At 54.4% G+C, this 57,671-nt stretch carries 46 protein-coding genes, 1 tRNA gene and 3 rRNA genes (2 of these 50 only partly in view); 29 read left to right on the forward strand and 21 right to left on the reverse strand.

Features of this window, described 5'->3' with window-relative positions; all coding sequences use genetic code 11:
* Together viaA and ravA are read right to left on the reverse strand one after the other, a co-directional pair.
* Positions 1 to 625 carry the 5' portion of an ATPase RavA stimulator ViaA gene (gene viaA, locus ACMGGR_RS21330; RefSeq protein WP_414147813.1) on the reverse strand. Its footprint begins 839 nt before the window's first position, so the window shows 625 of its 1,464 coding nt (coding positions 1-625); the start codon lies at positions 623 to 625; its stop codon lies off the left edge, out of view.
* The gene (gene ravA / locus ACMGGR_RS21335; RefSeq protein ID WP_246760363.1) at positions 622 to 2,118 is read right to left on the reverse strand and encodes an ATPase RavA; all 1,497 of its coding nucleotides are present in this window, start codon (positions 2,116 to 2,118) and stop codon (positions 622 to 624) included. Before ravA ends, viaA begins: the two co-directional genes overlap by 4 nt.
* Before the next feature lie 252 nt (positions 2,119 to 2,370).
* On the opposite strand from ravA, the gene kup reads away from it, so the two are divergent.
* A complete protein-coding gene (gene kup / locus ACMGGR_RS21340; RefSeq protein ID WP_414147814.1) occupies positions 2,371 to 4,239 on the forward strand; it encodes a low affinity potassium transporter Kup in 1,869 nt (622 codons plus the stop codon).
* Between the two features lie 322 nt (positions 4,240 to 4,561).
* Entirely contained in the window at positions 4,562 to 6,061 is a 1,500-nt protein-coding gene (locus tag ACMGGR_RS21345) for a UbiD family decarboxylase (RefSeq protein ID WP_414149015.1), read from the forward strand.
* Between the two features lie 182 nt (positions 6,062 to 6,243).
* On the opposite strand, the gene qseC is transcribed toward ACMGGR_RS21345, so the two are convergent.
* Positions 6,244 to 7,590 carry a quorum sensing histidine kinase QseC gene (qseC, locus tag ACMGGR_RS21350; RefSeq protein WP_414147815.1) on the reverse strand — a complete coding sequence of 449 codons (1,347 nt, stop codon included), beginning with the start codon at positions 7,588 to 7,590 and terminating at the stop codon, positions 6,244 to 6,246.
* A complete protein-coding gene (qseB, locus tag ACMGGR_RS21355; RefSeq protein WP_414147816.1) occupies positions 7,590 to 8,249 on the reverse strand; it encodes a quorum sensing response regulator transcription factor QseB in 660 nt (219 codons plus the stop codon). Before qseB ends, qseC begins: the two co-directional genes overlap by 1 nt.
* 218 nt (positions 8,250 to 8,467) lie before the next feature.
* On the opposite strand from qseB, the gene ACMGGR_RS21360 reads away from it, so the two are divergent.
* Entirely contained in the window at positions 8,468 to 8,860 is a 393-nt protein-coding gene (locus tag ACMGGR_RS21360; protein WP_414147817.1) for a YgiW/YdeI family stress tolerance OB fold protein, read from the forward strand.
* 79 nt (positions 8,861 to 8,939) lie between these two features.
* On the opposite strand, the gene ACMGGR_RS21365 is transcribed toward ACMGGR_RS21360, so the two are convergent.
* Positions 8,940 to 9,815, reverse strand: a complete 876-nt coding sequence (locus ACMGGR_RS21365; RefSeq protein WP_246760345.1) for a LysR family transcriptional regulator — start codon at positions 9,813 to 9,815, stop codon at positions 8,940 to 8,942.
* 105 nt (positions 9,816 to 9,920) lie between these two features.
* Here ACMGGR_RS21365 and budA point away from each other — a divergent pair, with 105 nt between their 5' ends.
* The 9 genes from budA to rbsR all read left to right on the forward strand — a co-directional run bounded on the left by budA (position 9,921) and on the right by rbsR (position 19,248).
* The gene (gene budA / locus ACMGGR_RS21370; protein ID WP_246760346.1) at positions 9,921 to 10,703 is read left to right on the forward strand and encodes an acetolactate decarboxylase; all 783 of its coding nucleotides are present in this window, start codon (positions 9,921 to 9,923) and stop codon (positions 10,701 to 10,703) included.
* A 15-nt stretch (positions 10,704 to 10,718) separates the two neighbouring features.
* A complete protein-coding gene (gene alsS / locus ACMGGR_RS21375) occupies positions 10,719 to 12,398 on the forward strand; it encodes an acetolactate synthase AlsS (protein WP_246760347.1) in 1,680 nt (559 codons plus the stop codon).
* Between the two features lie 20 nt (positions 12,399 to 12,418).
* Entirely contained in the window at positions 12,419 to 13,192 is a 774-nt protein-coding gene (locus ACMGGR_RS21380) for a (S)-acetoin forming diacetyl reductase (RefSeq protein ID WP_246760348.1), read from the forward strand.
* A gap of 261 nt (positions 13,193 to 13,453) precedes the next feature.
* Positions 13,454 to 13,873 (forward strand): D-ribose pyranase, encoded by a 420-nt coding sequence (rbsD, locus tag ACMGGR_RS21385; protein ID WP_246760349.1) that lies wholly within the window; start codon positions 13,454 to 13,456, stop codon positions 13,871 to 13,873.
* A 7-nt stretch (positions 13,874 to 13,880) separates the two neighbouring features.
* Positions 13,881 to 15,392 (forward strand): ribose ABC transporter ATP-binding protein RbsA, encoded by a 1,512-nt coding sequence (rbsA, locus tag ACMGGR_RS21390; RefSeq protein WP_414149016.1) that lies wholly within the window; start codon positions 13,881 to 13,883, stop codon positions 15,390 to 15,392.
* A complete protein-coding gene (gene rbsC / locus ACMGGR_RS21395; RefSeq protein ID WP_246760350.1) occupies positions 15,389 to 16,351 on the forward strand; it encodes a ribose ABC transporter permease in 963 nt (320 codons plus the stop codon). The genes rbsA and rbsC overlap by 4 nt, the downstream gene beginning before the upstream one ends.
* Before the next feature lie 19 nt (positions 16,352 to 16,370).
* A complete protein-coding gene (gene rbsB / locus ACMGGR_RS21400) occupies positions 16,371 to 17,252 on the forward strand; it encodes a ribose ABC transporter substrate-binding protein RbsB (protein ID WP_246760351.1) in 882 nt (293 codons plus the stop codon).
* A gap of 61 nt (positions 17,253 to 17,313) precedes the next feature.
* Entirely contained in the window at positions 17,314 to 18,243 is a 930-nt protein-coding gene (gene rbsK, locus ACMGGR_RS21405) for a ribokinase (RefSeq protein ID WP_414147818.1), read from the forward strand.
* Between the two features lie 3 nt (positions 18,244 to 18,246).
* Complete coding sequence (gene rbsR, locus ACMGGR_RS21410) at positions 18,247 to 19,248, forward strand: ribose operon transcriptional repressor RbsR (RefSeq protein ID WP_414147819.1); 1,002 nt, start codon at positions 18,247 to 18,249, stop codon at positions 19,246 to 19,248.
* On the opposite strand, the gene mdtD is transcribed toward rbsR, so the two are convergent.
* Positions 19,245 to 20,648: a multidrug transporter subunit MdtD gene (gene mdtD / locus ACMGGR_RS21415; RefSeq protein WP_246760353.1), complete on the reverse strand. Its 1,404-nt coding sequence runs from the start codon at positions 20,646 to 20,648 to the stop codon at positions 19,245 to 19,247. The genes rbsR and mdtD overlap by 4 nt on opposite strands.
* Positions 20,649 to 21,207: 559 nt before the next feature.
* Between mdtD and ACMGGR_RS21420 the strand changes: the two genes are divergently transcribed.
* The 4 genes from ACMGGR_RS21420 to rrf all read left to right on the forward strand — a co-directional run bounded on the left by ACMGGR_RS21420 (position 21,208) and on the right by rrf (position 26,250).
* Positions 21,208 to 22,749: ribosomal RNA gene (locus tag ACMGGR_RS21420) — 16S ribosomal RNA — on the forward strand.
* An 87-nt stretch (positions 22,750 to 22,836) separates the two neighbouring features.
* A tRNA-Glu gene (locus tag ACMGGR_RS21425) sits at positions 22,837 to 22,911 on the forward strand.
* Between the two features lie 218 nt (positions 22,912 to 23,129).
* A 23S ribosomal RNA gene (locus tag ACMGGR_RS21430) occupies positions 23,130 to 26,031 on the forward strand.
* Between the two features lie 103 nt (positions 26,032 to 26,134).
* Positions 26,135 to 26,250 (forward strand): 5S ribosomal RNA (gene rrf / locus ACMGGR_RS21435).
* Together the 16S, 23S and 5S rRNA genes with 1 tRNA gene alongside form the textbook arrangement of a ribosomal RNA operon.
* Before the next feature lie 103 nt (positions 26,251 to 26,353).
* Here rrf and mobB read toward each other — a convergent pair.
* Complete coding sequence (gene mobB / locus ACMGGR_RS21440) at positions 26,354 to 26,875, reverse strand: molybdopterin-guanine dinucleotide biosynthesis protein MobB (RefSeq protein ID WP_246761709.1); 522 nt, start codon at positions 26,873 to 26,875, stop codon at positions 26,354 to 26,356.
* A complete protein-coding gene (gene mobA / locus ACMGGR_RS21445) occupies positions 26,872 to 27,456 on the reverse strand; it encodes a molybdenum cofactor guanylyltransferase MobA (RefSeq protein WP_414147820.1) in 585 nt (194 codons plus the stop codon). The genes mobB and mobA overlap by 4 nt, the downstream gene beginning before the upstream one ends.
* A 75-nt stretch (positions 27,457 to 27,531) precedes the next feature.
* Between mobA and ACMGGR_RS21450 the strand changes: the two genes are divergently transcribed.
* The 4 genes from ACMGGR_RS21450 (at position 27,532) to polA (ending at position 32,741) form a co-directional block, all read left to right on the forward strand.
* Positions 27,532 to 27,801 carry a YihD family protein gene (locus ACMGGR_RS21450; protein WP_246761704.1) on the forward strand — a complete coding sequence of 90 codons (270 nt, stop codon included), beginning with the start codon at positions 27,532 to 27,534 and terminating at the stop codon, positions 27,799 to 27,801.
* Between the two features lie 74 nt (positions 27,802 to 27,875).
* Positions 27,876 to 28,868 (forward strand): serine/threonine protein kinase, encoded by a 993-nt coding sequence (locus ACMGGR_RS21455; RefSeq protein WP_414147821.1) that lies wholly within the window; start codon positions 27,876 to 27,878, stop codon positions 28,866 to 28,868.
* Positions 28,869 to 28,914: 46 nt separating this feature from the next.
* The gene (dsbA, locus tag ACMGGR_RS21460; protein ID WP_246761700.1) at positions 28,915 to 29,544 is read left to right on the forward strand and encodes a thiol:disulfide interchange protein DsbA; all 630 of its coding nucleotides are present in this window, start codon (positions 28,915 to 28,917) and stop codon (positions 29,542 to 29,544) included.
* 410 nt (positions 29,545 to 29,954) lie between these two features.
* Positions 29,955 to 32,741 (forward strand): DNA polymerase I, encoded by a 2,787-nt coding sequence (gene polA / locus ACMGGR_RS21465; RefSeq protein ID WP_246761698.1) that lies wholly within the window; start codon positions 29,955 to 29,957, stop codon positions 32,739 to 32,741.
* A 383-nt stretch (positions 32,742 to 33,124) separates the two neighbouring features.
* Here the strand turns inward: polA and yihA are convergent, their stop codons facing one another.
* The gene (gene yihA / locus ACMGGR_RS21470) at positions 33,125 to 33,760 is read right to left on the reverse strand and encodes a ribosome biogenesis GTP-binding protein YihA/YsxC (RefSeq protein ID WP_246761697.1); all 636 of its coding nucleotides are present in this window, start codon (positions 33,758 to 33,760) and stop codon (positions 33,125 to 33,127) included.
* A 557-nt stretch (positions 33,761 to 34,317) separates the two neighbouring features.
* On the opposite strand from yihA, the gene yihI reads away from it, so the two are divergent.
* Entirely contained in the window at positions 34,318 to 34,839 is a 522-nt protein-coding gene (gene yihI, locus ACMGGR_RS21475) for a Der GTPase-activating protein YihI (RefSeq protein ID WP_414147822.1), read from the forward strand.
* A gap of 251 nt (positions 34,840 to 35,090) precedes the next feature.
* Positions 35,091 to 36,458 carry an oxygen-independent coproporphyrinogen III oxidase gene (hemN, locus tag ACMGGR_RS21480; RefSeq protein WP_414147823.1) on the forward strand — a complete coding sequence of 456 codons (1,368 nt, stop codon included), beginning with the start codon at positions 35,091 to 35,093 and terminating at the stop codon, positions 36,456 to 36,458.
* Between the two features lie 105 nt (positions 36,459 to 36,563).
* Here hemN and ACMGGR_RS21485 read toward each other — a convergent pair whose 3' ends face one another.
* The 4 genes from ACMGGR_RS21485 to glnA form a co-directional block, all read right to left on the reverse strand.
* Positions 36,564 to 36,680: a YshB family small membrane protein gene (locus tag ACMGGR_RS21485; protein WP_246761692.1), complete on the reverse strand. Its 117-nt coding sequence runs from the start codon at positions 36,678 to 36,680 to the stop codon at positions 36,564 to 36,566.
* Between the two features lie 109 nt (positions 36,681 to 36,789).
* Positions 36,790 to 38,199 carry a nitrogen regulation protein NR(I) gene (gene glnG, locus ACMGGR_RS21490; protein ID WP_246761690.1) on the reverse strand — a complete coding sequence of 470 codons (1,410 nt, stop codon included), beginning with the start codon at positions 38,197 to 38,199 and terminating at the stop codon, positions 36,790 to 36,792.
* Between the two features lie 7 nt (positions 38,200 to 38,206).
* Positions 38,207 to 39,256 (reverse strand): nitrogen regulation protein NR(II), encoded by a 1,050-nt coding sequence (glnL, locus tag ACMGGR_RS21495; protein WP_246761688.1) that lies wholly within the window; start codon positions 39,254 to 39,256, stop codon positions 38,207 to 38,209.
* Between the two features lie 204 nt (positions 39,257 to 39,460).
* Positions 39,461 to 40,870: a glutamate--ammonia ligase gene (glnA, locus tag ACMGGR_RS21500; RefSeq protein WP_414147824.1), complete on the reverse strand. Its 1,410-nt coding sequence runs from the start codon at positions 40,868 to 40,870 to the stop codon at positions 39,461 to 39,463.
* A gap of 431 nt (positions 40,871 to 41,301) precedes the next feature.
* Here glnA and typA point away from each other — a divergent pair, with 431 nt between their 5' ends.
* From typA to fabY, 5 genes are all read left to right on the forward strand, one after another.
* Entirely contained in the window at positions 41,302 to 43,125 is a 1,824-nt protein-coding gene (gene typA / locus ACMGGR_RS21505) for a ribosome-dependent GTPase TypA (protein WP_414147825.1), read from the forward strand.
* A gap of 264 nt (positions 43,126 to 43,389) precedes the next feature.
* Complete coding sequence (yihX, locus tag ACMGGR_RS21510; RefSeq protein WP_414147826.1) at positions 43,390 to 43,989, forward strand: glucose-1-phosphatase; 600 nt, start codon at positions 43,390 to 43,392, stop codon at positions 43,987 to 43,989.
* The gene (locus ACMGGR_RS21515) at positions 43,976 to 44,830 is read left to right on the forward strand and encodes a virulence factor BrkB family protein (protein ID WP_246761680.1); all 855 of its coding nucleotides are present in this window, start codon (positions 43,976 to 43,978) and stop codon (positions 44,828 to 44,830) included. Before yihX ends, ACMGGR_RS21515 begins: the two co-directional genes overlap by 14 nt.
* Entirely contained in the window at positions 44,827 to 45,264 is a 438-nt protein-coding gene (gene dtd / locus ACMGGR_RS21520) for a D-aminoacyl-tRNA deacylase (RefSeq protein ID WP_246761678.1), read from the forward strand. The genes ACMGGR_RS21515 and dtd overlap by 4 nt, the downstream gene beginning before the upstream one ends.
* Before the next feature lie 47 nt (positions 45,265 to 45,311).
* Positions 45,312 to 46,253: a fatty acid biosynthesis protein FabY gene (gene fabY / locus ACMGGR_RS21525; protein WP_246761677.1), complete on the forward strand. Its 942-nt coding sequence runs from the start codon at positions 45,312 to 45,314 to the stop codon at positions 46,251 to 46,253.
* Here the strand turns inward: fabY and rluF are convergent.
* The 3 genes from rluF to ACMGGR_RS21540 form a co-directional block, all read right to left on the reverse strand.
* Positions 46,250 to 47,140 (reverse strand): 23S rRNA pseudouridine(2604) synthase RluF, encoded by an 891-nt coding sequence (gene rluF, locus ACMGGR_RS21530; RefSeq protein ID WP_246761676.1) that lies wholly within the window; start codon positions 47,138 to 47,140, stop codon positions 46,250 to 46,252. The two genes, fabY and rluF, sit on opposite strands and share 4 nt — an antisense overlap.
* A 99-nt stretch (positions 47,141 to 47,239) precedes the next feature.
* On the reverse strand, positions 47,240 to 48,922 hold the full coding sequence (locus ACMGGR_RS21535; protein WP_414147827.1) for an AsmA family protein: 1,683 nt from the start codon (positions 48,920 to 48,922) through the stop codon (positions 47,240 to 47,242).
* A gap of 104 nt (positions 48,923 to 49,026) precedes the next feature.
* A complete protein-coding gene (locus ACMGGR_RS21540; protein ID WP_414147828.1) occupies positions 49,027 to 50,409 on the reverse strand; it encodes a nucleobase:cation symporter-2 family protein in 1,383 nt (460 codons plus the stop codon).
* A 174-nt stretch (positions 50,410 to 50,583) separates the two neighbouring features.
* On the opposite strand from ACMGGR_RS21540, the gene ACMGGR_RS21545 reads away from it, so the two are divergent.
* Entirely contained in the window at positions 50,584 to 51,249 is a 666-nt protein-coding gene (locus tag ACMGGR_RS21545) for an SDR family oxidoreductase (RefSeq protein WP_246761670.1), read from the forward strand.
* A 116-nt stretch (positions 51,250 to 51,365) separates the two neighbouring features.
* Here the strand turns inward: ACMGGR_RS21545 and recG are convergent, their stop codons facing one another.
* From recG to gmk, 5 genes are read right to left on the reverse strand one after another with little or no spacing between them, the layout of a single operon-like run.
* Positions 51,366 to 53,447 carry an ATP-dependent DNA helicase RecG gene (gene recG, locus ACMGGR_RS21550; RefSeq protein ID WP_414147829.1) on the reverse strand — a complete coding sequence of 694 codons (2,082 nt, stop codon included), beginning with the start codon at positions 53,445 to 53,447 and terminating at the stop codon, positions 51,366 to 51,368.
* On the reverse strand, positions 53,444 to 54,142 hold the full coding sequence (trmH, locus tag ACMGGR_RS21555; RefSeq protein WP_414147830.1) for a tRNA (guanosine(18)-2'-O)-methyltransferase TrmH: 699 nt from the start codon (positions 54,140 to 54,142) through the stop codon (positions 53,444 to 53,446). The genes recG and trmH overlap by 4 nt, the downstream gene beginning before the upstream one ends.
* Before the next feature lie 3 nt (positions 54,143 to 54,145).
* The gene (spoT, locus tag ACMGGR_RS21560; RefSeq protein ID WP_246761666.1) at positions 54,146 to 56,263 is read right to left on the reverse strand and encodes a bifunctional GTP diphosphokinase/guanosine-3',5'-bis pyrophosphate 3'-pyrophosphohydrolase; all 2,118 of its coding nucleotides are present in this window, start codon (positions 56,261 to 56,263) and stop codon (positions 54,146 to 54,148) included.
* Between the two features lie 22 nt (positions 56,264 to 56,285).
* Complete coding sequence (gene rpoZ / locus ACMGGR_RS21565; protein ID WP_016191359.1) at positions 56,286 to 56,561, reverse strand: DNA-directed RNA polymerase subunit omega; 276 nt, start codon at positions 56,559 to 56,561, stop codon at positions 56,286 to 56,288.
* Positions 56,562 to 56,614: 53 nt separating this feature from the next.
* On the reverse strand, positions 56,615 to 57,238 hold the full coding sequence (gene gmk, locus ACMGGR_RS21570) for a guanylate kinase (RefSeq protein ID WP_246761664.1): 624 nt from the start codon (positions 57,236 to 57,238) through the stop codon (positions 56,615 to 56,617).
* A 250-nt stretch (positions 57,239 to 57,488) separates the two neighbouring features.
* Here gmk and ligB point away from each other — a divergent pair, with 250 nt between their 5' ends.
* On the forward strand, positions 57,489 to 57,671 hold the 5' portion of the coding sequence (ligB, locus tag ACMGGR_RS21575) for an NAD-dependent DNA ligase LigB (protein WP_414147831.1). 1,479 nt of this gene lie beyond the right edge of the window; 183 of the gene's 1,662 nt are visible here — the first part of the coding sequence; the start codon lies at positions 57,489 to 57,491; the stop codon falls past the right edge of the window.

Raw genomic sequence — 57,671 nt, forward strand, 5'->3', positions numbered from 1 at the left:
AATCGCCGTAGTCAACGAGCAGCTGATAATCGCCGCGCTGGAGCGGACATTTGCTTAAATCCCACAGCCTGCCTGCTGCGGCTTCGCTGTTGTCCGACAAGACGGGGGCCAGCTGGCCGCTCATGGCCAGCCGCTGCTGTAATTCTGCCAGCAGCTTGTCGCGTTCCTCATCGAGCAGCTGGTGGTTTAGCGACAGGGTTTGTAACGTCAGGCTCAGCCGCCAGCGCTGCAGAAAAAGCGTTTGCTGCGGCGCGCTCATACTGTGCCCTTCGCCGATATGGGCTACCAGCTCGCGGGCTTTTTCCAAAAATGGCGACTGGTGATTTGCCAGATAAAGCATGATTTCCGGCAGCTTCTGGCAAAATGCTTTGTTACCGAGCGCCTGGCACTGCCGAAAAAGTTCGAATTCGTCGGCCAGATCGGCGGGAACTTCCGTCTGCTTCAGCTGCGCCAGCATCTCCGTTTTCCAGCGCGGCAGATCGGCCAGCAGCGCTTTTTTCAGGCCGGGAAATTTTTCGAGGAAAACGGCCAGCTGGGGGCTGGCGAGCAGCGCCAGAAACAGTTCTTCGATCAGATCGCCTTCGCTGACCGCCAGAAACGCGCTGAGCGTATCCAGCGAAATCAACGGCGTGCCTGTTTCAGCTGGTCTGCAACCTGTTGCAAACTCTCTTCAATCTTCGCCAGCCAGTCATCGCTGATAAATAAACAGCGGTGATGCTGACTGAACAGCGTGCGCTGCGCGTGAAGCTGCTCTTCTACTTCGTCTAACGCCGTAACAATTTCTTCCGGCAGTCCGCCAGCCTGCTGCACGCCAGGCAGCATCAACCGCGAAGGTTGCAGGCTGACATCACGTAAGGTCAGGCAGTCGTTCCCGTCCACGTGTAAATCCAGCGTCTGGGCAAAACCAATGCCGTTAAGCTTGCCGCGCACATCGCCGCCTTTCAGCAGCCAGTGATGCAGCGGCTCGCGACCAATAACGATATGGTTAACCTGCATATCGTGCAGCATCAGCGGCTTTTGCAGCAGCAGGGTCAGCGTTTCTTCCGCCAGGCTGGACGGCAGTTCGTAATGGGGTTTACGGCTGAACATTCCGCCGTGTTTTTCCAGCTTTATCGCCTGCTCGACGCTTTTTTGCTGCTGCAGGCTGAGGCGGCGTGAAGCGATCTGCTGTAATTTGATCAGCATGGGCTGCTGCTGCCACGCCTGCTGGGTGATCAGATTCTCCAGCTCGCGATCCAGCAGCTTCATTGAGGCAACGTCGTGCCACAGGCAGTCTTTCAGCAATATCAGGTCAACCGGGGCGATAGCTTTGCGGCCGCTGTAAAAGGCGCTGGCCTGCAATAAATGAATCGCTTTTTTCCAGCGCCTGTCGGAAATATAAGGCGCTTCCGGCTGGCTTTCTAACTGCTGGCGCAGCAGGAAAATCAGCTCAAAGACGTCGTCCGGTAGCGCGACCTGGGTAATCCCTTTCTGCCATTCGCTATACTCTTCATCAGTAATACAGAGCGAGGCCGTGACGGGATTGCTGTTTTCATCCTGCTGGTGGGTCAGCATGCTTTTGAAATTCTGTTTTTCGTGCACATTGTCCAGCCACAGGCGGATCAGCATGCGGTCATAGAGCGCTTCCAGCCCGCTGTCGGCTTCAGGCAGTTCGTTTGACGCGGTAACCAGCAGACGCATCGGGATCTGCTCTTCGCAATCGCCGTTGCGAAAGCGGCGCTCGTTAATGGCGGTCAGCAGGGTATTCAGAATGGCCGGGCCGGCTTTCCAGATTTCATCCAGAAACACAATTTCGGCATCGGGCAGATAGCCTTTCGTCAGCCGCTGGTAGCGCCCTTCATCTTTCAGCGCCTGGATAGAGAGCGGACCAAAAACTTCTTCCGGCGTGGAGAAACGGGTCATCAGATATTCGAAAGCGCGGGCGTGCTGAAAAGCAAACTTCAGGCGGCGGGCAATCAGGCTTTTGGCGATGCCCGGTGGTCCAAGCAGAAAAACGCTTTCACCACTCAGCGCCGCCAGCAGGCAAAGGCGGATAGCATGGTGTCTTTCGTAAAGTCCCTTTTCTAAAGCGTTACTAAGGCGTGCAATTCTTTCCGCCAGGAGGTGGGGCTGGGACATCATCAAACATTTATCCTTTTCTACGTTCAGGCCAGGGGAACTGGCGAGCGCAAACACTACTGGCTATGATGCTTGAAAGAGTTGATACGAGTCAGCTTTTTTCTTGTCAAAGGGTGACACAGACCATTGAAGTTGCTTTTCACATTTCAATTAAGGATAGGCATTCATAATGATTCGTGCATACTGTGCGTTTTTTGATGGCTTGATGAGCCTGGCGTCTGTCGATCGTCAGCTCCAACGAAAGATTCTTCTATGAGTTCTGATAAAAAGCAGTCCCTTGGCGCAGTTACCCTGGCGGCAATAGGCGTCGTTTATGGCGATATTGGCACCAGCCCTCTCTATACTTTGAGGGAATGTCTGTCCGGTCCGCTCAGCTTCGGCGTTAAGCATGATGCCGTTTTTGGCTTCCTTTCTCTGATTTTCTGGCTGCTGGTGCTGGTTGTTTCGTTAAAATATATCAGCTACGTGATGCGCGCCGATAACGCAGGAGAAGGCGGCATATTAACGCTGATGTCGCTTGCCGGTCGCAATACGGGGGCCACCGCTACCGCTATTCTGGTGATAATGGGGCTGATCGGCGGCAGCTTTTTCTATGGCGAGGTGGTGATAACGCCCGCCGTTTCGGTTCTATCGGCTATCGAAGGTCTGGAAATTGCGGCGCCAACGCTCGACTCTTACATCGTGCCGCTGGCGATAGCCGTATTGACGCTGCTGTTTGTGATTCAGAAACACGGAACAGGAATTGTTGGCAAACTCTTTGCCCCGGTGATGCTGCTGTGGTTTCTCGTGCTGGCCGTGCTGGGCGTACGCGGGATTATGCTTAATCCGGACGTGCTGCACGCGCTGAATCCTTACTGGGCAATACATTTCTTTGTTGAATACAAAACCCTTTCTTTCTTTGCGTTAGGTTCTGTCGTACTGGCTATTACTGGCGTAGAGGCGCTTTATGCGGATATGGGACACTTTGGTAAGCTGCCTATCCGTCTTGCCTGGTTCCTGGCGGTGCTGCCATCGCTGGTGCTGAACTATTTTGGCCAGGGCGCGCTGATCCTCAAACATCCGGAAACCATCAAGAACCCGTTTTTCCTGCTGGCTCCCGACTGGGCGCTTATCCCGATGCTGATTCTGGCAACGTTTGCCACGGTGATCGCTTCGCAGGCGGTAATTTCCGGTGTCTTCTCGCTGACTCGTCAGGCTGTGCGCCTGGGCTATCTGCCGCCGATGCGCATCGTGCACACCTCGGAGGAAGAGTCCGGGCAAATCTATATTCCGACTATTAACTGGATCCTGTTCTTCTCCGTGGTGATAGTGATTATTGGCTTTAAGCATTCCAGCAACCTGGCGGCCGCCTACGGTATAGCCGTGACCGGGACTATGGTGCTGACGGCGATCCTGTGCAGCACGGTGGCGATAAAAAACTGGCACTGGAATCGTTATATGGTGCTGTTTATCCTGCTGTGTATGCTGTGCATCGACGTGTCGCTGTTCTCGGCCAACCTGGTAAAACTTTTCTCCGGCGGCTGGTTGCCGTTAAGCCTGGCGCTGGTGATGTTTGTCATTATGACTACCTGGAAAAGCGAGCGTTTCCGCCTGCTGCGCCGCATGCACGAGCACGGCAACTCGCTGGAAGCTCTGATCGCTTCTCTGGAGAAATCGCCGCCGGTACGCGTACCGGGCACTGCGGTTTATATGTCGCGCGCGCTTAACGTTATTCCGTTCGCAATGCTGCATAACCTGAAACACAATAAAGTGTTACATGAAAGGGTAGTGTTGCTGACGTTGCGTACGGAAGATGCGCCTTACGTCCATAACGTGCGCCGCGTTTCTATAGAGCAACTCTCGCCAACGTTCTGGCGCGTAGTGGCCAGCTATGGCTGGCGCGAAACGCCAAATATGGAAGAGATTTTCCATCGCTGCGGCCTGGAAGGATTGAGCTGCCGAATGATGGAAACCTCGTTCTTTATGTCGCACGAGTCGCTGATTATTGGCAAACGCCCGTGGTATTTAAGGCTGCGCGGCAAGCTGTTTATGGCGCTCCAGCGCAACGCCCTGCGCGCGCCTGACCAGTTTGAAATCCCGCCAAACCGGGTTATCGAGCTGGGAACCCAGGTCGAAATTTAAAAAGAAAGGCCGCACACCGTGCGGCTTTTTTTACGCCTGCTGCCAAAAATATCAGCTTACATTCTCACCGCTTTTCCCTTGCGTAAGAGACGGCTTCCTGTGCTACAGCTTAAAAGCCATACACATTTTGCAGCCTTTGGCTGCCTGGAACCGGATAAAAGGGAAATGTTATGAGGTTAAAACATGCAAAAGAAGTAAGCGCGCCACGCAAAATGGTTTATCGGGCGTTGACGGATATTCAGCAGGTTGAAAGCAAGGAGGCGGCAAGATGAAAAAAAACCATCCTCACTATAAGGTCATTGAGCCGGGCGAGCCGCACCCGCTGGGCTGGAACGTACCGCCCGTGGACGATTTGCGCTCGGCTATTGAGCTGCTGAAAAAACATCCCGAACACTATCTTGAAACCGATCGCGAAGTGAACCCCATTGCCGAACTGGCTGGCGTTTACCGTTACGTCGGCGCTGGCGGCACGGTAATGAGGCCGACCCGCACTGGCCCGGCCATGATGTTTAACAACATCAAGGGATTTCCTGATTCACGCGTGCTGGTGGGGCTGCTGGCAAGCCGCACTCGCGTTAGCCAGCTGCTGGGTGCCCCTGAACGTGAACTGAGCATGCAGATGGGACAGGCCCGCATGGCCGTCATTCCGCCGGTGGATATTGGCGATAAGCCTGCGCCCTGCCAGGAAGTGGTTTATCGCGCGGAGGATGAAGGCTTCGACTTACGCAAGCTTCTGCCCGCGCCAACCAATACGCCAGAGGATGCCGGTCCTTATTTCTGTATGGGGCTGGCGCTGGGTAGCGATCCGGATGACCGGGAGAACGTAGACGTCACCATTCATCGTTTGTGTGTACAAAGTAAGGATGAGCTGTCTATCTTTTTTGCGCCCGGACGGCATATTGACGCCTTTCGCCGTAAGGCTGAAGAGCGAGGCGAGCCGCTGGCCATCTCCATCAATATGGGGCTGGATCCGGCTATTTACATTGGTGCCGAGTTTGAGGCCCCGACCACGCCCTTCGGTTTTAATGAGCTTTGCGTAGCGGGTGGTTTGCGCAACAAACCGGTAGAGCTGGTAGAGTGTCTGACCGTACCGCAGAAAGCTATCGCCAGAGCCGAAATTGTTATTGAAGGCGTTATCCTGCCAGACGTGCGCGTAGCGGAAGATCAAAACAGCGGCACGGGCAAAGCGATGCCGGAATTTCCTGGCTACACCGGGGAAGCCAATCCTTCTTTACCGGTGATTAAAGTGAAAGCGATTACCACGCGCAAAAATCCCATTCTGCAAACGCTGGTCGGGCCGGGCGAAGAGCACGTTAGCCTGGCGGGCATTCCTACCGAAGCCAGTATTTACAACGCGATGGAAAATGCGCTGCCGGGTTTACTGAAAAACGTTTACGCGCACAGCGCTGGCGGCGGTAAATTTCTGGCGATATTGCAGTTAGCCAAACGCAGCGCCGCCGATGATGGCAATGCCCGGCAGGCCGCGCTGATTGCCCTTGCCGTCTATCGCGAACTCAAGAACGTGATTCTGGTGGACGAAGACGTCGATCTGTTCGACAGCGACGATGTGCTGTGGGCAATGCAGACCCGTTTTCAGGGCGATTTGGACACGCTGTTTGTGCCTGGCGTAACGGGCCACGTGCTGGATCCTTCGCAAACGCCGCAGTACAACCCAAAACTGTCGGCTAAAGGCACAACCTGTAAAACTATTTTCGACTGCACGGTGCCTTATCATTTGAAAGAGCACTTTGTTCGCGCGCAGTTTAAGGAAGTTGACCCCAGCCTGTGGGCACCTTCGCTTTTTCCTCAGGCTGAAAAATAAAATGTCTGCCCGTTTTCCTTTTTAAGCCCGCCGCTGGCTGTCCGGGACATCGGGCGCAATGACTGTTAACAGGAGCAAAGCCTGGCTATCTCCGCCGGGCTTGTTTATCTGCCAGCCTGGTAGCGAGCGATAAAGCTGGCTATTACTGCGTGATGCAGGCTTAGAGCAGCCGTTCGGGCTTATCACCACGTCAGCGTTACCGCAAATCCCCCTTCGCTTCGGTTCGCAAACTTTATCTGTATGCCGTGTAGCCGTGCTATGCGACTGACAATGGAAAGCCCTAGCCCGCTACCCGACATCTGCTGGCCTGGCGGACGATAAAACCGCTGGCCCAGACGCTGTAAATCGTCTTCGTTGACGCCCGGCCCGTTGTCGATGACCGCTATGCTATGCCAGTCGATCTTCAGCCGTATGCCGTTGCCTGGCTGACCGTAGCGAAGCGCGTTCTCCAGCAAATTACGGATCATTAGCGACAGCAGTAATGCGTTTCCCGTGCGGTTAACGGCACTATCTGGCGCTTCCAGCACGATCTCCATGCCCGCTGCCTGCGCCTGATAGTAATGATCCGCGACTGCCTGCTGTACTATCTGGCACAGATCCAGCGATTCGGTCGCCAGATCTTCCGCGCTATCCAGCCTTGAAAGCGTTAGCAATTGATCCACCAGGCGAGATGCGCGATCGATGCCTACGTCCAGGTTTTGTAGCGCGTGATGCCGCAGCTGGCTGTCGTCATGGGCAAGCTGGGCGACTTCGGCCTGCACTTTTAACGCCGCCAGCGGGCTTCTTAGTTCATGGGCGGCATCTGAGGTAAAACGTCGCTCCCGCAGCAGCATTTCGCTGACCCGGAAAAACAGCGCGTTCAGCTCTGCCAGCAGCGGCTTGACCTCCTGCGGCACGTTGTTTTCCACCAGCGGCGTGCCGTCATCGGGCGAACGATAGTGAAGCTGGCGAGTAATTCTTTTTAACGGCGCCAGCTCGCGCGTGACCAGCCACAGCAGCAGTATCAGCATGACCGGCAGGGCAATCAGCCAGGGCAGCAGGTTGGCAGAGACAATATCCTGAGTCATCTCATCGCGGTATTCCCATTCCTGACCCACCACGACCAGGTATTTTTTATCCGGCGTCGGTAGCCAGACCATACGCCACAGATCGTCATCGCCTTTTAGCTTACCGTCGATAAAGCCGTTGCGCTTCCAGGTGAAGATAAAGTCTTTGCCATTGTCGCCATCGTTCATCACCATGCGGCCATCGACGGTGAAAACGGCGAAAGCTAGCGCGTCATCTTCCTGTTCGCCACGGTGGGACTTCAGCACCTTTTTCGTTTGCGGTAGCTTCAGCAGCTGGTGGTTTAGCTGCTCCGGATTCATGACTGCCAGGCGCTTGGCAAACAGCATCTGCTGAGTATCAAAAAGCTTGTTAATGTTGTGGCGTGTTTGCCACCAGGCGCCCACGCTGGCGGCTCCCCAGCAGATCAACGTCAGCAGGATGAAGCCCATCATCAGGCGCAGGCGCAGACTCAGGCGCTGCATCAGCTATCGCCCAGCGTATAACCGACACCGTGGACGGTGCGGATAAACTGGCTACCCAGTTTTTTACGCAAATGATGAATGTGCACTTCTACCGCATTGCTGGATACGTCGTGGTCCCAGCTATAGAGTTTTTCTTCCAGCTGCGCACGGGTCAGAACACGGCCTGCATTCAGTAAAAACAGTTGTAGCAGCGCCAGTTCGCGCGATTTCAACGCCAGCGGCTCGCCATTTAGCGTCGCCGTATGCGAGCCGGGATCCAGGGTTACCGCACCGTGGCTTAAGGTGGATTGAAGCTGGCCGTGACGGCGGCGGATCAGGGCCTGGAGCCTGGCCGCCACTTCACTCAGGGCAAAAGGCTTGCAGAGATAGTCATCAGCGCCCTGCTGAAGGCCAGCAACCCGCTGTTCCAGCGCGTCTCTTGCCGTTAATATCAGGACGGGTTCGTCATGGCCCTGTTGCCGCCAGCCGCGTAAAATATCCAGCCCGTCCATGGCCGGCAGGCTCAGGTCCAGAATAACCGCATCATAGGAAGCCGCCGCCAGGGCAGCCTGGCCCGTTTTGCCGTCGGTAAACCAGTCAATGCTAAAACCCATCTTGCCCAGCCCCGCTTTTATGCCGTCACCAATCAGGCGATCGTCTTCAATGACTAAAATTTTCATGGCAGTGTCCCTCTGTAGTTAATGGCTTTATACGGAAAGTTAGCTGACGTTGTACAGGCAAAAAAGGAAGAACGTCTGCGATTTACGGCAAGTCTCGCAAATCCAGAAACCTGTCTGTTTGTTTTAAGATCCTGTTAAGAATTGTTTGTTTTAATCCATAGCGAACAGCAAAACATGCAGTGAACGCTGCGCAATTCTATGGAATAAAGGTGACTACGATGAAAAAAACGACCGCACTGTTAACCCTCGCCGTTCTGTTTTCCGGTTCCGCCTTCGCTGCCCAGACGGGGGGATTCAGCGATCCGAAAGCGCCAACGATTAGCGCACCTCAAGGCGGCTTTAGCGCGGAAGAAACGGTCGTTAAGGTAAAGCAGGCGCAGGAGATGAAGGATGACTCATGGATAACGCTGCGTGGGAGCATCGACAAGCGTATCAGTGAAGATGACTACATTTTCCGTGATGATACCGGCACAATAAAGGTAGACATTGACCACAAGCGCTGGGAAGGCCAGACCATTACGCCAAAAGATAAGGTCGAGATCCAGGGGGAGCTGGATAAGGATTTCAACTCGGTTGAGCTGGATGTGAAAAAAATCCGCAAGTTGAACTAACCGTAGACGCTGGCTGGCCCGGTATGGCGGGTACAGGGCGCTGCTCGCAACTAACCTGCGGGCATCTGCCCGCCGGTAGCTAGTCCAGCATAGCCGCCAGATGCATCACCGCTGGCGAGCGGTCGAACCGTCGCCACGCCAGCGCGATATCGGTATTGAGCGCCGCATCGTTAACAGGTCGAAAGACCACATCAGGGTGCGTGATACAGCAGAGCGACTCAGGCACAATGGCAAAGCCAAAACCGGCGGCGACCATGCCGATGGAGGATGAAATTTGCGGCGACTGCTGACCGGCGTGTGGTTGAAATCCTGCGCGCAGGCAGGCGCTGAATACCAGCTCATACAGGCTTGGTGCCACTTCCCGTGGGAACATAATTAACGTGTCGTCGGCCAGCTGCGACAGTGAAAGCTGCGGTTGTGCACTCAGCGCGTGGCTGGAAGGCAGCGCCACCAGCATTTTCTCACTGGCGATGACCTTCAGATTAAAAGCCTTGCTGCTTTCACAGGGCAAACGGACGAAAGCCGCGTCCAGTAAACCTTCCTGCAGATCGTTCATCAGCGACGCCATATTTTGTTCCTGCGTCAGCAGCTTCATGGCCGGATAGCGCGCCTGAAACGTTTTCATCAGCGCAAATACCGCAGGATGGAAGGCAACCGAGCTGGCTACGCCCAGCGAGAGCTGGCCGGTCACGCCGCGTGCAATCCCCTTCGCTTTTTCCAGCGCGTGGCCGGTTAGCTCCAGTATCTGGCAGGCATCGTGATAAAAAGCCTCGCCCGCTTCCGTCAGTTCCACACCGCGCGTCAGCCTTTTCAGCAGCGGCGTGCCTATTTCCCGCTCCAGTCGCAGAATTTGCTGACTAAGTGGCGGTTGCGAAATCCCCAGCATTTCTGCAGCGCGCGTAAAGTGATGCGTTTGCGCGACCGCGACAAAATAACGCAGATGGCGGAGTTCCATATCAAATTCGTCTCAAAGTAGTGGGCTTTCTATATTGGAATCAGTTACTGAAACGAGTCAACATTCAGTTAGTAATTCTGAACTGTTTTAGCGGCGAGGTAAGTAATGAAACATTCTGTAACTGATTGTTTGTGTGAGCAACAGTTGGCTTCTACCGTGAGCGCGCTCCGCCAGCATAGACCAGAAAGCGTTATCTATCAGACCTCTCTGATGAGCGCGCTGCTTAGCGGCGTCTACGAGGGTAACGTCACCGTGGCCGACCTGCTGAAGAAAGGAGATTTCGGCCTGGGCACTTTTAATCAGCTGGACGGTGAACTGATTGCCTTCGACAGCGAAGTTTATCAACTGCGTTCAGACGGCAGCGCGCGGGAAGCCCATCCGCAGCAGAAAACACCCTTCGCCGTGATGACTTTTTTCCAGCCGCAGTATCGGCACCGCTTTTCCGCGCCGGCCAGCCGCCAGGCTATCCATGAGCTGATTGACAGCCAGGTCACCTCGGATAACCAGTTTTGCGCACTACGGATCGACGGCCGTTTTTCTGCCGCTTCGACACGTACCGTCCCGTGCCAGCATCGACCTTATCGCTCTATGCCTGAAGTGTTAGGACATCAGCCGACGTTTCACTTCAGCCAGCGCAACGGCGTACTGATTGGTTTCCGTACGCCGCAATATATGCAGGGCATCAACGTGGCGGGCTATCACGAACACTTTATTACGGACGACCGTCAGGGCGGCGGCCATCTGCTGGACTATCAGCTGGAAGAGGGCGAGCTCACCTTCGGCGAAATCAGCAAGCTGGTTATTGACCTGCCTGGCGACAGCGATTTTTTACAGGCCAATCTGAATCCGGAAAACCTGGATTCCGCTATTCGCTCCGTTGAAAGCTAATCCTGAGGAATTAAGATGAAAAATCCAACCGAAACAGCAACCTGGTTACACGGCGCCGATCTGGTTGTCGCACAGCTTGAAGCTCAGGGCGTAAAACAGGTTTTTGGTATTCCCGGCGCAAAAATCGATAAAATGTTCGATTCGCTGGTCGATTCTTCTATCCAGACCATTCCGGTACGGCATGAAGCGAATGCGGCTTTTATGGCCGCCGCCGTAGGTCGTCTGACCGGCAACGCGGGTGTCGCGCTGGTTACTTCCGGACCGGGCTGCTCAAACTTAATCACCGGTATGGCTACCGCCACCAGCGAAGGCGATCCGGTAGTGGCGCTGGGCGGACAGGTGAAGCGCGCGGACAGCGCTAAAAAGGTGCATCAGAGCATGGATACCGTGTCGATGTTCCGTCCGGTCACCAAATATGCCGTTGAAGTCACGGATTCCAACGCGCTGGCAGAGGTCGTTTCCAACGCCTTTCGTCACGCGGAACATGGCCGTGGCGGCGGCGCGTTTGTCAGCCTGCCGCAGGACATAGTCGATCGGCCTGCCAGCGGCCAGATACTGACCAGTAAAGGCCAGGTACTGCTTGGCCCGGCACCGGATGCGGCTATCGCAGCGGTGGCCGCGCAAATCGCTAAGGCCAAAAATCCGGTACTGCTGCTGGGCCTGATGGCCAGCCAGCCGGAAAACAGCGACGCCATCCATCGGCTTCTGGAGCGGAGCCGCATTCCCGTAACCAGCACCTATCAGGCGGCTGGCGCGGTCAGACAGGAACACTTTTCACGTTTTGCTGGCCGTGTCGGGCTGTTTAACAATCAGGCTGGCGACCGCCTCCTGCGCGAAGCGGATTTGATTATCACTATTGGCTACAGCCCGGTGGAGTACGAACCGGCCATGTGGAACAGCGGCGGTGCCACGCTGGTACATATCGACGTGCTGCCTTCCGATGCGGATAACTGCTATCTACCGGATGCGGAGCTGGTGGGCGACATCGCTTCTACCATCGATAAGCTGGCCGCGCGCATTGAATCCCCTTTGCAGCTTAGTACGGAAGCGGCTGCCATCCTGCAGGATCGTCAGCAGCAACGTCAGCTGCTTTCGCTACAGGGTAAAAACCTGAATCAATTTGCGCTGCATCCGCTGCGGATCGTGCGGGCCATGCAGGACATCATCAATAACGACGTCACGCTAACGGTAGATATGGGAAGTTTCCATATCTGGATTGCCCGCTATCTTTATAGTTTCCGCGCTCGTCAGATCATGATTTCCAACGGCCAGCAAACGATGGGCGTAGCGCTGCCCTGGGCTATCGGTGCCTGGCTGGTGGATCCGAGCCGCAAAGTCGTTTCGGTTTCCGGCGACGGCGGCTTTCTGCAGTCCAGTATGGAGCTGGAAACCGCCGTCAGGCTGGGTGCCAATATTCTGCATATCATCTGGGTCGACGAGGCCTACAACATGGTGGCCATGCAGGAAGAGAAAAAATATCAGCGCGTTTCCGGCGTAAAGTTCGGGCCGGTAGATTTTAAAGCCTATGCGCAGTCGTTTGGCGCTGCCGGATTTGCCGTGGAAAGCGCGGCCGAGCTGGAGCCAACGCTGCGTAAAGCGATGGATGTCAACGGTCCTGCGGTGGTTGCCGTGCCGGTCGATTATGCCGACAACCCGATGCTGATGGGCCAGCTGCATCTGAGCCAGATCCTTTAAGACACGTTCATGGAGATAAGATGAAAACGAAAGTAGCCTTAGTGACAGGTAGCGGTCAGGGAATCGGTAAAGCCATTGCGCTGCGTCTGGCAAAAGATGGTTTTGCCGTTGCGGTTGCCGACTTTAATGCGCAAACCGCGCGTCAGGTCGCTGACGAGATCGCCAGCGCAGGCGGCAAAGCTATCGCAGTGACCGTCGATGTATCAAAGCGCGATCGGGTCTTCGCGGCGGTTGAGCAGGCGCGCAAAGAGCTGGGCGGTTTTGACGTTATCGTCAATAACGCAGGCGTAGCGCCTACCACGCCAATTGAAGAGATCACGGAAGAAACGGTCGATAAAGTTTACGATATTAACGTAAAAGGCGTGATCTGGGGCATGCAGGCGGCCATTCAGGCGTTTAAAGCGGAAGGGCACGGCGGCAAAATTATTAATGCCTGTTCGCAAGCGGGCCACGTTGGCAATCCGGAACTGGCTGTCTACAGCTCCAGTAAGTTTGCGGTGCGTGGACTGACGCAAACGGCCGCGCGCGACCTGGCGTCGGCAGGCATTACCGTTAACGCCTACTGCCCCGGCATTGTCAAAACGCCGATGTGGGACGAAATCGACCGTCAGGTTTCCGAAGCGGCGGGTCAGCCGCTGGGTTACGGCACCGCGGAATTTGCCAAACGCATCACGCTGGGCCGCCTGTCAGAACCGGAAGATGTATCGGCCTGCGTCTCTTTCCTGGCAGGGCCTGACTCGGATTATATGACCGGGCAATCGCTGTTAATTGATGGCGGCATGGTCTTTAACTGATTTATGCGCCAGCCGCTACCGTGCGGCTGGCTTTTTGTCTCGTAGAAGCTTTCAGCTGTAAACCCGTTTTTTGATGCCTTTTCAGCTACCGCTACAAACCGCACTGTTTCTGTCACGACCGGATATTGCCCCTCATTCTCCCCTGTCGCAAATTTAGCGAAACGTTTCGATAGCGATCACATTTCCATAAATTGCCAATTGTATTCCGCCAGGGTTTTTTTACACTGCCGGTTAGCGAAACGTTTCGCTCTGGAGTGAAAGATGAAAAAAGGCGCTTTACTGAATTCTGCAATTTCGTCCCTGGTTTCCCGCCTGGGCCATACCGACACGTTAACTATCGGCGATGCCGGTCTGCCCATTCCAGCCGGGCCGGAGCGTATCGACCTGGCGCTGACTAACGGTATACCCGGCTTTATGCAGGTGGTAAAAACCGTCACTGAAGAGATGCAGGTTGAGAGCGCCATCATCGCGGAGGAGATTAAATCTCATAACCCACAGCTTCATGACGAGCTTTCTGCTCTGCTCGACTTACTGCAACAACGCCAGGGAAATACCATCTCTGTTCAATACGTTACGCATCAGCAGTTCAAACAGTTAACGCAGCACAGCCAGGCGGTGATCCGCAGCGGAGAATGTTCGCCCTATGCGAATATTATCCTTAGCGCTGGCGTTACTTTCTGAGGCCGCCATGCAACCTTTACTGCAACTTCAGGGCATTGAAAAATCCTTTCCGGGCGTGAAAGCACTGTCCGGCGCGGCGCTGGCGGTCTATCCCGGTCGCGTGATGGCGCTGGTCGGTGAAAACGGTGCCGGAAAATCCACCATGATGAAAGTCATGACCGGCATCTACGCGCGCGACGCGGGTTCCATTAAATGGCTGGGGGAAGAGGCCAACTTTAGCGGGCCGAAGGCGTCTCAGGAAGCCGGCATTGGCATCATCCACCAGGAACTGAATCTAATTCCGCAGCTTAGCGTGGCGGAAAACATCTTTTTAGGGCGCGAGTTCGTCAACGCTTTTGGCGCTATCCGCTGGAAACAGCTCTATGCCGAAGCGGATCGGCTGCTGCAGCGGCTCAACCTGCGTTTCAGCAGTCACAAGCTGGTGGGCGATCTGTCGATTGGCGATCAGCAAATGGTCGAAATAGCCAAGGTGCTGAGCTACGAGTCCAGAGTCATCGTAATGGATGAACCTACCGATGCGCTGACCGATACCGAGACGGCCTCGCTGTTTCGCGTCATCCGCGAGCTGAAAGCGCAAGGCTGCGGCATTGTTTATATCTCCCATCGCATGAAAGAAATCTTTGAAATTTGCGATGACGTAACGGTGTTCCGCGATGGCCAGTTTATTGCCGAAAGAGCCGTCGACACGCTGGATGAAGAAACGCTGATTGAGATGATGGTCGGCCGCAAGCTGGAAGAACAGTATCCAAGGCTGGATAAGGCATCGGGCGACATTCGTTTAACCGTCGAAAACCTCAGCGGGCCTGGCGTGAACGACGTGAGCTTTACGCTACGCAAAGGCGAAATTCTTGGCGTGGCCGGATTAATGGGCGCTGGCCGTACCGAGCTGATGAAAGTGCTGTATGGCGCGTCTCAACGCAGCGGCGGCAGCGTCACGCTGGAAGGGAAAAAGATAACCACGCGCACGCCGGAAGAGGGGTTGCGTAACGGCATCGTGTATATCTCTGAAGATCGTAAGCGCGACGGACTGGTGCTGGGTATGTCGGTGAAAGAGAACATGTCTTTGACCGCGCTGGACTATTTTAGCCACGCTGGCGGCCGCTTAAAGCACGCCCAGGAACAGCTGGCAGTCAGCGATTTTATCAAGCTGTTTAAGGTAAAAACGCCGTCGATGGAGCAGCCGATTGGCCTGCTGTCGGGCGGAAACCAGCAAAAGGTTGCTATCGCGCGCGGGTTGATGACGCGCCCTAAGGTACTGATTCTGGATGAGCCGACGCGCGGCGTGGATGTGGGCGCCAAGAAAGAGATTTATCAGTTAATCAATCAGTTTAAAGAAGAAGGGCTGAGTATCATTTTAGTCTCTTCAGAAATGCCGGAAGTGCTGGGTATGAGCGATCGCGTGCTGGTGATGCACGAAGGTCGTCTGAGCGGCGATTTTCCGATTGAACAGGCCAGCCAGGAACGTCTGATGGCGGCGGCAGTAGGCAAGCAACATAGCGCGGAGCTGGTAACACCATGAGTACTCAAACCCTTCAGGCCAGCAGGATCTTTAGCAAGGCCTGGCTGCTGGAACAGAAATCGTTAATCGCGCTGGTAGTGCTGATCGCCGTGGTCGCCAGCCAGAGCCCAAACTTTTTTACCGTGAACAATATGTTCAACATTCTTCAGCAGACGTCGGTTAACGCCATTATGGCGGTTGGCATGACGCTGGTGATCCTGACTTCCGGTATCGATCTTTCGGTAGGATCGCTACTGGCGCTGACCGGGGCGGTGGGCGCTTCGCTGGTGGGAATAGAAGTCAACGCGTTGGTGGCGGTGGCGGCCTCGCTGGCGCTGGGCGCGCTGATCGGGGCGGTGACCGGCACCATAGTGGCAAAAGGCAAGGTGCAGGCGTTTATCGCGACGCTGGTAATGATGCTGTTGCTGCGCGGCGTGACCATGGTTTACACCAACGGCAGCCCGGTTAACACCGGTTTTAACGATAACGCCGATCTGTTTGGCTGGTTTGGCATCGGGCGGCCGCTGGGCATTCCAACGCCGGTCTGGCTGATGGCGCTCACCTTTCTGCTGGCGTGGTACATGCTGCACCATACTCGCCTGGGTCGCTACATCTATGCACTTGGCGGCAACGAGGCGGCTACAAGGCTATCGGGCATCAGCGTTAACCGCGTCAAAATCATCGTTTACGCGCTGAGCGGCATGCTGGCGGCGCTGGCGGGCACTATCGAAGTGGCTCGTCTCTCTTCTGCACAGCCAACGGCGGGAACGGGTTACGAACTGGATGCTATCGCCGCGGTTGTGCTGGGCGGTACCAGCCTGGCAGGCGGAAAAGGCCGCGTGATGGGCACGCTGGTTGGCGCGCTAATTCTCGGCTTCCTGAATAACGGACTGAATCTGCTTGGCGTCTCGTCCTACTACCAAATGATTGTGAAAGCCGTCGTTATTCTGCTGGCGGTGCTGGTCGATAACAAAAAATAACTCCCTACAGGAACCGATAATGAAAATGACTAAACTGACGGCGCTGGCGGTTCTGCTTGGCGCAACCCTTAGCGCTAACGCGCTGGCAAAAGATACGCTGGCGCTGGTGATCTCCACGCTGAACAATCCCTTTTTCGTTTCGTTAAAAGATGGCGCGCAGAAAGAAGCGGACAAGCTGGGTTACAACCTGGTGGTGCTGGATTCACAGAACAACCCGGCAAAAGAGTTGGCCAACGTGCAGGATCTCTCCGTGCGCGGCACAAAGCTGCTGCTGATTAACCCAACCGATTCCGATGCGGTCGGCAACGCGGTGAAAATGGCGAATCAGGCCAATATCCCGGTTATCACGCTCGACCGCGTTGCGGCACAGGGTAAAGTGGTTAGCCACGTTGCCTCAGATAACCGTTTAGGCGGCAAAATGGCCGGCGACTACATTGCGCAGCGCGTTGGCGAAAAGGCCAAAATCATTGAGCTGGCCGGGATTGCCGGAACCTCTGCGGCTCGCGAGCGCGGCGAAGGCTTTAAAACGGCGGCCGATGCGCATAAATTTGTTATCCTTGCCAGCCAGCCCGCAGATTTCGATCGCACCAAGGGTCTGAACGTCATGCAGAACCTGCTGACCGCCCATCCGGACGTGCAGGCAGTGTTTGCGCAAAACGATGAAATGGCATTAGGTGCGATGCGCGCATTGCAAACGGCAGGCAAATCTGATGTGGTAGTAGTCGGCTTCGACGGCACCGCGGACGGCGTAAAAGCCGTACAGGGCGGTAAACTTGCCGCTACCGTGGCGCAGCAGCCGGAGCAAATCGGCGTTATCGGCGTGCAAACGGCCGATAAAGTGCTGAAGGGCCAGCAGGTTCAGGCTATCAACCCCGTTGACCTGAAGCTGGTCACTAAATAAATCAAAGAAAAGCATGGCACGCGCCACCTCTTGCAGGTGGCGCCTTTTTCTGGACGATCCCATGACTAAAATCGGCAGGCTGGCGGTACTCGGCAGCATCAACGCAGACCATATTCTCAATCTGGCTACCTTTCCTCGTCCCGGCGAAACGGTGATCGGGAAACAGTATCAGGTTGCCTTTGGCGGTAAAGGCGCTAATCAGGCCGTCGCGGCCGGACGCAGCGGCGCAGAGATTACCTTTATTGCCTGCACGGGCGACGACGATGTCGGGCAACGTATTCGCCAGCAGCTGGCAGACGATCGGATTGATGTCTCTTGCGTCGAGGCGATAGCGGACGAATCCACCGGCGTTGCGCTGATCTTTGTGAATGAAGATGGCGAAAACAGCATCGCTATTCATGCAGGCGCCAACGCTTGCCTGACGCCCAAGCTGGTGGAAAAGCAGCAGCAGGTTATCGCCAGCGCGGACGCATTGCTGATGCAGCTGGAGTCGCCGCTCGAAAGCGTGCTGGCGGCGGCAAAAATTGCGCATCAGCATCAAACCAAAGTGATCCTTAATCCGGCTCCGGCCACGCCGCTTTCCGATGAGCTGCTGGCGCTGGTGGATATGATTACGCCAAACGAAACCGAAGCGGAAATCCTGACGGGTGTGCCGGTTGCCTCGGATGAGGATGCCGCTCGCGCAGCAGCGGTACTACACGGTAAAGGGATTCATAGCGTGTTGATTACCCTGGGCAGCCGCGGCGTATGGCTTAGCGAAGCCGGTCAGGGGCAACGCATCCCCGGCTTTAAAGTACAGGCGGTAGATACTATCGCAGCGGGCGATACCTTTAATGGCGCGTTAATGACCGCGCTGCTGGAAGGGAAGCCGATGCCGCAGGCGGTCCGTTTTGCTCATGCGGCAGCGGCTATTGCGGTGACTCGTGCCGGCGCGCAGCCTTCGGTGCCGTGGCGAGAAGAAACCGATCGCTTTTTGCAGCAGCAGGAGTAGCTCGTGCCTACCATGAAAGATGTCGCTCGCCTGGCGGGCGTGTCGACATCCACCGTTTCCCACGTCATTAACAATAACCGCTTCGTCAGTGAATCAGTGCGGGAGAAAGTCACTTCGGCCATTACGGCTTTGAACTATGCACCTTCTGCCCTGGCCCGTAGCCTGAAACTCAATCAGACCCGAACTATCGGCATGCTGCTGACTGCCAGCAGCAACCCTTTCTATTCGGAAGTGGTACGCGGCGTAGAGAGAAGTTGCTATGAGCGTGACTACAGCCTGGTGTTGTGTAACACCGATGGCGATGAAAACAGAATGAACCGCAGTCTGGAAACGCTGCTGCAAAAGCGAGTCGATGGCTTGCTGATTATGTGTACGGAAAGCCATCTTCCTTCACCGGACATTCTTAACCGTTATCCGGCTATACCTACCGTAATGATGGACTGGTCTCCTTTTGACGGCGGCAGCGATATTATCCAGGACAACTCGCTGTTGGGTGGGGAAATGGCCACGCGCTATTTGATCTCCCGTGGCTATAACCGTATCGCCTGTATCGCTGGCCCGCAGGATAAGACCCCCGCCCGCTGGCGGCTGCAAGGCTTTTATCAGGCAATGTCGCGTGCAGGGTTGAACGTTCCCCCGGGCTATGTCGTTACCGGTGATTTTGAATTTCAGGGCGGCTACAACGCAATGAATCAGCTGTTAGCGTTAAATCCACGGCCGGAAGCGGTTTTTACCAGTAATGATGCGATGGCCGTAGGCGTTTATCATGCGCTTTATCAGGCGGGGCTTTCCGTTGCCAAAGATGTGGCGGTAATAGGCTACGACGATATTGAACTGGCCCGCTATATGACGCCGCCGCTCACGACTATTCATCAGCCGAAAGATGAGCTGGGCGAACTGGCCATTGATACGTTGATTCATCGTATGGCCGATCCCGACGGCAGCCAGCAGCTGCTGGTGCTGACGCCGGAACTGGTCGAACGTGGTTCAGTAGCGGAGCGTTAAGCGCCTTTTTTACGCTTTTCGCGGTTGGAGATTAAATGCCTGCCGTCGCCGGGCTTCAGCAACATAAATACCAGACCGGAAAACACCGTGACTATCCCCATCGTCAGGAAGGTGGCATGAAAGTGATCGACGGTCGTGCCGTCAAAGTTTTCATAAAATCGTAAAACGGCCGCGCTGACCGCCACGCCAAAGCTAATCGCCAGCTGCTGGGTTACGGCAAGCATGCTGTTACCGCTGCTGGCATTACTGTCATTTAAGTCCGCTAACGTGATGGTGTTCATAGCCGTAAACTGGGTAGACATTGCCATGCCCAGCACAAACAGCGGCAGTAGCAGTATCGCCAGGCCTGCTGCTGGCGTTTGCAGTGAGAAGCTGGCAACCAGCACCCCAATAATAACGCTGATTCCCGTTAAGGTTTTGCGGTAACCGAACCAGCGCAATACCTGGGTTACCGTAGACTTAGCCAGAATAGAACCCAGCGCGGTTGGTGCCATCATGCAGCCCGCAAGAATAGCAGAGTAACCAAACCCAACCTGTAACATCAGCGGCATAAGGAAAGGAATACTGCCGGTACCCAGACGCGAAGCTATGTTGCCGAGAATGCCTACCGAGAAAGTACGGGTTTTGAACATTGGCAAAGGGATAAGCGGCGTGGGGTGGCGGCGTGCGTGCACTATATAGAGAAGAAGTAAAAGAATACCGCCGCAGGTTACCGCCAGGGCCAGGCTGGTGGCGACAATCTTCTCGCCGAAAAGCTCAATGCCGCTGGAAAGCAACACTAGTCCGATGCCAAACAGAATAAAACCCAGCACATCGAAACGGCGTCGCGGGGTGGTGAAGTCCGGCATATATTTTCGCGCATAGACAATCCCTAAAATCCCCATTGGAATATTAATCAGGAAGATCCAGTGCCAGGTTGCCCAGGTAACCAGCACGCCGCCCAGTAGCGGGCCAAGAACCGGGCCGACCAGACCGGGCATGGTTACAAAGTTCAGTACGGGCAGCAGTTCACTACGTGGATAAGCTCTTAGTAATGCCAGCCTGGCAACGGGCATCATCATCGCGCCGCCTACCCCCTGCACTATCCTGAAGACAACCAGCATTGTCAGGTTGGCAGAAAGCGCACAGGCCAGCGAACCGAGCGTAAATAAAGAAACGGCGGTGATAAACACTTTTCGCGTGCCGAAGCGATCGGCTAGCCAGCCGCTTACTGGGATCAACATAGCGACAGTAAGGGTGTAGCTGATAACGGCGGATTGCATCGCCAGAGGAGAACGGTTAAGGCTTAAGGCGATAGCGGGAAGAGCAGTATTCAGTATCGTGGCATCCAGCGCTTGCATAAAGAAAGCCATTGCGGCGATCCACGGAAGTCCGGCCATACTGCGCGCGGATTTAATCATTGGGCATCCTTCTCAGTCATTATTGCCATTGCCGATATGACAACCCTGCAAAGTAAAAAGAAAAGAATAGCACCGCGAAGCGGCATGGCGTGACGCTTATAAAGGTGAATAGCGCGTAATTTGCTGGTTAAATATTCTCAAAATGTACGCTTATTGCGCTGTTGTTGAAAAAAGAAACGGTCGAAAGTTTTTTTCAAATAAAAACTTGTCAGCCGTCGAGAACTCCCTATAATGCGCCTCCATCGACACGGAACAACGGCTTACGAGTCGCCGGGTTGAGAGGTTCAGGAAGCTGAACCGCCGGAGAAAAACTTCTCAAAAAGAAGTTGACTCTGAAGGAGGAAAGCGTATTATACGCCACCTCGCAGTAAGTCGCCACGGCGCTTACCGCAACGCTCTTTAACAATTTATCAGACAATCTGTGTGGGCACTCGCAGGATTGATATCAGCGTCTCCGGACGCAAAAAAATATCAAGTCTTAAGAGTGAACACATAATGAAAATTCATTATGACGTTTTACACTTGAGCATCGCTGAACTTGTTTCAGCAAATCAAACTTAAATTGAAGAGTTTGATCATGGCTCAGATTGAACGCTGGCGGCAGGCCTAACACATGCAAGTCGAACGGTAGCACAGAAGAGCTTGCTCTTCGGGTGACGAGTGGCGGACGGGTGAGTAATGTCTGGGGATCTGCCCGATAGAGGGGGATAACCACTGGAAACGGTGGCTAATACCGCATAACGTCGCAAGACCAAAGAGGGGGACCTTCGGGCCTCTCACTATCGGATGAACCCAGATGGGATTAGCTAGTAGGTGGGGTAACGGCTCACCTAGGCGACGATCCCTAGCTGGTCTGAGAGGATGACCAGCCACACTGGAACTGAGACACGGTCCAGACTCCTACGGGAGGCAGCAGTGGGGAATATTGCACAATGGGCGCAAGCCTGATGCAGCCATGCCGCGTGTATGAAGAAGGCCTTCGGGTTGTAAAGTACTTTCAGCGGGGAGGAAGGGATGGAGCTTAATACGCTCTGTCATTGACGTTACCCGCAGAAGAAGCACCGGCTAACTCCGTGCCAGCAGCCGCGGTAATACGGAGGGTGCAAGCGTTAATCGGAATTACTGGGCGTAAAGCGCACGCAGGCGGTCTGTCAAGTCGGATGTGAAATCCCCGGGCTCAACCCGGGAACTGCATTCGAAACTGGCAGGCTAGAGTCTCGTAGAGGGGGGTAGAATTCCAGGTGTAGCGGTGAAATGCGTAGAGATCTGGAGGAATACCGGTGGCGAAGGCGGCCCCCTGGACGAAGACTGACGCTCAGGTGCGAAAGCGTGGGGAGCAAACAGGATTAGATACCCTGGTAGTCCACGCCGTAAACGATGTCGACTTGGAGGTTGTGCCCTTGAGGCGTGGCTTCCGGAGCTAACGCGTTAAGTCGACCGCCTGGGGAGTACGGCCGCAAGGTTAAAACTCAAATGAATTGACGGGGGCCCGCACAAGCGGTGGAGCATGTGGTTTAATTCGATGCAACGCGAAGAACCTTACCTGGCCTTGACATCCACGGAATTTGGCAGAGATGCCTTAGTGCCTTCGGGAACCGTGAGACAGGTGCTGCATGGCTGTCGTCAGCTCGTGTTGTGAAATGTTGGGTTAAGTCCCGCAACGAGCGCAACCCTTATCCTTTGTTGCCAGCGATTCGGTCGGGAACTCAAAGGAGACTGCCGGTGATAAACCGGAGGAAGGTGGGGATGACGTCAAGTCATCATGGCCCTTACGGCCAGGGCTACACACGTGCTACAATGGCGCATACAAAGAGAAGCGACCTCGCGAGAGCAAGCGGACCTCATAAAGTGCGTCGTAGTCCGGATCGGAGTCTGCAACTCGACTCCGTGAAGTCGGAATCGCTAGTAATCGTGGATCAGAATGCCACGGTGAATACGTTCCCGGGCCTTGTACACACCGCCCGTCACACCATGGGAGTGGGTTGCAAAAGAAGTAGGTAGCTTAACCTTCGGGAGGGCGCTTACCACTTTGTGATTCATGACTGGGGTGAAGTCGTAACAAGGTAACCGTAGGGGAACCTGCGGTTGGATCACCTCCTTACCTGAAGATACCTTCCCGCGTAGTGCTCACACAGATTGTCTGATAGAAACGTTAGAGCAAGACGGCTGCGAAGTCGCGACACCCCGTGTCCCCTTCGTCTAGCGGTTAGGACTCCGCCCTTTCACGGCGGCAACAGGGGTTCGAATCCCCTAGGGGACGCCACTTGCTTGGTGACAGGTGAAAGGTGTCTCCACGAAGTATCTCAAAACTGGCTTACGAGCCACGTTTGAGATATTTGCTCTTTAACAATCCGGAACAAGCTGAAAATTGAAACGACGCGTCGCGTTCATTCTCCGTAATAAGAATGAACAAAGCGATGTGGTCGAGTCTCTCAATGCCTGCAACAGCAATGTGTCTTTCGGGACGCTTGTGGGTTGTGAGGTTAAGTGACTAAGCGTACACGGTGGATGCCCTGGCAGTCAGAGGCGATGAAGGGCGTGCTAATCTGCGATAAGCGTCGGTAAGGTGATATGAACCGTTACAACCGACGATACCCGAATGGGGAAACCCGGTGCACTTGTGCATCATTGCAGCATGAATACATAGTGCTGCAAGGCGAACCTGGGGAACTGAAACATCTAAGTACCCAGAGGAAAAGAAATCAACCGAGATTCCCCCAGTAGCGGCGAGCGAACGGGGAACAGCCCGGAACCATCATCAGTTTGTGTGTCAGTGGAAGCGTCTGGAAAGTCGCAGGGTACAGGGTGATACTCCCGTACACGAAGATACACTTGCTGTGAGTTCGAAGAGTAGGGCGGGACACGTGATATCCTGTCTGAAGATGGGGGGACCATCCTCCAAGGCTAAATACTCCTGACTGACCGATAGTGAACCAGTACCGTGAGGGAAAGGCGAAAAGAACCCCGGCGAGGGGAGTGAAACAGAACCTGAAACCGTGTACGTACAAGCAGTGGGAGCACCCTTGTGGTGTGACTGCGTACCTTTTGTATAATGGGTCAGCGACTTATATTCTGTAGCAAGGTTAACCGTATAGGGGAGCCGCAGGGAAACCGAGTCTTAACTGGGCGTTAAGTTGCAGGGTATAGACCCGAAACCCGGTGATCTAGCCATGGGCAGGTTGAAGGTTGGGTAACACTAACTGGAGGACCGAACCGACTAATGTTGAAAAATTAGCGGATGACCTGTGGCTGGGGGTGAAAGGCCAATCAAACCGGGAGATAGCTGGTTCTCCCCGAAAGCTATTTAGGTAGCGCCTCGTGAATTCATCTCCGGGGGTAGAGCACTGTTTCGGCTAGGGGGCCATCCCGGCTTACCAACCCGATGCAAACTGCGAATACCGGAGAATGTTATCACGGGAGACACACGGCGGGTGCTAACGTCCGTCGTGAAGAGGGAAACAACCCAGACCGCCAGCTAAGGTCCCAAAGTCATGGTTAAGTGGGAAACGATGTGGGAAGGCACAGACAGCCAGGATGTTGGCTTAGAAGCAGCCATCATTTAAAGAAAGCGTAATAGCTCACTGGTCGAGTCGGCCTGCGCGGAAGATGTAACGGGGCTAAACCATGCACCGAAGCTGCGGCAGCGACACTATGTGTTGTTGGGTAGGGGAGCGTTCTGTAAGCCGTCGAAGGTGGCCTGTGAGGGCTGCTGGAGGTATCAGAAGTGCGAATGCTGACATAAGTAACGATAAAGCGGGTGAAAAGCCCGCTCGCCGGAAGACCAAGGGTTCCTGTCCAACGTTAATCGGGGCAGGGTGAGTCGACCCCTAAGGCGAGGCCGAAAGGCGTAGTCGATGGGAAACAGGTTAATATTCCTGTACTCGGTGTTACTGCGAAGGGGGGACGGAGAAGGCTATGTTGGCCGGGCGACGGTTGTCCCGGTTTAAGCGTGTAGGCTGAGCATCCAGGCAAATCCGGATGCTTAAGGCTGAGGCGTGACGACGAGGCACTACGGTGCTGAAGTAACAGATGCCCTGCTTCCAGGAAAAGCCTCTAAGCTCCAGGTAACACAGAATCGTACCCCAAACCGACACAGGTGGTCAGGTAGAGAATACCAAGGCGCTTGAGAGAACTCGGGTGAAGGAACTAGGCAAAATGGTGCCGTAACTTCGGGAGAAGGCACGCTGGCGCGTAGGTGGAGGGACTTGCTCCCCGAGCCGAAGCCAGTCGAAGATACCAGCTGGCTGCAACTGTTTATTAAAAACACAGCACTGTGCAAACACGAAAGTGGACGTATACGGTGTGACGCCTGCCCGGTGCCGGAAGGTTAATTGATGGGGTTATCCGCAAGGAGAAGCTCTTGATCGAAGCCCCGGTAAACGGCGGCCGTAACTATAACGGTCCTAAGGTAGCGAAATTCCTTGTCGGGTAAGTTCCGACCTGCACGAATGGCGTAATGATGGCCAGGCTGTCTCCACCCGAGACTCAGTGAAATTGAACTCGCTGTGAAGATGCAGTGTACCCGCGGCAAGACGGAAAGACCCCGTGAACCTTTACTACAGCTTGACACTGAACATTGAGCCTTGATGTGTAGGATAGGTGGGAGGCTTTGAAGCGTGGACGCCAGTCTGCGTGGAGCCATCCTTGAAATACCACCCTTTAACGTTTGATGTTCTAACCTGGCGCCGTAATCCGGCGTGGGGACAGTGTCTGGTGGGTAGTTTGACTGGGGCGGTCTCCTCCCAAAGAGTAACGGAGGAGCACGAAGGTCAGCTAATCACGGTCGGACATCGTGAGGTTAGTGCAATGGCATAAGCTGGCTTGACTGCGAGAGTGACGGCTCGAGCAGGTGCGAAAGCAGGTCATAGTGATCCGGTGGTTCTGTATGGAAGGGCCATCGCTCAACGGATAAAAGGTACTCCGGGGATAACAGGCTGATACCGCCCAAGAGTTCATATCGACGGCGGTGTTTGGCACCTCGATGTCGGCTCATCACATCCTGGGGCTGAAGTAGGTCCCAAGGGTACGGCTGTTCGCCGTTTAAAGTGGTACGCGAGCTGGGTTTAGAACGTCGTGAGACAGTTCGGTCCCTATCTGCCGTGGGCGCTGGAGAATTGAGAGGGGTTGCTCCTAGTACGAGAGGACCGGAGTGAACGCACCGCTGGTGTTCGGGTTGTCACGCCAGTGGCATTGCCCGGTAGCTAAGTGCGGAAAAGATAAGCGCTGAAAGCATCTAAGCGCGAAACTTGCCTCGAGATGAGTTCTCCCTGTGGCTTTACGCCACCTGAAGGGACGTTGAAGACGACGACGTTGATAGGCCGGATGTGTAAGCGCAGCGATGCGTTGAGCTAACCGGTACTAATGACCCGTGAGGCTTAACCTTACAACGCCAGAAGCGTTCTGGCAGTGTTGAGAGACACACAATTTTCAGCTTTGTTCCCGGATAACTTTGCGCGGCCCGCGGGCGGCGTGAAGAACAGAATTTGCCTGGCGGCTTTAGCGCGGTGGTCCCACCTGACCCCATGCCGAACTCAGAAGTGAAACGCCGTAGCGCCGATGGTAGTGTGGGGTCTCCCCATGCGAGAGTAGGGAACTGCCAGGCATCAGACTGCGATAACCCTGACCTCACGGTCAGGGTTTTTTGCATTGGCGCGCCGGGAAACCTTCATCGCCCGCCACTGGCTCTTGTTTCTGCTCTGCGATTGCTAAATATCCTCATACGTCTGCTTTTTCAGCCAGGCCGCAATAAAATCCACCACGCTTTCTGGACTATTCAAATCCAGCCAGGGGACACCTAGCGAGAGCTTTGCATCACTGGCCACCGCAATCACATAATGGTCCAGTGTCGCCGGCAATGGTTTCCCTGAGGCTTCACGATGCAAAACAATCTTTGCCACCGGTTCGTCTTTGAATCCCTCGATCAAAATTATATCCAGTAAAGAAGCATCCATTCGGCTTGCCAGGTAGGCAAGATCCAGCTCCTGCGGTTCAGGCGTTTCCGTCATTAATGCCCAGCGCTGCTGGCTGGCAACCAGAACCTGGTTAGCTCCCGCTTTGCGTAGTTCATAGCTATCTTTACCTGGCTTATCGACTTCCATGTCATGGTGAGTATGCTTAATCAGCCCACACCGTATCCCTCTATCCTGCATCACTGGAATAAGCTGTTTCAGCAGCGTAGTTTTACCCGTGCCGCTGAGCGCGGCCAGCGCTAGCAAAGGCACCTTCACTGTATGCCTCCTGATAAATCCTCAGGCCGATTAATATTCATAAAAGCCTCAGCGTTATTAAACAACACGCTATGTCCACCACTGTTTTTTAGGAAAAACATTACTTTACGCTCACCACGCTGCAAAAAATCCGTTAACGATTTTACCAGACTTTTATGCAGCAGCAGGGTGGCAGGATGGTCGCGTTCGGCCGTACGTGCCCAAACCGCCAGTGCTTCTCCTTTTTGTTGCCACAGCTGCGCTGCAAGATCCTCGGGCAATTCAGGGACATCACAAGGCGTAAAAAGCAGCCATTCGCTGTTGATTGTTTGCAGCGCCGCCAGCATGCCTGCCAGTGGACCCGGGAAGTCAGGCAAGGAATCAGTAATAACGGGCAGGCCGCTTTGCTGATATTCCATCAGGTTACGGTTAGCGCTGATATAAACAGTATTGACCTGCGGCTGTAAGCGTTGGAGAACGTGCTGATAAAGGGGTTTTCCCCGATACAACACCAGGCCTTTATCTGTTCCGCCCATGCGGCTACCGCGCCCTCCGGCTAAAATCACGCCTGTTATTGATGCCGGGATACCGGAAAAACTCATGCGTATTACACCCTCTTTTTTTGTGGGTTTAACCCTGTTACCGTAACGGGAACGTAATCAAACAGGAACCGAACTATGAAATGCCATCGTCTTAACGAACTGATATCACTGCTGCAGCCAGCCTGGCAACAGGATCCCGATTTAAATCTGGTGCAATTTTTACAGAAAATGGCGGACGAAGCCGGATTTACTCACCCTCTGGAAGAACTAACGGATGACGTCCTGATTTACCATCTTAAAATGCGCAATACAGATAAAAATGAAGAAATTCCGGGAATTAAGAAAGATTATGAAGAGGATTTCAAAACGGCCTTACTCCGCGCTCGCGGTGTAATCAAAGATTAAGCCTATCTGTTCATCCGTCATCCGGGCGTTTAATGATATTCTCAACGCATTGCGAACCGCTATGAGTATGCCGGATGACAGAACCCGCTTTTAATTTTCAAAACCTCAATCCTGACACAATCCTTGATGCGCTTTGGGAGACGGGAATTCGGGTAGAATCCGGACTAACCGCGCTAAACAGTTACGAAAATCGCGTATACCAGTTCTCTGACGATGACAAAAAACGCTACGTCGTTAAGTTCTATCGTCCACAACGCTGGTCACAGCAGCAGATCGAAGAAGAACATCAGTTTACCGTCCAGCTGCTGGCTGATGAACTGCCTGTTGCGGCTCCGCTGGCGCTACAGGGGAAAACCTTGCACCAGCACGATGGCTACCTGTTCACCGTGTTCCCCAGCCTCGGTGGCCGCCAGTATGAGACGGATAATTACGATCATCTGGAATGGGTCGGGCGTTATCTGGGACGTATGCACCAGACTGGGCGAAAAAGCCTGTTTGCCGCTCGTCCCACTATTGGACTGGAAGAGTATATTGTTGAACCGCTCCAGATACTTGAAGCCAGTACCTTAATACCCGCTAAGCTGAAAGAGAATTTATTAGCCAGCGTCCGCCTGATCGGCACAACTTTACAAAAGAGCTGGCATACTCAGTGGCAGCCGCTTCGCCTGCACGGTGACTGTCATCCGGGTAATATTTTATGGCGTGACGGCCCGTTCTTTGTCGACCTTGACGATGCGCGAAACGGCCCGGCCATTCAGGATCTGTGGATGCTGGTTAACGGCGATATTCAGGAACAGCGTATCCAGTGGGATATATTGCTGGAAGCTTATAGTGAATTCAGTGAGTTCGACACACATGAATTGTCACTGATTGAGCCTTTACGCGCCATGAGGATGGTTTATTATCTGGCGTGGATTGTCAGGCGCTGGCAAGATCCCGCGTTTCCAGCCAGTTTTCCCTGGATGAGAGACGAGGATTTCTGGCGCAGGCAAATTGCTATTTTCAACGAGCAGGCCCGGCTGTTGCAGGAGCCACCTCTGCAGCTGACGCCCGCATTCCAGGGCTGATCGCCTTTTCCGGTCAGCTTTTTTTGCAGTCAGGAGAGAGTTTCAGATGAAAAAGATTTTATTCGCGCTGGTAGGTGTTTTTCTGGCATTCAGCGCGTCAGCTGCCCAGTTTACTGACGGCAAGCAGTATGTGACGCTACAGAAGCCTGTCGCGGGCGAACCGAAGGTTCTTGAGTTCTTCTCTTTCTACTGCCCACACTGCTATGAATTCGAACACGTCTGGCACGTTAGCGACGCCGTAAAGAAAAACCTGCCTGCCGATGCTAAAGTCACCAAATATCACGTTGAGTTCCTTGGCGGCGATATGGGTAAAGTAGTGACTCAGGCATGGGCTGTGGCCATGGCGCTGGGCGTAGAAGACAAAGTGACCGCGCCGATTTTTGACGGCATTCAGAAAAGCCAGACCATTACCGATCCGGCCAGCCTGAAAGACGTTTTTGTAAAAGCTGCCGGTATCAAGCCGGAAGAGTATGATGCAGCCTGGAACAGCTTCGTGGTGAAATCTCTGGTTGCCCAGCAGGAAAAAGCGGCGGTAGACGTCGATCTGCGTGGCGTACCGGCTATGTTCGTTAACGGCAAATATATGGTTAACAACGGCGGCCTGGATACCAGCTCAATGGATAACTATACGCAGCAGTATGCCAACGTCGTTAAATTCCTTTTGACGCAGAAATAAGCTCCGCTGCCACGGCGCGTTTCAGCGCCGTGGCGTTCAGATAATTCTCTCTTATTTACCCGTAAAATAGCCGTCCCGCGATCTCCATTTTCTTTGACGATCTAAAACGATCGTTGATACACATAATTTATATCCACATTTATTCAAATTAAGCGATCGCGTAATTTTCGGCTGATCCTTTTATTAACTATTTGAATATAATGTATTTTATTTCTGTGCTGCTCTTTTTCAAAACAATGAATTTATCTGCTATGAAATTTACGCACAAAGTTATCCACAGCAATTGATTGCGAAACCTGCCGCAAAAGCAACATTTCAGGGCGTTTAATCTGCGCAGAGATTTCATATTTCAGGCATAGCTGTGGCATCCTTACCTCATTGCAAAAAAATAACCAGGAACGTGACACCCAATGGCAAAAATCGCAGAAAACCCGCTTATTCTGGTAGATGGCTCTTCTTATCTTTACCGTGCGTATCACGCGTTTCCTCCGCTGACGAACAGTGCCGGCGATCCTACCGGGGCGATGTATGGCGTTCTTAACATGCTGCGCAGCCTGCTGCTGCAATATAAGCCAAGCCATGTTGCGGTCGTGTTCGATGCCAAAGGAAAAACGTTCCGTGACGAGCTTTTTGAGCATTACAAGTCTCACCGTCCGCCTATGCCTGACGACCTGCGCGCCCAGATTGAGCCTTTGCACAATATGGTCCGGGCTATGGGGCTGCCGCTGCTGGCGGTTTCAGGCGTAGAAGCGGATGACGTCATTGGCACACTGGCGCTGGAAGCCGGAAAGAAAGGCATTCCGGTTTTAATCAGCACTGGCGATAAAGATATGGCGCAGCTGGTTACGCCCGATATCACGCTGATCAATACCATGAACAATGCCATCCTTGGCCCGGAAGAAGTGGTCGAGAAGTACGGCATCCCACCGTCACTGATTATCGATTTTCTGGCGCTAATGGGAGACTCTTCGGATAACATTCCAGGCGTGCCGGGCGTCGGCGAGAAAACCGCGCAGGCGCTGCTGCAGGGTCTTGGGGGTATCAAAGATATCTACGATAACCTGGATAAAGTTGCCGATCTTTCCTTCCGCGGTGCCAAAACCATGGCGGCTAAGCTGGAGCAGAATAAAGAGGTCGCATTTCTGTCTTACCAGCTGGCCACCATTAAAACGGACGTTGAGCTGGAACTCGGTTGCGAAGCGCTAACCGTTAATGAACCTGCGGCTGAAGAGCTGCTGGCGCTGTTCCGCCGTTATGAATTCAAGCGCTGGATCACCGATGTAGAAGAAGGGAAATGGCTACAGGGTAAAAGAAGCGGTGCCGCCGCGCAGCCAGCACTGGCCGCGCAACCTGAGGTTCAGCCGGAGGTTACCAGCATTCTGGCCACAGACGGCTATGTAACCATTCTCGATGAAGCCACTTTTGCCGACTGGCTACAAAAATTGCAGAGCAGCACGCTCTTTGCTTTCGATCTGGAAACGGACTCGCTGGATACGTTAAGCGCCAATATCGTCGGTATCTCTTTTGCCGTGGCGCCGGGTGAAGCTGCCTATTTGCCTGTCGCCCATGATTATCTGGATGCGCCTGAACAGCTGGATCGTAAAGCCGTACTTGAACGCCTGAAGCCGCTGCTGGAAGACCAGAATCTGTTTAAGGTAGGTCAGAACCTCAAATACGATCGCGGCGTGCTGAACAATTACGGAATCGAATTACAGGGTATCAAGTTTGACACCATGCTGGAGTCCTATGCGCTAAACAGCGTAGCAGGCCGTCACGATATGGATACCTTAGCTTCGCGCTGGCTGAATCATAAAACCGTTACTTTCGAAGAGATTGCCGGCAAAGGTAAAAAACAGCTGACGTTTAATCAGATAGCGCTGGAGCAGGCGGCGCATTACGCGGCGGAAGATGCCGACGTCACGCTCCAGCTGCATCTTAAAATGTGGTCAGAGCTGGAAAAAGAGCAGGGGCCAAAAGAGGTTTTTGAAAATATCGAAATGCCGCTGGTGACGGTTATTTCGCGTATTGAGCGCAACGGTGTGCTGATTGACCAGGCAATCCTGGCAAAACATTCGCAGGAGCTAACCACGCGTCTGGCAGAACTGGAGACAAAGGCGCACGAGCTGGCGGGCGAACCTTTCAATCTTTCTTCAACCAAACAGCTGCAAACTATTCTGTTTGAGAAACAAGGCATCAAACCGACTAAAAAGACGCCGGGCGGCGCACCCTCCACCAGCGAGGAAGTGCTGGCCGAGCTGGCGCTGGATTATCCATTGCCGAAAGTGATCCTCGAGCATCGTGGTCTGTCCAAGCTGAAGTCGACCTATACCGACAAGCTGCCGTTAATGATCAACCCGTTAACCGGGCGCGTACATACTTCCTATCATCAGGCCGTAACAGCCACGGGCCGCCTCTCTTCTACCGATCCTAACCTGCAAAATATTCCCGTGCGGAATGAGGAAGGGCGTCGCATTCGCCAGGCTTTCATCGCATCAAAAGGTCATCAGATCCTGGCTGCGGACTATTCTCAGATTGAACTGCGCATCATGGCGCATCTTTCCCAGGATAAAGGGCTGCTCAGCGCCTTCTCTGCGGGTGAAGATATTCACCGCGCTACGGCAGCAGAAGTTTTTGGCATGGCGCTGGATAAAGTGACGGGCGAGCAGCGCCGTAGCGCAAAAGCGATTAACTTTGGTCTGATTTACGGCATGAGCGCCTTCGGTCTTTCCCGCCAGCTCAATATTGGCGCTGGCGAGGCAAAAAAATATATGGAGCTTTATTTCGAACGTTATCCCGGCGTGCTGGAATATATGGAAAGCACGCGTCAGCAGGCGGCCGCAAAAGGTTACGTCTCCACGCTGGATGGCCGTCGCCTCTATTTGCCGGACATCAAGGCCAGCAACGCGATGCGCCGTAAAGCAGCAGAACGAGCGGCGATTAACGCACCAATGCAGGGCACGGCGGCCGATATCATTAAGCGAGCTATGATTGCCGTGGATGGCTGGCTGACGCCGCAGGCCGATCCGGATGTCAAAATGATTATGCAGGTACACGATGAACTGGTGTTTGAAGTGAAGACGTCAGAAGTCGAAGCGGCAACGATCAAAATCCGTGAGCTAATGGAAAACAGCATGCAGCTGGATGTACCGCTGCGCGTTGACGTTGGCGTTGGCCACAACTGGGATGAAGCACACTGATAATTAAGTAAAATCGCGGCAAGGCGGGTGGTTTACTGCCTTGCTGTCGATTGCTCGTTAAGGTGCTAATAATTACCCATTCCGCGCGTCCATTTTTGAGCGCGATAAATTGTTATCCCCAAAGCATTTTTTTTGCAGTATGGCTACAGGCAATGCTGTTTTATGTGAACTATCTTGGATAACAATGCGGATTTTGTGAAAAATAACGGCAAAAAACCCTTTTTAGGCCTGAAAAAATCATGTAGAGTTGAAGTTGTAGGGTACAGAGGTAAGATGTTCTATCTTTCAGACCTTTTACTTCACGTAATCGGATTTGGCTGAATATTTAGCCGCCCCAGTCGTTATGACTGGGGCGTTTTTTATTGGATTTTTTCAGCAGCCCATCAGGCTTCCGGCAGCGACTCTTCGCTGGACGGTGGGATTTCGCTAAACCAGCTGTCCAGCTTCAGACGAAGCTTATCAACGCCGATTTTCTTCAGAGAAGAGAACGCTTCTACCTGCACATCGCCTGGAAAACCTTTAGCGGCTTCGCGTACCATATTCAGCTGCGCCTTACGCGCGCCGGAAGCCAGCTTGTCGGCTTTGGTCAACAGCACCAGCACCTGAATGCCGCTCTGTACCGCCCACTGGATCATCTGCTGGTCCAGATCCTTTAACGGATGGCGAATATCCATCAGGACGACCAGCCCTTTCAGACAGTCGCGCATTTGCAGATACTCCGCCAGCGAGCGCTGCCATTTCAGCTTCATCTCTTCGGGAACTTCCGCATAACCGTAGCCGGGCAGATCCACCAGGCGATAGCCTTCAGCCACCTGAAACAGATTGATTAACTGCGTCCTGCCCGGCGTTTTACTGGTGCGGGCCAGGCTTTTTTGATTGGTCAGCGTATTCAGCGCGCTGGATTTCCCCGCATTGGAACGACCGGCAAACGCGACTTCAATACCGATATCGGCTGGAAGGTGACGAATGTCAGGCGCGCTGGTAACAAAGTGGGTAACGTGATAATTCCAGCCAGACAAGATAAAAACTCCAGATAATAAGAATAATTGCGCAGAGTATACCTTGTATAGATTAAAAGCGCCCGACAGGACACGATGCCGCAGAGGCTTTGTAAGAGATCGCCCATATCTTTTGCCAGAACTTTACTTTTTTTTATCTGAGCTCGACATTCAAAGTAATTTATTATCAGGAACTTATTAAATTGGTGCCAAAGAAAAATAAAATTTTTTCTGAAGTCGCCTTGTGAGTTTTGTGATATCGACTACATTAGTTGTCAGAGCCAGGGCGGCTCGCTTCAGGATGAAGTGCTCAGGGGACATCAGGATGGTGCAGAGCAGGGAAGGAAAATATCGAGGGATGCGATTCATCTGAAGGAAAGGACTACGTCCATGAAGGACGACGCGGCAATGGAAAACCGGGAAGTTGGCTGCTAAAAAGGATGCTGACTTAGTCAGTCCTTCTACGGAAGGTGTGAAAAAAGGCGACAGGGTGACCTGGCGCCTTTTTTCTTTGTCTGCTTTCTGCTAGATTCCGCCGCAATTCTATACTGAAGATAAATAGTCTGAGAGCAGAAACCATGAAGCAACCTGCACGCGATCCACAGAAAAAACCGGCGGCAAAAACGAAACGCAAAACGCGCGATGAAATCAATACTGAAGCGCGCGATCGCAAGCGTGATAAGAAGCATCGCGGTAACGCCTCCGGTAGCCGTGCCAATCCGGTCACCACAGCGAAGAAAAACGGCGGAAGCGCCACAGACAAAGACCCGCGTATCGGCAGTAAAAAGCCTGTCGCGCTGGGTGCGGCTGTGCCCGTAGCGGCAAAACCGGTGAAAAAAGCGAAGCCGCAGGAAGAGAAAAAGCCTCGCCTGACGCCAGAAGAAGAGCTGGCTAAGCTTGAAAATGACGAACGTCTGGACCTGTTGCTGGATCGCCTGGAAAATGGCGAAACGCTGAAGGCAGAAGATCAGGCATGGCTGGATCAGACGCTTGACCGCATTGATACGCTGATGGAACAGCTGGGCATCGCCCTGGATGACGATGTTGAGGATGAAGAAGCCGAAGAAGATATGTATCGCCTGCTTAAGGGCGGCAACTAATCTGGCGCTTTTAGACTTAATATCAGAGCGACGCTGAAAGGCGTCGCCTCTGCAAAAGGTTTCTCTGGCGATGATTTGGCCTGGATCAATTTATCTGCTGATTCTTCTGCTCTGCGGCGGCTGGCTCTTCGTTAAACTACGGCGTCTGTCCCGGCTGAAAAATCGGCTGCGCAGAACGACCGTCTTTTCGCCTTCGCGCGCTATTCCCATCCGACGGTCGGCATCCAGACGCCAACGCAGGAGAGAATACCGTGACGCAGATAATTGAGTGGGACACCGTCCTGCTGCAAAAATATAATATCTCTGGCCCTCGTTACACCTCTTATCCTACCGCGCTGGAGTTCAGCGGAAACTATCAGGAAGCGGACTTTATCCGCGCCAGCCAGCGCCATCCCGATCTGCCGCTGTCGCTTTATATCCATATTCCCTTTTGTCACCGGCTTTGCTACTTCTGCGGCTGCAACAAGGTTGTGACTCGCCACGCCCATAAAGCTGATGAGTATCTTCAGGCGCTGGCGCTCGAAATCAAAGCCCGTGCCGGACTGTTCAGCAATCGCATCGTTACGCAGATGCACTGGGGCGGCGGCACACCTACTTTTCTGAACAAAGCGCAGATCGCCAGACTGATGGCGCTGTTGCGCCAGCATTTTACCTTTAGCGATAGCGCCGAACTTTCTATTGAGGTCGACCCGCGTGAAATTGCGCTGGAGGTGATCGACCATCTGTATGCGCTTGGCTTCAACCGCCTGAGCATGGGCGTGCAGGATTTTAATAAGGAAGTGCAGCAAAAAGTTAACCGCGTTCAGGACGAACAAACAATAGTGGCGTTGCTTGAGCGCGCCAGGCTGGTGGGTTTCCGCTCGGTTAATCTTGATTTGATCTACGGTTTACCGAAACAGACGCCGGAAAGCTTTGCTTTTACCCTACAAAAAATCATTGGACTGAATCCTGACCGGCTAAGCGTGTTCAACTATGCGCATATGCCTGACCACATTGCCGCCCAGCGCAAAATCAAGGAGGCCGATCTGCCCGATTCCCGGCAAAAGCTGGCTATCCTGCAGCAGTCCATAGCCACGCTGACCGCGGCAGGCTACCAGTTTATCGGCATGGACCACTTTGCCCGCCAGGATGACGAACTGGCGATTGCGCAACGTGAAGGGAAGCTGCACCGCAATTTCCAGGGCTATACCACCCAGGGCGAGAACGATTTGCTGGGCCTGGGCGTGTCGGCCATCAGCATGATCGGCGACAGCTATGCGCAAAACCAGAAAGAGTTAAAAAGCTGGTATGCCGCCGTGGCTGCACAAGAAACGGCCTTGTGGCGCGGCGTAGAGTTATCAGCTGATGACAAACTGCGTCGGGACGTGATTAAAACGCTGATGTGTAATTTTTCGCTTAATTTTGCAGATTTTCAGGCAGAAGGCAGGCGCTTTACCGAGTATTTTGCGGAAGATCTGGCGCTGCTTGCACCGCTGGTGGCGGACGGACTGGTCAAGCGCCATGAGAAGGGCCTTCAGGTCACCGCTAAAGGGCGTTTACTGGTCAGGAATATCTGCATGTGCTTCGATAGCTATCTGCGGCAGCAGGCGCGCAGGCAGCAGTTTTCGCGGGTTATCTGAATCGTGCAGGCTGGCCATCAGCTGATGCGGCCAGGTGACTTTGGATGGAGATAAAAAAGCCGGGAACGGCTGCGCTCCCGGCTTTTTGTATGCTGAACCTTATTCTTAGCCAGAAAGATTCAGCATGATAGCGCACAGCACGGCGGCTATGGCAGTTTGCGGAGAATGCGCCGCGCCCGTCTGCGCATAGTGCGTCACAAGATGGATTAACGATTCCAGCATGATCTTCCTCCCGGTAATCGTTCAGAATGATACTGACTGGCATCGCCGTGTAAAGTCGAAAAAGCATAAAAAATGTGCGGTCTGCCGTCTTTTTATGCTTCATCTTTCTTTACTCCATTCCCAGTTCCTTCAGCTTGCGCGTCAGCGTATTACGGCCCCATCCCAACAGGCGCGCCGCTTCCTGCTTATGGCCTTGAGTGTGACGTAAAGCCGTCGTCAGCAGCGTGCGCTCCATCTCCGGCTGTGCTTCTGACAACAGGTTTTGATGACCGGAACGCAGGGCGCGATCGGCCCACTGCGCCAACAGCGTAGCCCAGCTGTCCGGCAGCGACTGTACCGGATTGTCCGGCGTAGAGGTCTCAAACAGTTCGGGCGGCAGATCCTGAATCAAGACTTCCTGGCCTGCGGCCATTACCGTTAACCAGCGACAGGTGTTTTCCAGCTGGCGCACGTTGCCTGACCAGTGAAGCCGGGTTAACGCCGTTTCGGTTTCCGGATGCAGGATTTTTGCTTCTACGCCCAGCTCACGCGCGGCTTCCTGCAGGAAGTAACCTGCCAGCCGGGGAATATCTTCACGACGTTCACGCAGCGGCGGAAGATGCACGCGGATAACGTTCAGGCGGTGAAAAAGGTCTTCACGGAATTTACCTTCCTGAACCCTGAGCTCCAGATTCTGGTGGGTTGCCGCGATAATCCGCACGTCCACTTTTACCGGAGCATAGCCGCCAACCCGATAAAACTGTCCGTCTGCCAGCACGCGCAGCAACCTGGTCTGTACGTCCAGTGGCATATCACCGATTTCGTCCAGAAACAGCGTGCCGCCATCGGCCTGTTCAAAGCGGCCCTGACGGATCTGGTTCGCACCGGTAAACGCGCCTTTTTCGTGGCCGAAAAGCTCCGATTCAATCAAATCTTTCGGAATAGCAGCCATGTTCAGGGCGATAAACGGTGCTTTGGCGCGTGGGCTGTGTCGATGCAGCGCATGGGCTACCAGCTCTTTACCCGTACCCGATTCGCCATTGATTAATACGCTTATCGACGAGCGAGAGAGACGGCCAATAATGCGGAAAACATCCTGCATCGCTGGCGCTTCGCCGATGATATCGGTTGTTGGGCCGCTTACCGGCTGATTGCGCGGCTGCTGCTGCTCCTGATAGTGGCTGATGGCGCGTTCTACCAGCGCGACGGCCTCATCAATATCGAAAGGTTTAGGCAGGTAATCAAACGCGCCCTGCTGATAGGCACTGACGGCAGCATCCAGATCTGAGTGCGCGGTCATGATGATGACCGGCAGCATAGGGTGACGCTGCTTAATCTGCTTGAGTAGCGCCAGCCCGTCCATGCCGGGCATACGAATATCAGAAAGTAAAACGTCCGGGGTTTTGGTGGCCAGGGCATCCAGCACCTCATTACCGCTGTCAAAAGTGGCACAGCTTAAACCGGCTCCAGTGAGCGCGCGTTCAAGCACCCAGCGGATGGAACTATCGTCATCGACGATCCAGACTATCCCTCGTTGCATAGAAACCTCACTGGCGAATAGGCAAAAATATGGAGAATTCGGTGTGGCCAGGCCAACTGTTAAATTCGATTTTTCCTGAATGCTGGTCAATCAGGCTGCGGGCTATCGACAGACCCAGGCCGGTACCGCCTTCGCGTCCGCTCACCATGGGATAAAACAGCGTATCCTGCAGCTGTGACGGGATGCCGGGGCCGTCATCTTCGATATCAATACGCGCGACCAGACGGTAACGAACCCCGTGCAGCGTCAGCTGAAAAGCGGTTCGGGTACGCAGCGTAATAGAGCCGCCGCTTTCGCCCAGAGCCTGTAGCGCATTGCGGACAACGTTCAGCAGAACCTGCTCAATCTGATCGGGATCGTGCGGCAGTTCCGGCAGGCTGGGATCGTAATCACGAATCAGCTTTACGTTATCAGGCAGCTCCATCGACACCAGATTAACGATGCGTTCCGCGACCTGATGAATGCTTTGCGTTACGTGCATGCCCGGCTGCTGTGGGCCAAGCAGGCGATCGACCAGATTGCGCAGGCGATCCGCCTGTTCAATAATGACTTTGGTATATTCCGTTAGGGAAGGATCGGGCAAGGCTCTGGCCAGCAGCTGTGCCGCGCCGCGTAATCCACCCAGCGGGTTTTTAATCTCATGAGCCAGCCCACGCACTAAATCCCGTGCGGCGACCTGCTGGGCGTGCTGTATCTGCTCCTGGCTAAGGCGTCGCTGATTATCCATCGGCGCCATTTCCAGCAGGATTAAGCCATCGGGAAGCAGCTGTGCCGTTAGCGACATAATATGCGCACGGCTGTCGACCACCAGCGTCACCTCGCTGTCGGTAAAGCCCTGGCCGGCATTCAGGCTCTCGCGCATTACCTCGATATTCAGCGAAAAATAGCCCATCAAATCCGGTAGCGGCGTGCCGAAGAGTTTACGCGAGCTTTGCGCCAGCAGCTGCTGGGCGGCCGGGTTGGCGTAATGCACCACCAGCTCGGTATCAACCAGCAAAATACTGTTAATTAAAGAATTGAGAATCTGCCCAGCATCGGGCGGCGTGCCAGTTGCCATACAGCCTTCTCCTGCACCATTTCAGTGCATTATAGCCACCAAACCCGGTATTCGTCTGTCTGAACCCTGAATTTGCGGCGAAAAAAGCCCATCCGGAGATGGGCTGAAAATTTCCACGGCAAAACCCCGGCGTCTTTCACGCTATGGCCCGTTCAGTCGAATTGCTTCGAAAGCCTGAGGTGCCCGAAACGCGCCGGGTTTACATTAAACGCTGTAGTACAGTTCGAACTCAACCGGATGTGGCGTCATACGCACGCGGTCCATCTCGGCTTTACGCAGATCGATGTAGGCATCAATGGTGTCGTCAGTGAACACGCCGCCACGAGTCAGGAACTCACGATCTTCGTTCAGCGCGCTCAGCGCTTCTTCCAGTGAACCCGCTACTTTTGGAATCTCAGCTTCTTCTTCCGGCGGCAGGTCGTACAGGTTTTTGTCCATTGCATCGCCAGGATGGATTTTGTTGATGATGCCGTCCAGGCCAGCCATCAGCAGTGCGGCAAAGCACAGGTATGGGTTAGCCGCTGGATCCGGGAAGCGAGCTTCAATACGGCGCGCTTTCGGGCTGGCAACAACCGGGATACGGATAGAAGCAGAACGGTTACGGGCGGAGTAAGCCAGCATGACCGGCGCTTCATAACCCGGAACCAGACGCTTGTAAGAGTTGGTGGTCGGGTTAGACAGGGCGTTGATCGCTTTAGCGTGTTTGATCACGCCGCCGATGTAGAACAGCGCCATTTCAGACAGGCCGCCGTATTTGTCGCCAGCGAACAGGTTAGTGCCGCCTTTAGACAGGGACATGTGGCAGTGCATGCCGGAACCGTTATCGCCAAAGATTGGTTTTGGCATAAAGGTCGCGGTTTTGCCGAAAGCGTGAGCCACGTTGTGCACGACATATTTGTAGATCTGAATTTCGTCAGCTTTTTTAGTCATGGTGTTGAAGCGGGTAGCCACTTCGTTCTGACCCGCTGTAGCTACTTCGTGGTGGTGAGCTTCAACCACCAGGCCCATCTGCTCCATGGTCAGACACATTGCAGAACGGATGTCCTGTGAAGAGTCGACTGGTGGAACCGGGAAGTAACCGCCTTTCAGACCTGGACGGTGGCCTTTGTTGCCGCCTTCGTATTCTTTACCGGTGTTCCATGCCGCTTCGATATCGTCGATAGCAACGTGAGAACCGGAAGTGGTTGCGCCAAAGCGAACGTCGTCAAACAGGAAGAATTCTGGCTCTGGTCCAAACAGCACGGTATCCGCAATGCCGGAAGAACGCAGGAAATCTTCTGCACGCTTGGCGATGGAGCGCGGATCGCGGTCATAGCCCTGCATGGTGCCTGGCTCAAGGATATCGCAGCGGATGATCAGCGTAGAGTCTTCAAAGAAAGGATCCAGGACAGCAGTCGTCGCGTCAGGCATCAGCACCATGTCAGATTCGTTAATGCCTTTCCAGCCACCGATAGAGGAGCCGTCAAACATTTTGCCTTCTTCGAAGAAGTCAGCGTTCACCTGGTGAGCAGGAATGGTAACGTGCTGCTCTTTGCCTTTGGTGTCGGTGAAGCGCAGGTCAACAAACTTGACTTCATGCTCGTTCATCATCGACAGAACGTGTTCAGCGGACATACTTAACTCTCCTGGATATTGTCATGGTCGTCATAGTAGAGAACTTTCGCGGTGCGCTTTGCTTATCTCGCCCAGCCGACCGATAATTACATTCTCTGACAGGCTACCGTTGTAGAAACGCATCGTTTTCACCTGATTTATTTAAAGCGAAAACTATGCCAACTTTCTTAATTGCCTGAAAAAGCGCTATGATGCGCCCTCTCGTGAAACGAGAGCTGCACCATAATGGAAGTCGCGCACCATTATGGTGCTTTAACAGTCAGGGTAAGCACTATTATGGTGCATTTTTTCGATGACGTGCGTTTTTTGCACTGCAAACGGCGCTGAAAGCAACCCCGAAAGTTATCTTTAATTGAAATCTGTGATCCTGTTCAGCTCTTCGATTAATCCGTGTACAATAGCGCGCTATTTCTAATGCCTGAGGCAAAGCTGTGATCGAAAATTTGCGTAACATCGCCATTATTGCCCACGTTGACCATGGTAAAACTACCCTGGTTGATAAGTTGCTGCAGCAGTCCGGTACGTTTGATGCCCGTACTGAAGCAACCGAACGCGTAATGGACTCCAACGATTTGGAGAAAGAGCGTGGGATTACCATCCTCGCAAAAAACACCGCCATTAAATGGAACGACTACCGTATCAACATCGTGGATACCCCAGGACACGCCGACTTCGGCGGTGAGGTAGAGCGTGTGATGTCAATGGTTGACTCGGTGCTGCTGGTTGTGGATGCAATGGATGGCCCTATGCCGCAAACCCGCTTCGTGACCAAAAAAGCCTTTGCTAATGGTCTGAAGCCGATCGTGGTCATTAACAAAGTTGACCGTCCAGGCGCGCGTCCTGACTGGGTTGTCGATCAGGTATTTGACCTGTTCGTTAACCTGGATGCGACCGACGACCAGCTGGATTTCCCGGTAATCTACGCTTCTGCTCTGAACGGTATCGCTGGTCTTGACCACACCGACATGGCTGAAGACATGACGCCGCTGTACGAAGCTATCGTGAAGCACGTTTCTCCTCCGCAGGTTGAGATGGAAGCGCCGTTCCAGATGCAGATCTCTCAGCTGGATTACAACAACTACGTTGGCGTAATCGGCATCGGCCGCATCAAGCGCGGTAAAGTGAAGCCGAACCAGCAGGTCACCATCATCGACAGCGAAGGCAAAACCCGTAACGGTAAAGTCGGTAAAGTGCTGACTCACCTGGGTCTGGAGCGTATCGACGCCACCGAAGCGGAAGCGGGCGATATCATCGCTATCACCGGTCTGGGCGAGCTGAACATCTCTGACACCATCTGCGATCCGCAGAACGTGGAAGCGCTGCCGGCCCTGAGCGTTGATGAACCAACCGTTACCATGTTCTTTAACGTCAACACCTCTCCATTCTGCGGTAAAGAAGGTAAGTTCGTTACTTCTCGTCAGATTCTGGATCGTCTGCGTAAAGAGCTGGTGCACAACGTTGCGTTGCGCGTAGAAGAAACTGAAGATGCTGATGCATTCCGCGTTTCTGGTCGTGGCGAGCTGCACCTGTCCGTTCTGATCGAAAACATGCGTCGTGAAGGTTTCGAACTGGCGGTATCCCGTCCGAAAGTTATCTTCCGCGAAGTCGACGGCCGTAAACAGGAACCGTTCGAGAACGTGACGCTGGATATCGAAGAACAGCACCAGGGTTCTGTGATGCAGGCGATGGGTGAGCGTAAAGCGGACATGAAAAACATGGATCCGGATGGCAAAGGCCGCGTACGTCTCGACTACGTGATCCCAAGCCGTGGCCTGATCGGCTTCCGTAACGAATTCATGACCATGACTTCCGGTACCGGCCTGCTGTACTCCACCTTCAGCCACTACGACGACATTCGTCAGGGTGAAGTTGGCCAGCGCCAGAACGGCGTGCTGATCTCTAACGGCCAGGGCAAAGCGGTAGCGTTCGCCCTGTACAGCCTGCAGGATCGCGGTAAGCTGTTCCTGGGTCACGGTGCAGAGGTTTATGAAGGCCAGGTTATCGGTATTCACAGCCGTTCTAACGACCTGACCGTTAACTGTCTGACCGGTAAGAAGCTGACCAACATGCGTGCTTCCGGTACTGACGAAGCGACTACGCTGGTTCCGGCTATCAAGATGACTCTTGAGCAGGCGATTGAGTTTATCGACGACGACGAGCTGGTGGAAGTGACTCCGCTGTCCGTACGTATTCGTAAACGTCACCTGACCGAAAACGATCGTAAACGCGCTTCACGCGGCAGCAAAGACGTTTAATCCACGTTTTTGACTGATAAACGCCCTTCAGGCAACTGAGGGGCGTTTTTTTTATCTGTCGGCAGTCTGTAAAAGAAGAACGCATTATAAAACAATGCAGCATGTTTATAGGTTTTTTAGAAAACAGGGGGAGGGGAAAGCAGCTGCGCGCCGTTTTGGCTGTTTACAATTTGCGAGCTGTTATCCAGATGTTTACCGTTCACCTGTTCAGTCGTCCTTTTTACCGCTAGAGTGAATACCTTACCGGAACAAATGGAGATGACCATGCTGTATATCTTTGATTTAGGTAACGTCATTGTTGATATTGATTTCAACCGGGTCCTGGGCGTCTGGAGCGATTTAGGTCGTGTTCCCTTAGCCACGCTGCAAAGCCGCTTTGTGATGGACGAAAGCTTCCAGCAGCACGAGCGCGGAGAAATCAGTGACGAAACCTTTGCCGAGAAAATATGTGATGAGCTGGGGCTGGCACTAAGCTTCGAACAGTTCACCGCGGGCTGGCAGGCGGTCTTCGTCGGCGTTCGTCCGGACGTTATTGGCATTATGAATACGCTGCGCGCGCGCGGCGAACGAGTCGTGATCCTCTCTAACACCAACCGCCTTCACCAGCGTTTCTGGCCATCGCAGTATCCCGAGGTACAGAAAGCCGCAGACAAGCTCTATCTTTCGCAGGAAATGGGAATGCGCAAACCCGAAGCGCGTATTTTTCAGCAGGTTCTGCGCGAAGAGGGCTTTAGCGCCGCTCAAACCCTGTTTTTTGACGATAACCTGGAAAACATTCAGGCGGCGGAGGCGCTGGGTATTCAGAGCATACACGTTTCCGATTCGACAACCATTCCGGCCTTCTTTGCCAATGCGGCTGATTAATAATCGTCCCCGGCTGCGAGCGACCTGGCGCTGGATAAAGCTGCTCTGGCAGCGTATTGATGAAGATGGCATGACCACGCTGGCAGGCCATCTTGCCTACGTTTCGCTGCTGTCGCTGGTGCCGCTGGTGGCCGTCGTGTTTGCGCTTTTTGCCGCTTTCCCGGCTTTTTCAGACGTTAGCCGACAGCTCAAGCTGTTTATTTTTCAAAACTTTGTGCCCGCGTCCGGCACGGTGATCCAGAGCTATCTGGAGCAGTTCGTCGCCAACGTCAATAAGATGACTGCCGTAGGAGCCTGTGGCCTGGTGGTTACGGCGCTGCTGCTGATGCATTCCATTGATACCGCGCTGAACGCCATCTGGCGCAGCAAGCGTAAGCGGCCCATCGTCTACTCCTTTGCCGTTTACTGGATGATCCTGACGCTTGGTCCGCTGCTGGCGGGAGCCAGCCTGGCGATCAGCTCTTATATGCTGTCGCTGCGCTGGGCTTCGGTCAGCGGCGTCAGCGGGCTGATAGACCACGGCCTGCGGATCTTTCCGCTGCTGCTCTCCTGGCTCTCTTTCTGGCTGCTTTACAGCATTGTGCCCACGCGGCCGGTGCCGGGAAAAGATGCGCTGGCAGGCGCGCTGGTTGCGGGACTCCTTTTTGAGCTGGGGAAAAAAGGCTTTGCGCTTTATGTTACGATGTTTCCTTCATATCAGCTGATTTACGGTGTGTTGGCTGTTATTCCTATTCTGTTTCTGTGGGTCTGGTGGACGTGGTGTATTGTCTTACTGGGCGCGGAAATTACCGTTACTCTCGGCGAGTATCGCCAGCTTAAACAAGAAGAAAAGACAGAATGATTGCCTTAATTCAACGAGCGCTGAACGCCAGCGTCACGGTGGACGGCGAGACCATCGGTGAAATTGGCCCGGGCTTGCTAATCTTATTAGGCGTGGAAAAAGGCGATGATGAACAAAAGGCGCAGCGGCTGTGTGAGCGCGTACTCGGCTACCGTATTTTCAGCGACGATAACGGCAAAATGAACCTGAACGTGCAGCAGGCCGGCGGCAGCGTGCTGGTGGTTTCGCAATTTACGCTGGCGGCCGATACGCAAAAAGGTATGCGCCCGAGCTTCTCTGGCGGCGCAGAGCCAGCGGAAGCCCGGCGCCTTTACGAAGATTTTGTTGCCTGCTGTCGCAACAAAGGTGTCGTCACTGAAACCGGCCGCTTTGCTGCGGATATGCAGGTAGCGCTGGTCAACGATGGGCCCGTCACGTTCTGGCTGCAGGTTTGATGCGGTCAGAACGGCATGGAGGCGGCCCGGAGAGAGAGAACCATTTTATGTATCATCTTCGTGTACCTGAAACGGCAGAAGAGCTGGATATCTACTACCAGTTCCGTTGGGAAATGCTGCGCAAGCCGCTTCGTCAGCCTATGGGATCGGAGCGGGACGCCTGGGATGCGCTGGCGCATCACCAGATGGTTGTGGATGAAAACGGTGCGCCGGTTGCCATCGGGCGGCTTTACATCAATGCGGACAACGAAGCGGCCATCCGTTTCCTTGCCGTACATCCTTCCGTGCAGGGCAAAGGACTGGGGACGCTGGTGGCAATGACGCTGGAGTCGGTTGCGCGTCAGGAAGGCGCCAAACGCGTCGTGTGCAGCGCCCGTGAAGACGCCGTGGAGTTCTTTGCCAAGCTTGGCTATATCAATCAGGGCGAAATCACCGTGCCGCAAACGACGCCGGTGCGACATTTTTTGATGATCAAGCCCGTGGTCACGCTGGACGATATCCTGCATCGCGCTGACTGGTGCGGACAGCTGCAGCAGGCATGGTACGACCACATCCCGTTAAGTGAAAAAATGGGCGTGCGTATCCTGCAGTATACCGGCCAAAAATTCATAACCACCATGCCGGAAACCGGCAACCAGAATCCTCACCACACGCTGTTTGCGGGCAGTTTGTTCTCCCTTGCGACGCTGACCGGTTGGGGACTGATTTGGCTGCTGCTGCGCGAGCGGCACCTGGGCGGCACCATTATTCTGGCCGATGCGCATATTCGCTACAGTCATCCCATTAGCGGCAGGCCGGGCGCGGTAGCGGATTTAGGGTCGCTGAGCGGCGACCTCGACAGGCTTGCTCGCGGCCGCAAGGCGCGCGTCCAGCTGGAAGTTGAGCTGTTTGGCAACGAGCTTTGCGGCGCGGTATTTGAAGGGGTCTATATTGTGCTGCCTGCCGATCCGGACGGCCCGCTAGAACCCGCCGGATCGAACATGCCTTAACGGCCTTTTTTCTTGCGGCCGGGCTGGGTAAAACGCTTGCGGGAAGCCAGATTCCCCGGCGTTTTTGCCCCGCCTTTGTCACCGCTTTTAGGCCCGCTGCCCGCAGGTTTTTTCGCGGCGGCAGTTTTCGCTTTCTGCTGAGGTTTTTTGGCCGGTTTCGCTTCCGAGGAGGAATCCTCAATCAGACCAAATAACTCCGTCAGTTCGTCATCGGTCAGGTCACGCCATTCACCTAAAGGTAATCCCTTCAGGCTGACGTTCATGATACGCGTACGTTCGAGCTTTGTGACCTCGTAGCCAAAATGCTTACACATGCGGCGGATCTGGCGGTTAAGCCCCTGCACCAGCGTAATACGGAACACAAAGGGCGCTTCTTTCTGCACTTTGCACTTCAGCGTTACCGTGCCCAGCATTGGTACGCCCGCGCTCATTCCCTCAATAAACTCGTCCGTGACCAGCTTGTTGACCGTAACCACGTACTCTTTTTCGTGGTTATTGCCGGCACGCAGGATCTTATTGACCAGGTCGCCATGATTGGTCAGGAAAATCAGCCCCTGGGAATCTTTATCAAGACGTCCGATAGGGAAGACGCGCTTACTGTGGTTAACGAAATCGCTGATATTGTCCCGCTCGCCTTCTTCCATCGTGGTGATGATGCCCACGGGTTTATTTAAGGCGATAAACACCAAATCTTCTTCATCACGAGGCTCAATAAGCTGACCGTTCACTTTCACCACGTCACCAGCAAAAACCTGCGCGCCAACGGCGGCTCGCTTGCCATTAATAAAGACATTTCCCTGTTCGATATAGCGATCGGCATCGCGTCGAGAACAGATACCGCTCTCGCTAATGTATTTATTGAGACGTACAGATGAGTTGGTCAGCATGGTTCCTCCGTAAAAAAGCGGACTATACATTAACCCCGGAGCGTTGCGAATATGGGTTAATCAGATAGTCCGCTTATTTCATGGAATAAGGGCTAAGGATTAATGTGCGTTTACTGCTTCGCCCGCCTGAACAACCTGCTGGAGCGTCTTGTCGCCCGAGGTCGCAGAAAGCGTGCCGTTAACGGACGGTTTTAGCGGGCTCTCTTTTGCCAGGCTGGCCTGCATTTTTAGCGTCAGCTCGCCGTTACCCGTCAGCGGCACGGCTGGCCATCCCCAGTCCTGAAGCAGATTGAGCGGTACGTCATGGCCCTGCAACGACAGCGAAAGCGCTCGCTGCGGCTGCTGAGAAACCGTTGCCAGACCTTCGATCATACCGTTACGGGGGAAAGCGCTCATTTCCGTCACGTTGATAACGTTGTTATCAGCTGACAGCGCAAGAGAAGGATGACGCAGATCCACGCGATTAAAGGTGGCTTCCGCCGCGTTAAAGCTCATTTTGCCTTCCAGGATGCCCCACTGATGGTGGCGTGCCAGCATCAGGCCAGCGCCTGTCCCGTCCAGCGAGGTCATCTGGAAAGGAAAGTCCGGATCGATATCGATAATCAGGTTATGGCTGACGTTCAGTTTTGTCACCGCCACGCTGTCCAGCCAGTTCGGCAGGCTTGCGTTCCAGCGTTGGCGCCAGTTTTGCGGCAGCGTATATTCAAGCCCTGCGATAACAACCTCATCCAGCGTCAGTTTTTTATCGCCGCGCGTCCAGTTTCCTGACGCACGTACCAGACCATTTACCCAGCGAGTGCTGAACTGCGTCAACGCTACGCCCTGGGGGGAGAACGTCATATTGACGATAGGATCGTTCAGCTGCAGCGTGCCGTTAACAAAATTACCGGCATTCATCGACAGCGATCCCTCGTCGCTCTCCCAGTCGCCGTTACGCAGCGTCACGTTTTTTAAGGCCAAATCGAGATCGGTTACGGCCCATTCCTGTCCCTCCAGCCGCGCATCGGTCACGTCAACACGCCCGAAGTGAACAGAAGGCAGCGTCAGCAAAGGCTGTAAGAAGTCCGCCAGCGACCTGTTGCTCTGCAAGCGCAGGCTATTTAACCTTAACGTATCAACCTGCCAGTTTCCCTGGTCATCGCGCTGCGCGCTGGCGGTCATTGAGCCGCGCGCCATATCAGCGCCCACGTTGCTTAATGTCAGCTGGCGTCCGTTGATGCGGCCCTGAATCAAGACGTTGCTGGCGGGTATTCCTTTAAAGGTCAGCGACCCTGCGCTCATCTGAAAGCTGGCGTGACTACCAATAAAATTACCCTGTAAAGGCTTCCAGGGCATCACGCCGCCATCCACGCGCTGTGCATTCATCGGCAGCGGGTCATGCAGGCTGTTAACCGCCATTTCGCTTAGCTGCAGGCGATCGGCAGAAAAAGGCAGATTGCTGGTTTTATCGGTGATTCTGAGGGTGCCTTTCTGGAGCAAAACGGAGGCAAAGTGCAGCGGCCGGGTAAATTGCGTAAGGCTCAGACCCAAATCTACCTTTCTGGCGACTAAAATCGCTGGCCGGGTTTTGTGGCCGAACGAAACATCATCCAGCAGCAGATGCGAAGGATCGGAGAAGTTGTGTTCCACCTTACTAAAATTCAGCTGGTAATGACTGTGCTGGCTAATGGTGCGACTAAGCCAGCTGGCTCCCCAGCGCGTTTGCAGCAGCAGATATAACACAAAGACAATTGCCAGCAGTATAGCCAGCAGCGACAGAAGTATTTTTCCGACAGTTTTCATTAGCTATCCCTGTGAGCTTTTATTAAGGGGTGTTATGCCTGATTTATCGGCGAAGCTCAACCCTGGACTGGCGGCAGAAGGCGCGAGGCCCTCTGCCGTTTTGGCTATTTTTCCTGCGGAAAAAGCAGATTCAGAACAATGGCGGTAATGCCGCCAGCGGCGATGCCGGAGGAGAGCAGGGTTTTCAGCCAGGCTGGTGCAAACTGTAGGATTAACGGCTGCTGAGAGACGCCCAGACCAACGGCCAGCGACAGCGCAATAATCATAATGGCGCGGCGATTCAGCGGCTCACGCGAGACAATCCGCACGCCGGAAGCGGCAATCGTGCCAAACATCACGATGGTTGCACCGCCCAGCACCGGCTCCGGAATATGCTGCACGAATCCGCTGACTGCCGGGAAAAGGCCCAGCGCAACCAGCATCAGCGCGACCACAAAGCCTACGTAACGGCTGGCCACGCCGGTCAGCTGGATAACGCCGTTATTCTGGCCGAAACAGGAGTTGGGAAAAGTGTTAAACAGGGCGGATACGCAGGAGTTCAGACCGTTGGCCAGCACGCCGCCTTTCAACCGCTTCATATAGAGCGGGCCGCTGACCGGCTGCTCGGAGACGTCGGAGGTTGCGGTAATGTCGCCGATAGTTTCCAGTGAGGTCACCATAAAAACCAGCATTAGCGGGATCAGCAGATTCCAGTCGATGCCTAATCCGTAATAGAACGGACGCGGGATGGCAATCAGCGGCTGATTCACCGACGCAGGCATAGCGGGCAGCATATCCATCAGCCACGCCAGCAGATAGCCAACGGCCATGGCAATCACCAGCGAGGCGACGCGCAGGTAAGGATTGCGCTGGCGATTCAGCAAAATAATCACCAGCAGTACCGCCCCGGCCAGCAGCAGATTTTTTGGCGCACCAAAGGTGTGATCGCTCATAGCGGCAAAGCCTCCGCCAATGGAGGTCAGGCCAACCTGGATCAACGACAGACCGATAATCATCACCACAATGCCGGATACCAGAGGCGTAATAACGCGGCGCGCCAGGTGCAGCACGCGAGAAAGCACCATCTCCGTGGTGGAGGCCAGCATCAGCGTACCGAAAAGGGCCGCCATCATTGTGGGTACGTCCGCGCCGCCATTTTTTAACGCCATGCCGCCCATAATAAGCGGCGTAACAAAGTTAAAGCTGGTGCCCTGAATCGACAGCAGGCCGGAGCCTACCGGGCCCCAGGTTTTAATTTGCAGTAAAGAAGCCACGCCGGAAGCGAATAATGACATGCTGATAATATGCTGCGTGTCCTGTGCTGGCAGGCCCAGCGCCTGACAAATCAGCAGCGCTGGCGTGATCACGGCTACAAACATAGCCAACAGATGCTGGCAGGCGGCAAAAAGGGTTTGCGGCAGCGGCGGACGGTCTTCCAGACGATAAATCAATTCGCTTTTTGTGGTAGACGCGGCGCTGCGGCTGGCGTCAGGGATATTAACGGACATTCTTCAGGGTTCCCGGGCGAGCAAAGTGGCGATTTTAAGCTTCTGCGCGGCAAAAGCAAACGATTGCCAGTATGAAAAAAACGGTCAGATGGAGAAATACCGCACGGCGAAGCGCTGCACAATTCACTAAGCTTAGGTATCGCGCCTGGGCGCTGAACTACAAGGGAAAACAGAATGAAGGTATTTATCATTGGAGCAACCGGAGGCGTCGGACGTCGTTTAAGAAAGCGGCTGGTCAATGCAGGCCATCAGGTAACCGGATTACATCGTCGCGACAGCCAGAAAGAAGCGCTGGAAATTGATGACGTCACCCCGGTGAATATTGACCTGATGAATACCAGCAGCGAAAGGCTGGCGGCCGCTATGCAGGGTTGCGACGTTGTAGTCTTCTCCGCAGGCGCAGCGGGAGCAGGCGTGGATTTTACCGACGGCATTGATGGCCGTGGCGTACGTTTTGCCGCCGAAGCTGCCAGGCTTGCCGGTATTCAGCGCTTCCTGCTGGTCTCCGCTTTTCCTGACGCGGGGCGCGGCAAAGCGCCGTCACCGGGATTTGAGCACTATATGCAGGTGAAAAAGCAGGCCGACGTCATGCTGGCCGCCACCGCGCTGGACTGGGTGATCCTGCGGCCGGGCACGCTGGTGAATGAAGCGGGTACGGGGAAAGTTAATACCGGACTGGCAATCCCTTATGGCACGGTTCCACGCGATGACGTTGCCGCTACGCTACATGCGCTTATTGAAAAGCCAGAGGTAAAGCGCGTCATTATCGAACTGACCGCAGGCGAACAGCCCGTCAGCGAAGCCGTGGCGGCAATGGCCGCCTTTAGCGGAAGATCGTGATCGTCTGAAAACGGCCAGCAAGAGGCGGTGGGAAGAGATTATTGGCAGCGTGCTGATATGATCGGCACAGGATCGCCGTCTGGTTTCAGGAGTATGGTACGGCGAGCGATGATGATTCAGGCATTCGTATAGCGCTGCGTTTCCGGCATCCAGCGCTCAATTAACGCCTGAGCCTGCGCCGGATAGCGCTGGTGGATATGGCGTGCAACCCGCTGAACTTCCGGGATCATCGCGCCGTCACGCACCAAATCGGCAACTTTAAATTCGGCGTTTCCCGTCTGGCGGGTGCCCAGCAGCTCACCAGGGCCGCGAATTTCCAGATCGCACTGGGCAATCACAAAGCCGTCGTTGCTATCGCGCAACACCTGTAAACGCTTCTGCGCCGTTTTACTTAGCGGCGCTTTATAGAGCAAGACGCAGTGGGAGGCGACCGAGCCTCGCCCTACGCGGCCACGCAGCTGGTGCAGCTGGGCCAGACCCAGACGCTCAGGGTTCTCGATAATCATCAGGCTGGCGTTCGGCACATCCACACCCACTTCAATAACCGTGGTGGCAACCAGCAGATGAATTTCTCCCTGCTTAAACGCCTGCATTACCGCCTGTTTTTCAGCAGGTTTCATACGGCCATGTACCAGCCCTACCTGTAGCTCAGGCAGCGCCAGCTTTAGCTCTTCCCACGTGGCTTCGGCGGCCTGCGCTTCGAGCTGTTCTGATTCTTCAATCAGCGTACAGACCCAATAGGCCTGGCGACCTTCATCCCTACAGGCGTTTTTCACGCGCGTAATAATGTCGGCGCGGCGCGTGTCGGGAATGGCGACGGTAGTTACCGGCGTTCGGCCCGGCGGCAGCTCATCAATAGTCGACGTTTCCAGATCGGCATAGGCGGTCATGGCCAGCGTCCTTGGAATGGGCGTAGCGGTCATAATCAACTGATGGGGATGGAAACCTTGCTCCTCGCCTTTTTCCCACAGCGCCAGCCGCTGGTGGACGCCAAAGCGATGCTGCTCATCGATAATCACCAGCGCCAGGCCGTTAAACTGCACCTGCTCCTGAAAAATGGCATGGGTGCCGACGATCATCGAAACCTGGCCGCTGGCGATAGCGTTCTGCTGCGCCAGACGCGCTTTGCCTTTCTGCTTGCCCGCCAGCCAGCCAACTTCAATGCCCAGCGGCGCAAACCACAGGCGGAAGTTGTTGGCATGCTGTTCAGCCAGCAGTTCGGTTGGTGCCATCAGCGCAACCTGTTTACCCCAGGCGATGACGTTAAGCGCCGTCAGTGCAGCAACCAGCGTTTTACCCGAGCCGACGTCTCCCTGAACCAGCCGCATCATCGGATAATCCAGCGCCAGATCCTGCTCGATTTCCTTCACCACCCGCGCCTGAGCACCGGTTGGTTTAAAAGGCAAAGCGGCCAATAATTTATTACTCAGATCGTGACGAGCCGGCATGGATAAAGCGCGGTAACGCTGTGCACCAGCGCGAACGGCCAGCATGCTGAGATTATGCGCCAGCAGTTCTTCCATGATCAGTCGGCGCTGGGCGGGATGTTTACCGCTTTCGAGGTCGGCCAGCGCAATATCGGGCGGCGGCCTGTGCAGCATTTTGAGCGCATCCGGCAGGCTAATCATGCCCTGGCTTAATTCCGGCGGCAGCAGTTCGGCAATGGCACAGGTATCCAGCAGCTTAAGCGCCTGATCGGTCAGGTTGCGCAGCGTAGCCTGGCGCACGCCTTCGGTCGTGGAGTAAACCGGCGTCAGCGTTTCCTGCAGTTCCACCACGCTGTTATCGCCCTGAACGCGATATTCCGGATGAATGATTTCGGCACCGCGCTGCCCGCGTTTAATTTCGCCATAGGCGGTCACGCGGCGACCGGGCGCCAGGCTGTTTTTCATCCCGGCGTTAAAATTGAAAAAGCGTAGCGTGAGGATGCCCGTGCCGTCGCTGATCTGACAGGTCAGCATGCGGCGGCGGCCAAAAGAGATATCGCTGTGCAGCACTTCGCCTTCTACCGTGGCGTAGATATCGGGCAAAAGATCGTTGATAGCGTAAAGCTGGGTGCGGTCTTCGTAACGAAGCGGCAAATGCAGCAGCAAATCCTGCACGGTTGCCAGCCCGAGCTTCGCCAGCTTGCCCGCCTGGCTTGCGCCAACGCCGGACAGCGTGTTTAGCGGGATGGCATCCAGCAGGCGGCCAGTCATTTTTTACGCACCGAAGCCTGCATCATCGCCCACCATTCGGGCGGAGCAATCACTTCGCCCGTTTCGCCAATCCGGGGCCGGGGCAGGCCTTTATGTTTAGCCACTCTGGCAAGAACGGGGTAACCGCCCTCAAACAGCAGGCGCTGCTGCTCGCTGTATGAAAGCAGGCTTTCCTGGCGCTGATACATACCTGCGTTCTGGCGCTGGCGCTGCGCCTCGTAGAGGATAAGCGCCGAGGCAACCGAAACGTTAAGCGACTGCACCATACCGATCATAGGGATGACAATGTCCCGATCGGCCAGGTCGAGCGCCTGTTGCGTAATGCCGGTTTTTTCCTGACCCATCAATATGCAGGTTGGCCGGGTATAATCAATTTCGCGGAAATCGACCGCCTTATCGGAAAGATGCGTCGCCAGGATCTGCATGCCCTGGCCCTTAAGATGGCTGACGGCATCGGCAATAGTCGGATGCGTTTTAACCTGCACCCAGCTGTTGCTGCCCGCCGCAGAAGACACCATCGTACGCATCCGGCTACCGGGCCAGACCGCATGAACTTCGTGCACGCCCACCGCATCTGCCGTACGGATCACGGCAGAAACGTTATGTGGTTTGTGTACCTGCTCCATGCAGACGGTTAAATCATGCTGGCGCGCGGCCAGCATTTCACGGATACGGGCAAAACGTTGTGCATTCATACGTTAGTTTCTGTTGCGGTGAACTTTGATCACGTCAGGCATTACGCGAATTTTGCGCATAATATTCGCCAGATGAACGCGATCGCGCGCCGTCAGTCGGATAAAGGCGCAGTAGACGCGGCCATCTTTCTCTTCCGTGTTCAGGCTCTGAATATTTGACCCGGCGGTGTTAATTGCCGCCGTCAGGTTCGCCAGCGCGCCCTGGTGGTTAAACATATCCACCTTGATCTCCGCAACAAACTCCTGCTCGGTGACCTTATCCCACTCTACCGCCATAAATTTCTCTGGCTCTTTCTGATAGCCACGAATATTTCGGCAGGACTCATGGTGCACCACCAGGCCTTTGCCCGGACTGACATGCGCCACGATAGGATCGCCAGGAATAGGGCGGCAGCATTTGGCAAAGGTAATCAGCACGCCGTCGGCACCTTTAATCGGTAGCTTGCCGCGTGATGAGGTATTAGAAATAACCGGGGCGGGCCTGCTGTCGCTCTGCTGCAGGTTTTTCGCCACGACTACGCTCATCGCGTTGCCTAAACCAATTTCCGCCAGCAGATCGTCCAGCGTGGCCAGCTTCATGCGTTCCAGCTCGTGCTGCAGGCTTTCCGCAGGAATTTCTGCCAGCTTGCGGCTACCGCCCAGCGCATGGTTCAGCAGGCGGCGTCCCAGGCTGACGGAATCGTCGCGCTTGAGGCTTTTTAACAGCTGACGAATTTTTGCGCGTGCTTTTGAGCTGACGACAAAATTTAGCCAGGCAGCGTTAGGCCGCGCGCCCGGTGCCGTAATAATTTCTACGGTTTGCCCGCTGGTTAAGGGCTGGGAAAGCGGATAAGGCTGACGATCGACGCGCGCGCCGACACAGGCATGGCCAATATCGGTATGCACGGCATAGGCAAAGTCGACCGGCGTTGCGCCCGCAGGCAGTTCAACAATGCGGCCTTCGGGGGTGAAAACGTAGATTTCGTCGGGGAAAAGATCCGACTTGACGCTTTCGATGAATTCAAAAGAGCTACCGGCGCTCTGCTGCAGTTCCAGCAGGCTCTGTAACCAGCGCTGCGCGCGGATTTGCGCGGTGGTGCTGCTTTCACCCTGCTCTTTATAAGCCCAGTGCGCCGCCACCCCCATCTCTGCCATCTGATCCATATCTTCCGTACGGATCTGTACCTCAACCGGCACGCCGTGCGGGCCGATCATAGAGGTATGCAGCGACTGATAGCCGTTGGCCTTGGGAATAGCGATATAGTCTTTGACGCGGCCCGGACGTGGCTTGTAAAGGCTGTGCATCTGTCCCAGCACGCGGTAGCAGGTATCGACGTCATGCACGATGACCCGAAACGCATAGATATCCATAATGGAATGGAAACGCTGCTCTTTCAGGTGCATTTTGCAGTAGATGGAATAAAGGTGTTTTTCCCTGCCGCTCACGCGACACGGGATGCCGGCTTCCTGCAGGCGACCGTCGATTTCCGAGAGGATTTTCTGGATCATCTCTTTACGGTTGCCGCGCGCGGCCTTCACTACCTCTTTAATGACGCGGTAGCGGTTAGGGTAGAGCGCTTCAAAACCCAGCTCTTCCAGCTCGGTCTTTAAATGATGGATGCCCAGGCGATGCGCCAGCGGGCTGTAAATCTCCAGCGTTTCGAGCGCGATGCGCCGGCGCTTGTCCGGACGCAGCGAGCCAAGCGTACGCATGTTGTGCGTACGGTCCGCCAGCTTGATCAAAATGACGCGGATATCCTGCACCATCGCCATGATCATCTTGCGAAAGTTTTCGGCCTGGGCCTCTTTCTTATCGCGAAACTTCAGCTTGTCGAGCTTGGACACCCCTTCAACCAGTTCAGCAACGTTTTTACCAAACAGCTGCTCCATATCCTGGTAGGTTGCAGGCGTATCCTCAATAACATCGTGCAGAAGCGCGGCCATTAGCGTTTCATGGTCGAGCTTCATTTCCGCCAGAATGCAGGCGACAGCAACCGGATGGGTAATGTAAGGCTCACCGCTGGAGCGAGTCTGTCCCTCGTGAGCATCACGTGCGACAAGGTAAGCTTGCTTGAGGCGTTTGATCTGATCCTCAGGCAAGTATTTTTCAATCAGTTGATTGAGACTTTCAAACAGATACAAGGGCGAGCCTTCCGGCTGATAATTAACGACGACCTTCAGCGATAGCGGTAACAGCCTGCAGTTCTGCGGCTTCCTGCTCCTGCTGTTCCTGACGATCACGCACATCCAGAATCTGGTTGGTGATCAGACCTTCTTCGATCTCGCGCAGAGCGATTACGGTAGATTTGTCGTTCTCTTCCGGAACCAGCGGATCTTTACCGCCAACCTGCATCTGACGTGCGCGACGAGCGGCGACCAGAACCAGATCAAAACGGTTACCAATTTTTTCTACTGCGTCCTGTACGGTTACGCGTGCCATAAGTGTGATACTCCACGGTTGACGAAATGACTGGGCATCATACTGAGTTGTCCTCAGTCTGCCAACAGTTTGCTGATTAAAGCATCATGACGGGATTTTTGACGGCCCATTCGCAGACGCTCGGCGCGAATAATGGTTTTCAGATCGGACAGCGCCAGATCGAAATCATCGTTCACAATAAGGTAATCGTACTCGGCATAGTGGCTCATTTCCGCCACGGCCTGCGCCATACGGCGGGTGATCACCTCTTCACTGTCCTGACCACGGCCGCGCAGACGGCGATCCAGCTCGTCCTTTGACGGCGGCAGGACAAAAATACTGCGCGACTGCGGCATCTTCTGGCGGATCTGCTGCGCACCCTGCCAGTCGATATCCAAAAAGACGTCTACGCCGGTTGAAAGCACCTGCTCAATCGCTTTACGAGATGTGCCGTAGTAGTTGCCGAAAACTTCAGCGTGTTCCAGGAAGGCGTCTTCCGCAATCATCTGCCGAAATTCATCATGGTTAACAAAGAAATAGTGTTCACCATGATTTTCGCCAGGCCGTACGCCTCTGGTGGTGTGAGAGACGGAAACCTGGGTGTCGTACAGCGGTTGCGTCTTTAACAGGGCGTGAATCAGGCTGGATTTGCCTGCACCGCTGGGCGCTGAAACAATAAAGAGTGTGCCTTGAGCCATGATTATTCTTGATATGCCAATCGGAGTCTACTTCCTGCACAGTATACACGGGTGACGTGCAGGATGCAGCGTTTCAGCACGTCCGGGGCATTTTTTCTCGGAATATGGAAGCCAGCTCGCGGTAACTTTGTAGCGTTTCATGTTAGGCAAATAACTTATCGAGATGTCTTCCAGAAGCAAATTCTTGCTATCGCCACCGTTACTTTTTCGCGCTTAACTTTGTCGGGCAGAACGACAAAGGAGTGTGAAGATGCGCAGGATATTGATTTTACTCGGCCTGGCCTGGTGCGCCGCTGCGCAGGCGGTTTGTCCGGCCTGGCCAGCGGCTCGGGCGCAGGCGGAAATGATGGCGCTGGAAAAACAGCTGCAAGAGTGGGACCTCGCTTATTACCGGCAGGGAGTCAGCGCAGTACCTGACGAACGCTACGACGCG

This window comes from Erwinia sp. BNK-24-b, assembly GCF_047456155.1.
GTDB classification, from domain to species: Bacteria; Pseudomonadota; Gammaproteobacteria; order Enterobacterales; family Enterobacteriaceae; genus Erwinia; species Erwinia phyllosphaerae.

Excerpts from the sequence above, each read along its gene's own strand:
- ACMGGR_RS21485 (WP_246761692.1), bottom strand. The coding sequence starts at position 36,680 with ATGCTGGAATCGTTAATCCATCTTGTGACGCACTATGCGCAGACGGGC.
- ACMGGR_RS21360 (WP_414147817.1), top strand. The coding sequence starts at position 8,468 with ATGAAAAAAACGACCGCACTGTTAACCCTCGCCGTTCTGTTTTCCGGT.
- rbsD (WP_246760349.1), top strand. The coding sequence starts at position 13,454 with ATGAAAAAAGGCGCTTTACTGAATTCTGCAATTTCGTCCCTGGTTTCC.
- glnG (WP_246761690.1), bottom strand. The coding sequence starts at position 38,199 with ATGCAACGAGGGATAGTCTGGATCGTCGATGACGATAGTTCCATCCGC.
- kup (WP_414147814.1), top strand. The coding sequence starts at position 2,371 with ATGAGTTCTGATAAAAAGCAGTCCCTTGGCGCAGTTACCCTGGCGGCA.
- rbsA (WP_414149016.1), top strand. The coding sequence starts at position 13,881 with ATGCAACCTTTACTGCAACTTCAGGGCATTGAAAAATCCTTTCCGGGC.
- polA (WP_246761698.1), top strand. The coding sequence starts at position 29,955 with ATGGCAAAAATCGCAGAAAACCCGCTTATTCTGGTAGATGGCTCTTCT.
- ACMGGR_RS21450 (WP_246761704.1), top strand. The coding sequence starts at position 27,532 with ATGAAATGCCATCGTCTTAACGAACTGATATCACTGCTGCAGCCAGCC.
- ACMGGR_RS21455 (WP_414147821.1), top strand. The coding sequence starts at position 27,876 with ATGACAGAACCCGCTTTTAATTTTCAAAACCTCAATCCTGACACAATC.
- dtd (WP_246761678.1), top strand. The coding sequence starts at position 44,827 with ATGATTGCCTTAATTCAACGAGCGCTGAACGCCAGCGTCACGGTGGAC.
- qseB (WP_414147816.1), bottom strand. The coding sequence starts at position 8,249 with ATGAAAATTTTAGTCATTGAAGACGATCGCCTGATTGGTGACGGCATA.
- recG (WP_414147829.1), bottom strand. The coding sequence starts at position 53,447 with ATGACTGGCCGCCTGCTGGATGCCATCCCGCTAAACACGCTGTCCGGC.
- ACMGGR_RS21515 (WP_246761680.1), top strand. The coding sequence starts at position 43,976 with ATGCGGCTGATTAATAATCGTCCCCGGCTGCGAGCGACCTGGCGCTGG.
- rluF (WP_246761676.1), bottom strand. The coding sequence starts at position 47,140 with ATGCTGACCAACTCATCTGTACGTCTCAATAAATACATTAGCGAGAGC.
- rbsK (WP_414147818.1), top strand. The coding sequence starts at position 17,314 with ATGACTAAAATCGGCAGGCTGGCGGTACTCGGCAGCATCAACGCAGAC.
- alsS (WP_246760347.1), top strand. The coding sequence starts at position 10,719 with ATGAAAAATCCAACCGAAACAGCAACCTGGTTACACGGCGCCGATCTG.
- budA (WP_246760346.1), top strand. The coding sequence starts at position 9,921 with ATGAAACATTCTGTAACTGATTGTTTGTGTGAGCAACAGTTGGCTTCT.
- ACMGGR_RS21535 (WP_414147827.1), bottom strand. The coding sequence starts at position 48,922 with ATGAAAACTGTCGGAAAAATACTTCTGTCGCTGCTGGCTATACTGCTG.
- ACMGGR_RS21380 (WP_246760348.1), top strand. The coding sequence starts at position 12,419 with ATGAAAACGAAAGTAGCCTTAGTGACAGGTAGCGGTCAGGGAATCGGT.
- dsbA (WP_246761700.1), top strand. The coding sequence starts at position 28,915 with ATGAAAAAGATTTTATTCGCGCTGGTAGGTGTTTTTCTGGCATTCAGC.
- qseC (WP_414147815.1), bottom strand. The coding sequence starts at position 7,590 with ATGCAGCGCCTGAGTCTGCGCCTGCGCCTGATGATGGGCTTCATCCTG.
- trmH (WP_414147830.1), bottom strand. The coding sequence starts at position 54,142 with ATGAATGCACAACGTTTTGCCCGTATCCGTGAAATGCTGGCCGCGCGC.
- rbsC (WP_246760350.1), top strand. The coding sequence starts at position 15,389 with ATGAGTACTCAAACCCTTCAGGCCAGCAGGATCTTTAGCAAGGCCTGG.
- ravA (WP_246760363.1), bottom strand. The coding sequence starts at position 2,118 with ATGTCCCAGCCCCACCTCCTGGCGGAAAGAATTGCACGCCTTAGTAAC.
- ACMGGR_RS21365 (WP_246760345.1), bottom strand. The coding sequence starts at position 9,815 with ATGGAACTCCGCCATCTGCGTTATTTTGTCGCGGTCGCGCAAACGCAT.
- yihI (WP_414147822.1), top strand. The coding sequence starts at position 34,318 with ATGAAGCAACCTGCACGCGATCCACAGAAAAAACCGGCGGCAAAAACG.
- glnA (WP_414147824.1), bottom strand. The coding sequence starts at position 40,870 with ATGTCCGCTGAACACGTTCTGTCGATGATGAACGAGCATGAAGTCAAG.
- glnL (WP_246761688.1), bottom strand. The coding sequence starts at position 39,256 with ATGGCAACTGGCACGCCGCCCGATGCTGGGCAGATTCTCAATTCTTTA.
- mdtD (WP_246760353.1), bottom strand. The coding sequence starts at position 20,648 with ATGATTAAATCCGCGCGCAGTATGGCCGGACTTCCGTGGATCGCCGCA.
- ACMGGR_RS21545 (WP_246761670.1), top strand. The coding sequence starts at position 50,584 with ATGAAGGTATTTATCATTGGAGCAACCGGAGGCGTCGGACGTCGTTTA.
- yihX (WP_414147826.1), top strand. The coding sequence starts at position 43,390 with ATGCTGTATATCTTTGATTTAGGTAACGTCATTGTTGATATTGATTTC.
- mobA (WP_414147820.1), bottom strand. The coding sequence starts at position 27,456 with ATGAGTTTTTCCGGTATCCCGGCATCAATAACAGGCGTGATTTTAGCC.
- ACMGGR_RS21540 (WP_414147828.1), bottom strand. The coding sequence starts at position 50,409 with ATGTCCGTTAATATCCCTGACGCCAGCCGCAGCGCCGCGTCTACCACA.
- gmk (WP_246761664.1), bottom strand. The coding sequence starts at position 57,238 with ATGGCTCAAGGCACACTCTTTATTGTTTCAGCGCCCAGCGGTGCAGGC.
- fabY (WP_246761677.1), top strand. The coding sequence starts at position 45,312 with ATGTATCATCTTCGTGTACCTGAAACGGCAGAAGAGCTGGATATCTAC.
- rpoZ (WP_016191359.1), bottom strand. The coding sequence starts at position 56,561 with ATGGCACGCGTAACCGTACAGGACGCAGTAGAAAAAATTGGTAACCGT.
- rbsB (WP_246760351.1), top strand. The coding sequence starts at position 16,371 with ATGAAAATGACTAAACTGACGGCGCTGGCGGTTCTGCTTGGCGCAACC.